This is a genomic window from Nonomuraea sp. NPDC049158 (assembly GCF_040648335.1).
GTDB lineage: Bacteria > Actinomycetota > Actinomycetes > Streptosporangiales > Streptosporangiaceae > Nonomuraea.
This window is the reverse complement of record NZ_JBEZDM010000033.1, coordinates 55918-113588: the sequence shown is the minus strand read 5'-3', so window position 1 is coordinate 113588 and position 57671 is coordinate 55918. Positions and strand designations below refer to the sequence as shown.

The 57671-nt window shown below is 69.2% G+C and carries 50 protein-coding genes (2 of these 50 only partly in view); 23 read left to right on the top strand and 27 right to left on the bottom strand.

Translation table 11 applies throughout. The features are described from left to right. The 7 genes from AB0B61_RS45015 to AB0B61_RS44985 form a co-directional block, all read left to right on the top strand. Nucleotides 1-2001 carry the 3' portion of a type IV secretion system protein gene (locus AB0B61_RS45015; RefSeq protein ID WP_358446221.1) on the top strand. 324 nt of this gene lie to the left of the window's left edge, so only the last 2001 of its 2325 coding nucleotides appear in the window; its start codon lies beyond the left edge, outside the window; it ends in the stop codon at nucleotides 1999-2001. A 2-nt stretch (nucleotides 2002-2003) separates the two neighbouring features. Next, a complete protein-coding gene (locus AB0B61_RS45010; RefSeq protein ID WP_358446218.1) occupies nucleotides 2004-2633 on the top strand; it encodes a hypothetical protein in 630 nt (209 codons plus the stop codon). Then, complete coding sequence (locus AB0B61_RS45005; protein WP_358446215.1) at nucleotides 2630-3730, top strand: bifunctional lytic transglycosylase/C40 family peptidase; 1101 nt, start codon at nucleotides 2630-2632, stop codon at nucleotides 3728-3730. The genes AB0B61_RS45010 and AB0B61_RS45005 overlap by 4 nt, the downstream gene beginning before the upstream one ends. A 42-nt stretch (nucleotides 3731-3772) precedes the next feature. Beyond that, entirely contained in the window at nucleotides 3773-4165 is a 393-nt protein-coding gene (locus tag AB0B61_RS45000; RefSeq protein WP_358446212.1) for a (deoxy)nucleoside triphosphate pyrophosphohydrolase, read from the top strand. 64 nt (nucleotides 4166-4229) lie between these two features. Next, the gene (locus tag AB0B61_RS44995) at nucleotides 4230-5942 is read left to right on the top strand and encodes a hypothetical protein (RefSeq protein ID WP_358446209.1); all 1713 of its coding nucleotides are present in this window, start codon (nucleotides 4230-4232) and stop codon (nucleotides 5940-5942) included. Between the two features lie 74 nt (nucleotides 5943-6016). Next, nucleotides 6017-7378 carry a hypothetical protein gene (locus AB0B61_RS44990; protein ID WP_358446207.1) on the top strand — a complete coding sequence of 454 codons (1362 nt, stop codon included), beginning with the start codon at nucleotides 6017-6019 and terminating at the stop codon, nucleotides 7376-7378. A gap of 238 nt (nucleotides 7379-7616) precedes the next feature. Next, nucleotides 7617-7988: a hypothetical protein gene (locus AB0B61_RS44985; RefSeq protein WP_358446205.1), complete on the top strand. Its 372-nt coding sequence runs from the start codon at nucleotides 7617-7619 to the stop codon at nucleotides 7986-7988. A 601-nt stretch (nucleotides 7989-8589) separates the two neighbouring features. Here the strand turns inward: AB0B61_RS44985 and AB0B61_RS44980 are convergent. The 9 genes from AB0B61_RS44980 to AB0B61_RS44940 form a co-directional block, all read right to left on the bottom strand. After that, the gene (locus AB0B61_RS44980; protein WP_358446202.1) at nucleotides 8590-9411 is read right to left on the bottom strand and encodes an oxidoreductase; all 822 of its coding nucleotides are present in this window, start codon (nucleotides 9409-9411) and stop codon (nucleotides 8590-8592) included. A 14-nt stretch (nucleotides 9412-9425) separates the two neighbouring features. Further along, on the bottom strand, nucleotides 9426-10121 hold the full coding sequence (locus AB0B61_RS44975; protein ID WP_358446199.1) for a TetR/AcrR family transcriptional regulator: 696 nt from the start codon (nucleotides 10119-10121) through the stop codon (nucleotides 9426-9428). Nucleotides 10122-10241: 120 nt separating this feature from the next. Continuing rightward, on the bottom strand, nucleotides 10242-10994 hold the full coding sequence (locus AB0B61_RS44970; protein ID WP_225300743.1) for a succinate dehydrogenase/fumarate reductase iron-sulfur subunit: 753 nt from the start codon (nucleotides 10992-10994) through the stop codon (nucleotides 10242-10244). After that, nucleotides 10991-12880, bottom strand: coding sequence for a fumarate reductase/succinate dehydrogenase flavoprotein subunit (locus AB0B61_RS44965; protein WP_358446196.1), 1890 nt, complete (start codon nucleotides 12878-12880; stop codon nucleotides 10991-10993). The genes AB0B61_RS44970 and AB0B61_RS44965 overlap by 4 nt, the downstream gene beginning before the upstream one ends. Before the next feature lie 25 nt (nucleotides 12881-12905). Beyond that, a complete protein-coding gene (locus AB0B61_RS44960; protein ID WP_357944144.1) occupies nucleotides 12906-13691 on the bottom strand; it encodes a hypothetical protein in 786 nt (261 codons plus the stop codon). 195 nt (nucleotides 13692-13886) lie between these two features. Next, a complete protein-coding gene (locus AB0B61_RS44955; RefSeq protein ID WP_358446193.1) occupies nucleotides 13887-14339 on the bottom strand; it encodes a response regulator in 453 nt (150 codons plus the stop codon). Further along, complete coding sequence (locus AB0B61_RS44950) at nucleotides 14329-15495, bottom strand: ATP-binding protein (protein WP_358446190.1); 1167 nt, start codon at nucleotides 15493-15495, stop codon at nucleotides 14329-14331. Before AB0B61_RS44950 ends, AB0B61_RS44955 begins: the two co-directional genes overlap by 11 nt. Next, the gene (locus tag AB0B61_RS44945; protein WP_358446187.1) at nucleotides 15492-16628 is read right to left on the bottom strand and encodes a SpoIIE family protein phosphatase; all 1137 of its coding nucleotides are present in this window, start codon (nucleotides 16626-16628) and stop codon (nucleotides 15492-15494) included. The genes AB0B61_RS44950 and AB0B61_RS44945 overlap by 4 nt, the downstream gene beginning before the upstream one ends. 10 nt (nucleotides 16629-16638) lie before the next feature. Then, entirely contained in the window at nucleotides 16639-17592 is a 954-nt protein-coding gene (locus tag AB0B61_RS44940; protein ID WP_358446184.1) for a LysR substrate-binding domain-containing protein, read from the bottom strand. A 134-nt stretch (nucleotides 17593-17726) separates the two neighbouring features. Between AB0B61_RS44940 and AB0B61_RS44935 the strand changes: the two genes are divergently transcribed. The 3 genes from AB0B61_RS44935 to AB0B61_RS44925 are packed head-to-tail and all read left to right on the top strand — an operon-like array spanning nucleotide 17727 to nucleotide 21132. Continuing rightward, nucleotides 17727-18476: a succinate dehydrogenase cytochrome b subunit gene (locus tag AB0B61_RS44935; RefSeq protein ID WP_358446182.1), complete on the top strand. Its 750-nt coding sequence runs from the start codon at nucleotides 17727-17729 to the stop codon at nucleotides 18474-18476. After that, nucleotides 18473-20395 carry a fumarate reductase/succinate dehydrogenase flavoprotein subunit gene (locus AB0B61_RS44930; protein ID WP_358446179.1) on the top strand — a complete coding sequence of 641 codons (1923 nt, stop codon included), beginning with the start codon at nucleotides 18473-18475 and terminating at the stop codon, nucleotides 20393-20395. Before AB0B61_RS44935 ends, AB0B61_RS44930 begins: the two co-directional genes overlap by 4 nt. After that, complete coding sequence (locus AB0B61_RS44925) at nucleotides 20392-21132, top strand: succinate dehydrogenase/fumarate reductase iron-sulfur subunit (protein ID WP_225300734.1); 741 nt, start codon at nucleotides 20392-20394, stop codon at nucleotides 21130-21132. The genes AB0B61_RS44930 and AB0B61_RS44925 overlap by 4 nt, the downstream gene beginning before the upstream one ends. A gap of 73 nt (nucleotides 21133-21205) precedes the next feature. On the opposite strand, the gene AB0B61_RS44920 is transcribed toward AB0B61_RS44925, so the two are convergent. Together AB0B61_RS44920 and AB0B61_RS44915 are read right to left on the bottom strand one after the other, a co-directional pair. Continuing rightward, on the bottom strand, nucleotides 21206-21928 hold the full coding sequence (locus tag AB0B61_RS44920) for a methyltransferase domain-containing protein (RefSeq protein WP_358446176.1): 723 nt from the start codon (nucleotides 21926-21928) through the stop codon (nucleotides 21206-21208). A 75-nt stretch (nucleotides 21929-22003) separates the two neighbouring features. Then, nucleotides 22004-22795, bottom strand: a complete 792-nt coding sequence (locus tag AB0B61_RS44915) for a methyltransferase domain-containing protein (protein ID WP_358446173.1) — start codon at nucleotides 22793-22795, stop codon at nucleotides 22004-22006. A gap of 211 nt (nucleotides 22796-23006) precedes the next feature. Between AB0B61_RS44915 and AB0B61_RS44910 the strand changes: the two genes are divergently transcribed. Further along, nucleotides 23007-23513 (top strand): GNAT family N-acetyltransferase, encoded by a 507-nt coding sequence (locus tag AB0B61_RS44910; RefSeq protein WP_358446170.1) that lies wholly within the window; start codon nucleotides 23007-23009, stop codon nucleotides 23511-23513. 55 nt (nucleotides 23514-23568) lie between these two features. On the opposite strand, the gene AB0B61_RS44905 is transcribed toward AB0B61_RS44910, so the two are convergent. After that, complete coding sequence (locus AB0B61_RS44905) at nucleotides 23569-24195, bottom strand: phosphotransferase (RefSeq protein ID WP_358446167.1); 627 nt, start codon at nucleotides 24193-24195, stop codon at nucleotides 23569-23571. A 975-nt stretch (nucleotides 24196-25170) separates the two neighbouring features. Between AB0B61_RS44905 and AB0B61_RS44900 the strand changes: the two genes are divergently transcribed. Further along, entirely contained in the window at nucleotides 25171-26961 is a 1791-nt protein-coding gene (locus tag AB0B61_RS44900) for an ABC transporter ATP-binding protein (protein WP_358446164.1), read from the top strand. A gap of 2 nt (nucleotides 26962-26963) precedes the next feature. Beyond that, nucleotides 26964-28763, top strand: a complete 1800-nt coding sequence (locus AB0B61_RS44895) for an ABC transporter ATP-binding protein (RefSeq protein ID WP_358446162.1) — start codon at nucleotides 26964-26966, stop codon at nucleotides 28761-28763. Between the two features lie 259 nt (nucleotides 28764-29022). Here the strand turns inward: AB0B61_RS44895 and AB0B61_RS44890 are convergent, their stop codons facing one another. Both AB0B61_RS44890 and AB0B61_RS44885 read right to left on the bottom strand, forming a co-directional pair. Beyond that, entirely contained in the window at nucleotides 29023-30411 is a 1389-nt protein-coding gene (locus tag AB0B61_RS44890; RefSeq protein WP_358446159.1) for an alpha/beta fold hydrolase, read from the bottom strand. Nucleotides 30412-30674: 263 nt separating this feature from the next. Further along, nucleotides 30675-32741, bottom strand: coding sequence for a DPP IV N-terminal domain-containing protein (locus AB0B61_RS44885; RefSeq protein ID WP_358446156.1), 2067 nt, complete (start codon nucleotides 32739-32741; stop codon nucleotides 30675-30677). Between the two features lie 29 nt (nucleotides 32742-32770). Between AB0B61_RS44885 and mshB the strand changes: the two genes are divergently transcribed. From mshB to AB0B61_RS44870, 3 genes are read left to right on the top strand one after another with little or no spacing between them, the layout of a single operon-like run. After that, nucleotides 32771-33676 carry an N-acetyl-1-D-myo-inositol-2-amino-2-deoxy-alpha-D-glucopyranoside deacetylase gene (mshB, locus tag AB0B61_RS44880; RefSeq protein WP_358446154.1) on the top strand — a complete coding sequence of 302 codons (906 nt, stop codon included), beginning with the start codon at nucleotides 32771-32773 and terminating at the stop codon, nucleotides 33674-33676. 11 nt (nucleotides 33677-33687) lie between these two features. Beyond that, nucleotides 33688-34125 (top strand): DUF6113 family protein, encoded by a 438-nt coding sequence (locus AB0B61_RS44875; RefSeq protein WP_358446151.1) that lies wholly within the window; start codon nucleotides 33688-33690, stop codon nucleotides 34123-34125. A gap of 18 nt (nucleotides 34126-34143) precedes the next feature. Continuing rightward, nucleotides 34144-34644, top strand: coding sequence for a flavin reductase family protein (locus AB0B61_RS44870; protein ID WP_358446148.1), 501 nt, complete (start codon nucleotides 34144-34146; stop codon nucleotides 34642-34644). 274 nt (nucleotides 34645-34918) lie between these two features. Here AB0B61_RS44870 and folP read toward each other — a convergent pair whose 3' ends face one another. The 3 genes from folP to AB0B61_RS44855 all read right to left on the bottom strand — a co-directional run bounded on the left by folP (nucleotide 34919) and on the right by AB0B61_RS44855 (nucleotide 38120). Further along, entirely contained in the window at nucleotides 34919-35782 is an 864-nt protein-coding gene (gene folP, locus AB0B61_RS44865) for a dihydropteroate synthase (RefSeq protein WP_358446145.1), read from the bottom strand. Nucleotides 35783-36264: 482 nt separating this feature from the next. After that, a complete protein-coding gene (locus AB0B61_RS44860; protein ID WP_358446142.1) occupies nucleotides 36265-36807 on the bottom strand; it encodes a GNAT family protein in 543 nt (180 codons plus the stop codon). Nucleotides 36808-37130: 323 nt separating this feature from the next. Further along, nucleotides 37131-38120 carry a hypothetical protein gene (locus tag AB0B61_RS44855; RefSeq protein WP_358446139.1) on the bottom strand — a complete coding sequence of 330 codons (990 nt, stop codon included), beginning with the start codon at nucleotides 38118-38120 and terminating at the stop codon, nucleotides 37131-37133. A 75-nt stretch (nucleotides 38121-38195) separates the two neighbouring features. Between AB0B61_RS44855 and AB0B61_RS44850 the strand changes: the two genes are divergently transcribed. Then, entirely contained in the window at nucleotides 38196-38627 is a 432-nt protein-coding gene (locus AB0B61_RS44850; protein ID WP_358446136.1) for a hypothetical protein, read from the top strand. A gap of 339 nt (nucleotides 38628-38966) precedes the next feature. Beyond that, nucleotides 38967-39905 carry an MBL fold metallo-hydrolase gene (locus tag AB0B61_RS44845; protein WP_358446133.1) on the top strand — a complete coding sequence of 313 codons (939 nt, stop codon included), beginning with the start codon at nucleotides 38967-38969 and terminating at the stop codon, nucleotides 39903-39905. 31 nt (nucleotides 39906-39936) lie between these two features. Here AB0B61_RS44845 and AB0B61_RS44840 read toward each other — a convergent pair whose 3' ends face one another. The 9 genes from AB0B61_RS44840 to AB0B61_RS44800 form a co-directional block, all read right to left on the bottom strand. Then, complete coding sequence (locus tag AB0B61_RS44840; protein WP_358446131.1) at nucleotides 39937-40920, bottom strand: hypothetical protein; 984 nt, start codon at nucleotides 40918-40920, stop codon at nucleotides 39937-39939. A 250-nt stretch (nucleotides 40921-41170) separates the two neighbouring features. Then, a complete protein-coding gene (locus AB0B61_RS44835) occupies nucleotides 41171-43825 on the bottom strand; it encodes a penicillin acylase family protein (RefSeq protein ID WP_358446128.1) in 2655 nt (884 codons plus the stop codon). Nucleotides 43826-43988: 163 nt separating this feature from the next. Beyond that, nucleotides 43989-45347 carry a cysteine--tRNA ligase gene (cysS, locus tag AB0B61_RS44830; RefSeq protein WP_358446125.1) on the bottom strand — a complete coding sequence of 453 codons (1359 nt, stop codon included), beginning with the start codon at nucleotides 45345-45347 and terminating at the stop codon, nucleotides 43989-43991. A 33-nt stretch (nucleotides 45348-45380) separates the two neighbouring features. Next, a complete protein-coding gene (locus AB0B61_RS44825; protein WP_358446123.1) occupies nucleotides 45381-47228 on the bottom strand; it encodes a sigma factor-like helix-turn-helix DNA-binding protein in 1848 nt (615 codons plus the stop codon). A gap of 48 nt (nucleotides 47229-47276) precedes the next feature. Further along, nucleotides 47277-49097: a UvrD-helicase domain-containing protein gene (locus AB0B61_RS44820; RefSeq protein ID WP_358446120.1), complete on the bottom strand. Its 1821-nt coding sequence runs from the start codon at nucleotides 49095-49097 to the stop codon at nucleotides 47277-47279. Between the two features lie 3 nt (nucleotides 49098-49100). Further along, entirely contained in the window at nucleotides 49101-51125 is a 2025-nt protein-coding gene (locus AB0B61_RS44815; protein ID WP_358446118.1) for a hypothetical protein, read from the bottom strand. A gap of 153 nt (nucleotides 51126-51278) precedes the next feature. Continuing rightward, a complete protein-coding gene (locus AB0B61_RS44810) occupies nucleotides 51279-52055 on the bottom strand; it encodes a class I SAM-dependent methyltransferase (RefSeq protein ID WP_358446116.1) in 777 nt (258 codons plus the stop codon). A gap of 101 nt (nucleotides 52056-52156) precedes the next feature. After that, entirely contained in the window at nucleotides 52157-53218 is a 1062-nt protein-coding gene (locus tag AB0B61_RS44805) for an ABC transporter substrate-binding protein (RefSeq protein ID WP_358446114.1), read from the bottom strand. Between the two features lie 20 nt (nucleotides 53219-53238). Beyond that, nucleotides 53239-53466 carry a hypothetical protein gene (locus AB0B61_RS44800; RefSeq protein WP_358446112.1) on the bottom strand — a complete coding sequence of 76 codons (228 nt, stop codon included), beginning with the start codon at nucleotides 53464-53466 and terminating at the stop codon, nucleotides 53239-53241. 104 nt (nucleotides 53467-53570) lie between these two features. Between AB0B61_RS44800 and fdxA the strand changes: the two genes are divergently transcribed. The 3 genes from fdxA (at nucleotide 53571) to AB0B61_RS44785 (ending at nucleotide 55815) form a co-directional block, all read left to right on the top strand. Continuing rightward, nucleotides 53571-53897: a ferredoxin gene (fdxA, locus tag AB0B61_RS44795; RefSeq protein ID WP_357944222.1), complete on the top strand. Its 327-nt coding sequence runs from the start codon at nucleotides 53571-53573 to the stop codon at nucleotides 53895-53897. Between the two features lie 103 nt (nucleotides 53898-54000). Beyond that, a complete protein-coding gene (dapC, locus tag AB0B61_RS44790; protein WP_358446110.1) occupies nucleotides 54001-55071 on the top strand; it encodes a succinyldiaminopimelate transaminase in 1071 nt (356 codons plus the stop codon). A 78-nt stretch (nucleotides 55072-55149) separates the two neighbouring features. Further along, nucleotides 55150-55815, top strand: coding sequence for a DUF4178 domain-containing protein (locus tag AB0B61_RS44785; protein WP_358446107.1), 666 nt, complete (start codon nucleotides 55150-55152; stop codon nucleotides 55813-55815). Nucleotides 55816-55826: 11 nt separating this feature from the next. Here AB0B61_RS44785 and AB0B61_RS44780 read toward each other — a convergent pair whose 3' ends face one another. Continuing rightward, on the bottom strand, nucleotides 55827-56648 hold the full coding sequence (locus AB0B61_RS44780) for a hypothetical protein (RefSeq protein ID WP_358446104.1): 822 nt from the start codon (nucleotides 56646-56648) through the stop codon (nucleotides 55827-55829). Nucleotides 56649-56685: 37 nt separating this feature from the next. On the opposite strand from AB0B61_RS44780, the gene AB0B61_RS44775 reads away from it, so the two are divergent. Further along, a complete protein-coding gene (locus tag AB0B61_RS44775; protein WP_357651891.1) occupies nucleotides 56686-57519 on the top strand; it encodes a 2,3,4,5-tetrahydropyridine-2,6-dicarboxylate N-succinyltransferase in 834 nt (277 codons plus the stop codon). Further along, nucleotides 57519-57671, top strand: the start of a protein-coding gene (gene dapE, locus AB0B61_RS44770) for a succinyl-diaminopimelate desuccinylase (RefSeq protein WP_358446102.1). The gene runs 903 nt beyond the window's last position; only the first 153 of its 1056 coding nucleotides appear in the window; its start codon is at nucleotides 57519-57521; its stop codon lies off the right edge, out of view. The genes AB0B61_RS44775 and dapE overlap by 1 nt, the downstream gene beginning before the upstream one ends.

The window sequence follows — 57671 nt, the reverse complement described above, 5'->3', positions numbered from 1 at the left end:
GCCAAGGCGATCGACCGGGTGACCATCACCACCTACCAGGCAGCGGCCACGGAAGGGCCGCTGCAGTCCATCAAGGACGTGGTCGATGACATCGTGACGAACCTGTCCAACGCGATGTACTGGCCGCTGCTCCGGCCGATCGTCATCCTCGGCGCCATCTGGCTGGCCTGGTACGGACTGATCCGCAAGCGGGCCACCACCACCGCCGAAGGCGTGATCTGGATGGTGCTCGCGGTCACGGTCGCGACCTGGTTCTTCAGCCGGCCCGGCGACTTCACCGGCCTCGGCACGATCGTCACGGACAAGACCGGCGAGGTCGTCAACTCGGCCTTCTCCGGCCTGCCCGGCGCGGGCGGCGCCTCCTGCCTGCCCGGCCCCGGCCAGACGAACCCGCAGGTCAAGGCGGGCGGTTACGGCCAGACCGGCACGCCAGGGGTCGACCAGAACGCCGAGGCGCTGTGGTCCACGCTGGTCTGCAAGCCGTGGCTGATGGGCCTGTTCGGCACCGCCGACCCCAACCAGCCGATCGTGCGCGACTTCGGCCGTACGATGCTGGAGACCCAGTCGATCCCCGCCGCGACGGCTGATCAACCGGCGCCGGACGTCGGCGCGCACCAGGCGAAGTACGCCGAGATCGCCGAGAAGCTCAAGAACGACTCCCGCTACATGATCTTCTCCGGCCGCGACTGGACCAGCAGGCTCGGCGTGGCCATCGGCGCGCTGATCGCCGCCCTGGTCGCCGGGGTGCTCATCTTCCTGGTGGCGGTCTCGCTGCTGGTGCTGAAGGTCGGCTTCCTGCTGCTGCTCATCCTCGGGCCGGTGTTCCTGCTGATCGGCGTGCATCCGGGCAGCGGGCGGATCATCGCCATGCGCTGGGTGGAGATGCTGATCGGCACGCTGCTCCGGCAGGCCGTGCTCGCGCTCGTGCTCGGCGTGCTGGTGTACGGCTATGCGCTGATCATCTCGACCGCCATGCCGTGGGGGCTGCAGATCCTGTTCATGGCGTTGCTGACGATCGCGGTGTTCTTCTACCGGCGGCCGTTCCAGCACCTGTTCGCCTCGATGAACGGGCACACGCTGACCACGCGCATGCTCGGCGACGCCGCGTCCTCCTCCGTACTCGAGCGGTCGTCTTCCGCGCTGCCGCCGGTGGCGGCGGCCAGGATCGGCCGCTGGGGTGCGCGCAAGGCCGAGCCGCTCATCCAGGCGGCCGCGATGGGCGCGTCGGCGGGCACCGCGGCGGCGGCGTCCACGGTCGCCCAGGGCCGGGCCCGTGGGCAGGAGAGCGCGGAGGGGGCGGCCGCGTCCGGCACCCGGGTGCCCGCCACGGCCGCGCCGCTGAACACCGACAAGCAGGACGGGAAGGCCGCGGGCCGGCAGGTGCCGGCGCCGCGTGCCGGGGCCGCGCCGCCGCTCAACCTGAGCGGTACACCGACTCGCACCCGTGGCACTCCGCAGCCAGGTGGGGCGCGGACGTCGGGCGGCCCGTCAGGTGGGTCCGCCGCCGGTCCTGGGAGTGTCGGTGCTGGGAGCGCTGGTGCGGGGAGTGGCGGGGCCGGTGGAGGTGGCTGGTTCGGCGGGCGTTCCGGGGGTGGCTGGGCGTCACGTCGTGGCGCGGGCGGCTCCGGTGGCTCTTCGGGCGGCTCCAGGTCGGGTGGCACGCGGTTCGGCGGGTCGGGCGGCTCCAGGTCGGGCGGGTCCGGGTCGGGTGGATCGTGGCTGAGTGGCTCCGGTCGTTCGGGTGGCAACGGTGGCTCGGGCGGTTCGGGGGGTTCCGGCGGTTCTGGCGGGTCCCGGTCGGCGAGTCGTGGTTCGTCGGGCGGCGGGATGTTCGGTGGTGGCGGTTCAGGCGGTCGGCGCCCGGCCGACGAGCCGAAGGGCCGTTCCTCGGAGGCGCCACCGCTCTGGCTGCCGAGCAGCCGCCGTGGTGGCGGCGGCTCCGGTGAGGGCGAGCCGTCCGTGCCGTTCTGGCTCAAGCCCAGCAATCCGGACAGGGACTGATCATGGCGCAGCCGGGTGACAGGCGGGGCGTCGCCTTCGCCGCCATCGTGGTGGTCATCGCCGCCGTCGGCATCTACCTGACGATGTGGCCGGACTCCGGCGAACCGGAAGCGGGGCAGGCGTCCACCGGCCACACCACGACCGTCTCACCGGCCGCGCCGAGCAAGCCGCTGGCGACCGCCAGCGGCAAGCCGTTCGACATCTACTCCTACCTGCCGATGACCAAGGAGCAGCTCGCCGCGGCGGCCGACCTGGCCGAGCGGTTCACCGCCGCGTACGGAACGTTCCGCTACGACGAGGAGCCCTCGGCCTATGTGGATCGGGTCAAGGTGTTCACCACGGCCGAGTTCGGCAATGTGCTCGCCAGGACGCGCACCTCGCCCGGCACCGTCGAGCGCGACCGCGCCGACGAGCTCGTGGCGGCGGGGACGGCCAAGATGAAGGAGATCAGGCAGGTCGAGAAGTCGTCCGTCGTCTTCGTGGTGACCGGCACGCAGCAGATCACCGCCAAGAGCGGCAACAAGCAGCTCGTGGACGACTACGCGGTCACCGTGAGTCAGATGGGCTCCGACTGGCGGGTCTTCGACCTGCAACCCGCCGACGCGGGCCAGGACGGAGACACCCAGGGGTGAACACCTCCCGCGCTCGCGTCGCCCTGGCGGTCGGAGCCGCCGGGGTGCTGCTTCTGGCCGTCGTCATCATGTCGCCGATGCTCATGACCTCGATCCCGTCGTTCCTCGGCAGCGGGAGCACCGCCCGTACTGACTGCGTCAACGGCGACACGCCCGTACAGGAGGTGTCCGACACCGGCGCCTCCGACATCCCGGCCGACTACCTGGAGCTGTACAAGAAGTTCGGCACGAAGGTCGGCGTCCAGTGGAACATCCTGGCCGCCGTCGGCAAGCGCGAGACCGATCACGGCCGCTCGAACATGGCGGGCGTCAAGAGCGGCACCAACTACGCGGGCGCGGCCGGGCCGATGCAGTTCCTGATCGGCACGTGGGGCGGCAAGGCGCAGATCGCGATGTCGTCGAAGTTCAACGGGTACGCCTCCGACGGCGACGGTGACGGCGTGGGTGACATCTACAACCCCGCCGACGCGATCCTGGGCGCCGCGAAGATGCTCAAGCGCAACGGCGCTCCGGAGAAGGTACGGCAGGCGCTGTTCATCTACAACCGCGCCTGGTGGTACGTCGACCAGGTCGAGCAGATCGCCAAGGGTTACGCCAAGTCCGGTGACGTCGAGGTGCCGCCGCAGGCCGACGAGGCGTGTGACGATCCGCTGGTCGAGGCCGCGCCGAGTGACGTGGTGGCCAAGATCCTGGAGTTCGCGCTGGCCCAGCGCGGCAAGCCGTACCTGTGGGGCGGGACCGGGCCCGACGCGTTCGACTGCTCGGGCATCATCTACGCCGCCTACCGGGCGGCCGGGCTGTCGATCCCGCGGACCACGTTCGGGCAGTGGCCGTTCGGCGTGAAGATCTCGCAGGGTGACGAGCAGGCGGGTGACCTGGTGTTCTTCAACGCCGGGCCGGGCACGGGGCCGGACAACCCCGGGCACGTCGGAATGATCGTGTCGAAGGGCAAGATGGTGGAGGCCCGCTGCACGCTGTGCGGGCCGATCAAGGTGACGACGTACCAAGCGCGCGGCAATATTATGGGTTTCACCCGTCCGTTACAGAACCCCGACGTGCTCGAACAGCTCAAGAAGCTGCAGAATGCCGCACTATGACAGTGATCGTGGTGACGGCATGATGATGGTCGTGGTGGCGGTATGACGGTGATCGTGGTGGCGGCGGTGATCGTCTCCTCGGATGGGCGCGTACTCGCCGCGCAGCGGGCCGAGCCGCCCGCACTGGCCGGTGGGTGGGAGTTCCCGGGCGGCAAGGTGGATCCCGGCGAGAGCGAGATCGAGGCGCTGATCAGGGAGTGCCGCGAGGAGCTCGGCGTGACCGTGTCCGTGGGCGCGCGGGTGGGCGGCGACTGGCCGCTGTCCGAGGGGTACGTCATGCGGGCCTGGCTGGCCACCTTGGCCTCGGGCGTGCCGGAGGCCAAGGAGCATCTGGCGCTGCGGTGGCTCGGGCCTGACGAGTATTACGACGTGGCCTGGCTCGGGGCGGACCTGCCGGTGATGAAAGCCGTGGAAGATCTGCTCCGAAAGGGTTAACCATCTCCCCTGGGTGACATAACGATTACTGAGCGTAATGTCACGCGGCCTGAGGGGAGGCGACGTGGTCAGACATGGCTGGATCGTGGCGGGGGCACTGGCCTTCGCGGGGGCGTCGGTTTTGGCGGGCATCCAGTGCGAGCCCGTGGCGGCCGAGGTCTTCAGGGCCGCTGGAGGTGCTGGGATCGCACTGGTCTTCGAGCGGCTGGGCGATGCCGGCGAAGTCGGGCGATGGGCACGTACGGGGGACGCCCTGCGGTTTCGGGTGAGGCTGGAGGGGGCGGGCCGCGACGCCCGGCTCGCGGTGTCGACCAGCCCGGCACAGGCGCTGACGTCGATGACGTGCCCCAGCTTGCCCGCCGGTGGGCTGTTGGACACGGGTCCGGGAGTCGTGGGCGGGCCGGGGGATCAGGCGGTCGAGGGGCGAGCGGTCCCGGGCGGGCAGGCGGTTCCGGGCGGGCAGGTCCCGAGTGGGCTGGCGGTTCCGGGTGGGCCGGCCGTTCAGGGTGGGCAGGCGGCCGTCGGGCAGGCTTTGCCGGGTGGGCAGGATTTTGGGAGCGGACAGGCTTCGGTGGGCGGGCGACCGGTCGCCGGGGTGGCGGCGTCGCGAGGCGTGCTGGCGTCCGGGCCGTCATCGACGCTGGCCGCGACGCTGAGGACCACGCTCGTGCCGACCGCGCCGGCGGTCAGCGCGTCGGGTGTGACGGCGCAGGGTATGAGCGCGCCGAGTCTGGCCGCGCCTGGCGGGACGCACCCAGGCGGCGGAGTCGCGCCGGGCGGGGTGGCTCCGGGTGCGGTCCCTGGGGCGCGGGTGTGTGCGCTGGGTGATGTGGCGGGGGATCGGTCGGTGGACGTGCTGCTCACCGTGCCGAGCGGGCCGAAGGAGGTCGTGCTCACGGCGGCGGCTCGGGCGCGTGACACGAGCGGCGGTTTCGCGACCGTCGTCGGCTCGACCACGACCTCTGTCAAGGCTCCAGTGAGCGCCCCTGTCAGGGCGAGCGGCAGACCGGCCGCACCTGTCGCGACCCTGCCGAAGGGGCCGAAGACGTCCACCCAGACCCTCCCGAAGGGGGCGCGCGGACAGGGGGCGGTGCGTGGGGAGTCCGCCGATGACAGCGCGGGGACGTTCGTCGAGATCCCGCGTGGTGATGTCACGCTGAGCGGCCGAGCGGTGCGCGTCCAACGCGGCGCCGAGGACGCTCGCCCGGACAAGACGGCGGTCGCCGGAAGCGTACGCCCTAGAAACGGGCATACCGCGAAGTCCCATCTGCGGATGGTCTCAGCCGGTCATGCGCACGCGTCCAGCGCCGTACCGAACGGGACGGCCGTCCAGGTCCCGGCACCTGAGCTGCGGCGCGAGCCCGCACTGACCCTGCCCCAGGTTCCCCAGGTCCTTCCTCCGCCGAGGTCGGGGCTCGGCGCTCCGGGAGTCGGCGGCACTTCGGGAGTCGGCACCGGTGGCATGCCGAGAGCCGGGGCTCCAGCACTGAGCGCCCCACAAGGCGGCACCCCCGCAGGCGGCGCTCCGGGACTTGGAACTCCGGGTTTCGGCGCCGGTGCGGGAGCCGGGTGGGGAGCCATGACATCGGCCGAAGAAGTGGGGCCGCCCCTGCCATTCGCCATTCCGGGTAACCGCTTTCAACCGGCCGAGCGGGTGAATCCCCTGGCAGGCGTACGCGGACTGCCGTGGGTCGCCAGCGGGATCGCGGTGCTGCTCGGTGGGCTGTGGCTGGTCGCCAGGGCACAACGGGCGCGATTGCGACGAAAGGTGTTGTAATTCCGTCTTTACTGTTACTTTTACCCGGCTAGGATTCCCTTGACCATGGTTTCGGGACTGCGCGGAGGGCACAGGTGGCACGTACGCGAGCGACGGCCGTGTCCGCACTGATCCTCGCCTTAGGGCTGACGGGTGCCGGTGCGGTTCCCTTCGTCATCCAGAGCGCGAGCGCCTCCGCAGTCGCCTACGACCCCGCCGTCGAGCCCTGCGATGCCGGCGAGGTGTGCGACATCACGCCGGAGACCACCGTCACGGTCACCACGACGATGGACACCCCGACTCCGGACCCGGAAACGACGATCACCAAGACCGTCACCGCGCCCACGAAGACGACGACGAAGACGAGCGCCCCGAAGCACTCGAAGACGCCGAGCTCGACTCCCAGCACGCCCAAGACCACGCCCTCGCAGCTGCAGCCGTTGCCGTCGCAGACCGTGGAGGTGCCGTCCGCGACCACCTCGTCCACGCCCGAGCCCACGGACACGGACGTCGTCCTGCCCACCGTGGCGCCCGTCGAGACCCCTTCGACGACGCCGTCGCCGAGCTTGACGGAGAGCTCGACGGAGGAATCGGTCCCGCTCGAGCTGCGTAACGCGGCCCCCGAGTACGACCAGCGGACGCTGACCCAGCAACTCAGCATCCCGGCACTCGTCCTGGTGCTGCTGGTGCTGTTCGCGGTGCTCATCTTCGAGGGAAGACTGCGCCGGATGGCCCACGCGGCGGCCGTGCGCAAGGCGGGCCCGCAGGGCGGCCCGGGCCAGCCCGGCTTCCCGGGAGCCCCCGGCGGACCGGGAGGGGGCGGCTATCCAGCAGGCCCTGGCTATGCCACCGCCGCTTTCCCGGCGCCCGGTTATCCGGGCGGTACGGCGTACGCGCCGATCATCAGCTTCGTCCCCGTACAGACCTATCCGGGGGGACAGGTCCAGTACGGCGCGGTCTATCAGGACCCGAACATGTACGGCCAGCCTGGCTACGGCCCCGCGCAGCCGCCCACGGCGGCGAGCGAGCCTGTGGTGCTGCATCCGGACGAGTTCGACACGTTCAGCCAGGAGCCGACCAAGTCCGACTTCGATGCCTTCAGCCGACCCGAGCCCGAGGGGGAGTCGTACCGGGCTCCGTTCGAGGCTCTGGTCCCGGCTGAGCAGCCGCCCGCGGACATCCCGCCCGGTGGTGCCGGTCCGTACGAAGACTCGCCTGAGCGCCCGCTGGGCGCCGCCTCAGCCGCCGAGACCGGCGACGCCGAGCCGTGGCAGAGCATCGGCCAGCCCCGACCCGGCACCGAAGGGCCTGGCATCGAAGGGCCTGGCGCCGGAGGGCCTACCCTCGAAGGGCCCACACTCGAAGGGTCGGCCGCCGAAGGAGCGCCCGCCGATGTGACCGCCATCCAGCCGTTGCCCCCGCAGAAGCCCAAGCGCCGCTGGGGACGTCGCGCGTAACGCGGTCGTACGATCTCGCGACTGTGGCGTCCGGCCGTCGGATTCGGCACGCGACTCACCGCCCTGACCGCTCGATGACCCGTTTTTCGCGCGGTACGCGAGTATGTCATCCATGTCGACTCCCCCAGCCGCGGCTGAACCCGCATTATCGGAAAAGTCCGGACGTTCACGCGTAGCTCGGCGGATCGGTTGCCTGGGTTTGTCGTTGGTGCCGTTCGTGTTACTCGGGGCGATCGTTATGACGCCCGTTTGGCTCAACGACTATCGGCTGGCGCGCATGGTGGACCGCATCCAGGAGTATCCGCCGCCGCCCGGAGCGGACTTCGGGTACATCGATCCGCAAGTGGAGGTGACCGGCGACTCCGGAGACTGCTGGTACACCATCCGCTTCGAGGTCTCCACCCACCGGCCCGTCCAGGAGGTGCTGAACCACTACCGCCAGGCGAAGATCGAGGATCCCGACGGAGACCTCGATGACTTCGAGATCACGGCCTGGACACTGTTCGACGAGCCCGGCGTTCAGCTGGATGAGACCTCTGCCACGAACGAGGTGATCATCCACCTGGACGGCATGTATGACCGCACCTGGACGGACATACGCTGCTGGTGAAGTAGCGGGCTCGCCTCCCCGCCGCACAGCCGTCCGCCGACGCCGAGATCGCCAAGATAGTGATCACGTATCGCCGCCGCACCCGTGCGACGCAACGTGCCGGAGCACCACGTCCTCCGCTTTGACACGCTCCTCCCCGAAAGGAGGAGGCCCTTCATACGCCTTGACGTCCATCCCCGGAGGAAACGACAGGCTGACCGTAGGGACAGGTTCCTGCGTCACCTCAACTTCAGCGATGAGATCGTCGAGGACATCCGCCGCGTACGACGGTGAGAGCACGCAGGACACACCGACTGGAGCCGCTCCCGGAATCGTCGAAACCCCAGCCAAAGCCAAGCCGACCAATACCCCGAAACGCCACCGCATTGCCGTCTCCTGCCAGGTCGTCGGTCACATGCCGCCATTGCCGTCGAAACGCTCACTAACGCTCAGTGACCCCGCCGAACACGAGCCAACCAGCTCTATCGAATGGATCAACGCCGACAATCTACGGCACGTGATCCACAGCCTGGTCACGCGTAATCGCGCGCGGAGAGTTCCGCGACGTCCTCGCGACTCCGGCCCGCCGCCCGGGTCAGGGTCCGTCGGAAAATCCCGAGATCTAAGACGTACGGGTGACGAGTTTGTCGAAGGCGCGGTCCGGGAGCAGCCGGTGGATTCTCAGCAGCAGCTTGGCCAGGTAGCCGACGGCGTACCGCGGCTTGGGGGCCTTGGCGTCGATGGCCGTGCGAATGGTCTGGGCGACCACGGAGGGGTCCGAGGCCTTGTTCTTCCCGGCGAAAGCGGCTTCCGCGCGGTCCGCCATCGCGTTCGCGACAGAGGCGTAGGCGCCTTTGCCGGAGACCTCTCGCAGGTCGTGGGGAGTGCTCGACTCGAACTCCGTCTTGATGAGGCCGGGCTGGACGACCACCACCTTGATGCCGAAGCGGCCGACCTCCTGGCGCAGGGTGTCGGAATAGCCTTCCAGGGCGTGCTTCGAGGCGTGGTACCAGGCGCCGAGCGGGAGTGAGATCACCCCGGCGATCGAGGAGACGTTGACGATCGCGCCGGAGCGGCGCTCGCGCATGCCCGGCAGGACCAGCTGGATCAGCCGGGCGGGCCCGAACATGTTGACCTCGAACTGGTGGCGCGCGGTGTCGAGCGGCACGTCCTCGGCGGCCCCGTACACGCCGACGCCGGCGTTGTTCACCAGCACGTCGATGCGCTCCTGCTCGGCGAGGATGGTGTCGACGACGCGGCGCAGGTCCTCCTCCTTGGTGACGTCCATCGCGAGGGTGTGGCCGCCGGCCTCGCGGATGTCCTCCATCCGCTCGACACGCCGGGCCACGCCGTACACCGTGTGGCCGGCACGCAGCAGTTCGAGTGCGGTGGCGCGGCCGATGCCGGCAGACGCGCCTGTGACGAGGCAGATCTTGGCTGCCATGGAACGACCTTTCATCAGGGGTACGCGGCGTAGAGCCACTCCCGGTACGGCGGTATCAGGGCTTCCGAGGCGGCGATGATCTCCGCGGCGGCGGCGGCGATCACCTGCGCGTCCGGCCGCTCGGCTGGCTCGTACGCGTGCCGGACGATGTGCGCGAGCACCCTGGCCTTGGCCTCAGCGTCCGGCTCGTCGGGCACGGTGACCACGGTGCCCAGGAGGTAGAAGCTCGCCTGCGTCGCGGTCAGGCCGTAGATCAGGTGCTCGACATCGTCGCGGAGCAGGCCGTGACGGAGCAGCACCTCGTGGAAGCGCGCGGTGGCGAGCAGTTCGTGGCTGCGCGTCGCGCTGTCCGCCATCCTGCCCTCGAGCAGCGGCAGGTTACCGGCGAGGAGCGCCCGCAGCACCGGCCGGCGGCAGCTCACCAGGAACAGCGTGCTGAGCATGCGGTGGGGCAGCACCACGGCCGGGTCGCGGCGCAACTCCGCCAGCAGCGTCTCGACGTAGATGATGGCCTCGCGCACGAACAGGGCCTCGAAGAGCTGCTGTTTGGTACGCCAGTGCAGGTAGACGGTGCCCTTGCCGATGTCGGCCCGCTGGGCGATGTCGTCGATCGTCACCTTGCGAACGCCGAGGCGCACGGTCAGCTCGGCCGCCGCGTCGAGGATCCGGTCGGCGCGGTCGGCCGCCTCGCTCGGTCTTCCCAGCGGCATCGTGCGACCTCCATGTGACTTGTTGACCACATTAGCAAAAAGAGTCATAAAGTCACGCGGCCATGAGAAAAAGGCCGGTGAGGGAAGTCCTCACCGGCCTGCTTCAGTACGAGTACGACGCTACTTGGCGCGCTTGAAGATCTTGTTGCCCAGCCACACGATCGGGTCGTACTTGCGATCGGCCACGCGCTCCTTCATCGGGATGAGCGCGTTGTCGGTGATCTTGATGTGCTCGGGACAGACCTCGGTGCAGCACTTGGTGATGTTGCAGTAGCCCAGCCCGTGCTCTTCCTGGGCCGACTCCTGCCGGTCCGCCACGTCGTACGGGTGCATGTCGAGCTCCGCGATGCGCATGAGGAAGCGCGGCCCGGCGAAGGCGGGCTTGTTCTCCTCGTGGTCACGGATGACGTGGCAGATGTTGTTGCACATGAAGCATTCGATGCACTTGCGGAACTCCTGGGACCGCTCGACGTCGACCTGCTTCATCCGGTATTCGCCCGGCCGCACGCCCTCCGGCGGGGTGAAGGACGGGATTTCGCGTGCTTTTTCGTAGTTGAACGAGACGTCGGTGACGAGGTCCTTGATGACGGGGAACGTACGCATCGGCGTGACGGTGATCGTCTCGTCCTCGGTGAAGGTGGACATCCGCGTCATGCAGCCCAGCCGGGGCTTGCCGTTGATCTCCATCGAGCAGGAGCCGCACTTGCCGGCCTTGCAGTTCCAGCGGACCGCCAGGTCCGGCGCCTGCGTGGCCTGCAGGCGGTGGATGATGTCGAGGACGACCTCGCCCTCGTTCACCTCGACGGTGAAGTCCTCGAGCTTGCCCTCACCGCCCTCACCGCGCCATACCTTGAACTTTGCCTTGTAGCTCATGACTTTGCGATCCCGTCGAACTCGGTCATCTCTTCGTCGGTGAGGTATTTCGCCAGCTCGTCCCGGTCGAACAGCTTGATCAGGTGGTCGGCCATCGTAGGCTGCACCTTCTCCTCGACCGAGACGGACGAGCCGTCCTCCGTCGAGCAGACGAGCAGCTTGCGGCGCCAGGCCGGGTTCATGCCGGGGAAGTCGTCACGGGTGTGCCCGCCGCGGCTCTCCTCGCGTAGCAGCGCGGCCCGCGCCACGCACTCCGAGACGAGGACCATGTTGCGCAGGTCGATCGCGAGGTGCCAGCCGGGGTTGTAGATCCGCGAGCCGGCCGCGCCGACCAGCTGCACCCGCTCCTTGAGCTTCTCCACGGCCTCCAGGGCCTCGGACACCTCTTCGGCCTTGCGGATGATGCCGACGAGCTCGTTCATCGTCCGCTGGAGCTCGTGGTGCACCTCGTAGGGGTTCTCGCCGGAGCGGCCCAGCGGGGCCAGGGCCTCGGCGTGCGCCTCCTCCACGAGCTCCTGGCTCACCTTGGGCCTGGCGGGCAGGCCGTCGATGTACGCGGCGGCTCCGGCGCCCGCCCGGCGGCCGAAGACCAGCAGGTCGGACAGCGAGTTGCCGCCCAGGCGGTTGGAGCCGTGCATGCCGCCCGAGACCTCGCCCGCGGCGAAGAGCCCCGGCACGGCCGCCGCGCCGGTGTCGGCGTCGACCTCGACGCCGCCCATGATGTAGTGGCAGGTCGGGCCCACCTGCATGGGCTCGGCGGTGATGTCGACGTCGGCCAGCTCCTTGAACTGGTGGTGCATCGACGGCAGCCGCCGCTTGATCTCCTCGGCCGGGAGCCGGCTGGACACGTCGAGGAAGACGCCGCCCTGGGGAGAGCCGCGCCCCGCCTTCACCTCGGAGTTGATCGCCCGAGCCACCTCGTCACGCGGCAGCAGCTCCGGGGGGCGGCGGTTGTTGGCCTGGTCGGTGTACCAGCGGTCGCCCTCCTCCTCACTGGTGGCGTACTTGTCCTTGAACACCTCGGGGATGTAGTTGAACATGAAGCGCTCGCCGTCGGAGTTGCGCAGCACGCCGCCGTCGCCGCGGACCGACTCGGTGACGAGGATGCCGCGTACGGACGGCGGCCAGACCATCCCCGTGGGGTGGAACTGGATGAACTCCATGTTGATCAGCTTCGCGCCGGCCAGCAGGGCCAGGGCGTGGCCGTCACCGGTGTACTCCCAGGAGTTGGAGGTGACCACGTAGGACTTGCCGATGCCGCCGGTCGCGAGCACGACGGCGGGCGCATCGAAGACTACGAAATTTCCGGACTCGCGCCAGTAGCCGAAGCCACCCGAGATGCGGTCGCCGTCCTTGAGCAGGCGGGTGACCGTACATTCCGCGAAGACCTTGATGTAGGCCTCGTGATCGCCGTGCGTCTCGAAGTCCTCCTGCTGCAGCGCGACGACGCGCTGCTGCAGCGTGCGGATCAGCTCCAGGCCGGTGCGGTCGCCGACGTGGGCCAGCCGGGGGTACTCGTGCCCGCCGAAGTTACGCTGGCTGATCTTGCCGTCCTTGGTGCGGTCGAACAGCGCGCCCCACGCCTCCAGCTCCCAGACCCGGTCGGGGGCCTCCTTGGCGTGGAGTTCGGCCATGCGCCAGTTGTTCAGGAACTTGCCGCCCCGCATGGTGTCACGGAAGTGCACCATCCAGTTGTCGTCTGAGTTGACGTTGCCCATCGCGGCGGCCGCGCCGCCCTCGGCCATGACCGTGTGGGCCTTGCCGAACAGCGACTTGCAGACGATCGCCGTCCGCTTGCCCTGCTGCCGGGCCTCGATGGCGGCCCGCAGCCCGGCGCCGCCCGCGCCGATGACGACGACGTCGTATTCGTGACGCTCGATCTCCACAGAAATTGTCCTAACAGAAAGGGCCTTAAGCGAACGGGAAGGCGATGATGCCCTTGGCGACCAGGCGGACATAGAGGTCGGCGCCCATGACGGAGAACATCGAGGCCCACGCGAGTGGCTGGTGCTTGGCGTTGAGCTTGGAGACGAACGTCCAGGCCCGGTAGCGAAGCGGGTGCCGGGAGAAGTGGTTGAGCCGGCCCGCGGTGATGTGCCGGCACGAGTGGCACGACAGCGTGTAGGCGACGATCAGGACGGCGTTGGCGATCAGGATCCACGAACCCAGGCCGAGCGGCTTGTGGACGACCGCCAGGATCGCGTCGTAGCTCAGGATCGCGCCGATGACGATGGCCGCGTAGAAGAAGTACCGGTGGATGTTCTGCATGATCAGCGGGAAGCGCGTCTCACCGCTGTACTTGCCGTGCGGCTCCTGAACGGCGCACGCGGGCGGCGACAGCCAGAAGGACCGGTAGTAGGACTTCCGGTAGTAGTAGCAGGTCAGCCGGAACCCGCCGGGCAGGCCGAGGATCAGCAGACCGGGCGGCAGTGTGTACCAGTCACCGATCGGCGCCCAGCCGAACAGCCGCGCGCCCTCGGCGCACGAGGTCGTCAGACACGGCGACGAGAACGGGGCGATGTACGGATCGATGTAGTAGCTGCTGTCAATGATCGCCCACACGCCGTAGACGAGGAAGGCACTGAGTGCCAGGAACGTCAGCAGCGGGGCCAGCCACCATCTGTCGGTGCGCAGCGTGCGCACCTTTATCTGCGCACGCTGCCTTCTGACAGGAGCATCGGGCGTCGTTTGGGTCATCGCGGACCTCTCCACCTCCCGCGGACCCTGCTCGCAGGGAATCCGGGTCGTTCGCTTGGCGCGTGCACGGCGGGGCATGGCCTCCGCTCGCAGAGCGCTTTGGTGGGGGATACGTTACGACGACCGCCTCGGGATTTGTGAGGAGGGTCACTCACTTTTTCGATGACTCGCTGTGATTCCTGTCACGTACCCCTGTCACGTGGGCTGCCCTTTGCTCGGCAGCTTAACCACAGTCACGAAAAAATCATCTATTTGGCGGACAACTCGGATAAATTGCTCAAAATCTACCGGCTTGGAGACGTACGCATTGGCGTGCAGCCGATAGCTGTGCAGGATGTCCTCCTCGGCCTCCGAGGTCGTCAGGATCACCACGGGGATCGTGCGCAGCACTGCGTCGGCCTTCACCTCGGTGAGCACTTCCAAGCCGCCCATCCGGGGCAGGTTCAGGTCGAGCAGGATGAGGTCGGGCGTCGGCGCGTCGTGGTAACCGTCCTCCCGGCGCAGGAAGGCCATCGCCTGCTCGCCGTCGTTGACCACGTGCAGGCGGTTGCGGACCTTGTTGAAGTCGAACGCCTCCTTGGTGAGGAGCACGTCACCCTGGTCGTCCTCGACCAGGAGCACCTCGATCGGCCGCCAGTCAGTCGTCATCTTCATCTCCAGCCGCGGGCAGGGTCCAGCGGAACGTCGCGCCCTTCCCTTCGCCCTCCTTGGCCTCGCCGTCTCCGCCGTCGAGCCAGAGCTGGCCGCCGTGATACTCGACGATCTTGCGGCAGAGCGCGAGCCCGATGCCGGTCCCTGGATACACGTCCCGTGGATGCAGGCGCTGGAAGATCAGGAAGATGCGGTCGGCGTACTTGGCGTCCACCCCGATCCCGTTGTCCGAGCAGCTGAACTCCCACATCCGCCCGGCCCGCTTGACCCCGATGTGCACCTGCGGCGGCAGGTCGGAGCGGAACTTGACGGCGTTCTCGATCAGGTTCTGGAAGAGCTGGGTGAGCTGGCCACGGTTGCCGACGACCTTGGGCATGGCGTCGCGGGTGACGACCGTCCCGGTGTCCTCGATCGCGGCCGACAGGTTGTCCACGGCCGTGGTGAGCGCCGCGTCCGTGTCGGTGACCACCCGCTCGCCGGTGACCCGGCCCACCCTGGAGAAGTCGAGCAGGTCGTTGATGAGCAACTGCATGCGCTTGGCGCCGTCGACCGCGTAGCGGATGTACTCCTTGGCCCGGTCGTCGAGCCGGTCGCCGTACCTCTGCTCCAGCATCTGCGTGAAGCTGGCCACTTTGCGCAGCGGCTCCTGCAGGTCGTGACTGGCGACATAGGCGAACTGCTCCAGCTCCCCGTTGGACCTGCGCAGCTCGTCGGTCTGCTCCTCGGCCCGCCGCCAGGCCGACACGATGCGCGCGCGCATGGAGTCGACGTGGCTCGACAGCTCGGCCAGCTCCGCCGGCCGCGCCACGCTCAACTGGTGGTCGAAGTCGCCCGCCGCGACCGTGCGCACCTGGTCGGTCAGCTGGGCGATGGGCTTGAGTACGGCGTAGCGGACGATGAACAGCAGCCCGACCCCCACCACGGCCATCACGGCCAGCAGCACGACCAGCGCCACGTTCAGCCGGTCGAGCTGGACCGCGACGTCAGGCCGCAGACCCCGCTCCCGTACGTCGGCGACCAGCTTCATGATCAGCGTGGCCCCCAGCACGAACACCACGGCGCTCACCACGCCGACGGCGAGGAACCAGCGGCCCATCGGCAGTCTGCCGACGCCCGTCGCCGGCTTCGGCGGGGGCAGCGGATGGATACTCACGACGACCTCCTGCTGACGCGGACCACGGCGAGGTCGTCGCTGAGCGTGCCCACGTGCCTGATGAGCCGGTCGAGATCGATCGAGCCGTGCTCGCGTACCAGGTCGACCAGGCCGTCCACGCCGAGCAGCTCCTTTTGCTCGCCCACCGCGGCCTCGATCAGGCCGTCGGTGTAGAGCATCATGGACCATTCCCCGCCCAGAGGCACGTCGAGGACGGTCCATTCGGCGTCGGAGAAGATGCCGAGCGGCGGCCCCGAGGGCGCGCCGTCGACCACGCTGACAACCCCATCGCGGACCAGGACCGGCGGTGGATGGCCGGCCACCCGCATCCTGGCGTTGCGCAGGTCTGGCGTGATCGTCGCCATGCAGAGCGTGGTGAAGATCTCCGGAGTCTGGCGCTCGGCGCGCAGGACGGCGTCGAGCGTGCGCAGCAGCCGCTCGCCGGTCTGCCCGGCGAGCACCAGCGTGCGCCAGGCGATGCGCAGCGCCACGCCGAGCGCGGCCTCGTCGGGTCCGTGCCCGCAGACGTCGCCGACCACGACGTGCACCGCCCCGTCGGGCGTCTCCACGGTGTCGAAGAAGTCGCCGGCCAGCAGCGACCCCTGGCTGCCCGGCAGGTAGCGGGTGGTGTGCTCCAGCGCGTCGGTGTGCAGCAGGGCGACCGGCAGCAGGCCGCTCTCCAGACGGGCGTTCTCCTTGGCCGTCAGCTCGGCCGCGACCAGCCTGAGCTGCGCCAGATCGGCCCGCTTGCGCTCCATCGCGTAGCGGATGGCCCTGGCCAGCAGCCGCGCGTCGACGTCCTGCTTGACGAGGTAGTCCTGCGCTCCGGCCTGGACCGCGGCGACCCCCACGTGGGCGTCGCGCAGCCCGGTGAGCACCAGTACGGCCGCGTGCGGCGCCGCCCCCAGCACCTGCTCCAGCGCTTCCAGGCCGGTGGCGTCAGGGAGTGTGAGGTCGACGAGTACGCACTGGATCCGGGCGTCGAGCTTGGCCTTGCCCTCGGCCAGGCTGCGGACCCAGGTGATGTGCGGCGGCGCCTCGGCCTGCTTCAGGAGCTCCTCGACGAGGAACGCGTCACCGGCGTCGTCCTCGATGAGGAGCAGCGTCAGCGTTTCGTTGAGAGTTGCCGTCACACGCGCCTCTTCATAGAAGTCCGGCTGTTGGGTTTGATTCTGCGATGAGCTCCACCCCTTGCGGAAGGGTGCGCTCATGACCGGCTTCGACGACGAAGGAGAGCAGGGTCGTACGGAAGGCCTGCGCCGCTCTGGTCGGCTCCACGTCCTTGCGGTGGGCCAGCGCGATGGTGCGGCTCAGTCCCGGCGGCGCCAGGGGAGTGCCGGTCAGCCCCGGCCGCCCGTCGAGCACCATGGACGGCACCACGGCCAGCCCCAGCCCCGCCTCCACGAAGCGCAGGACGGCGTCCATCTCGCCGCCCTCCACCGCGAACCTGGGCTCGAACCCGGCCTGGCGGCAGGCCGCCAGCGTCGCCTCGCGCAGGTCGTAGCCGCGCCTGAACATCACCATCCCCCGGCCGCGCAGATCCTCCATGCGCAGGTACGGCTTGCGTTCCGGCTGGTGGGAGGGCGTCACCACGACCAGGTTCTCGCGCAGGATCTCCTCGGTCACCAGGGACGGGTCGTCGCCCTGCAGCGGCGTGATGATGAGGGACAGGTCGAGCTGCCCGCGGGCCAGCGCTCTGACCAGGTCGCGCGAGCCGTCCTCCTCGACCAGCAGCTCGATCCCCGGATAGGCGAGGTGGAAGCGGGCCAGCGCGTCGGCCAGCAGCCCGGCGCACAGTGACGGCGTGGCGCCGAGCCGGACCCGGCCCCTGCGCAGTCCGGCGAGCTCGGCCACCTCCTGCCGGGCGGTGCCGGCGTCGGCCAGCATCCGGCGGGCGAGCGGCAGCAGCGCCTCTCCCGCCGGGGTCAGCGTGACGTTGCCGCGCGCCCTGGAGAACAGCGGGGCGCCGAGGTCGCTCTCCAATGCCTTGATCTGCTTGCTGAGTGACGGCTGGGCGACCCGCATCCGTTCGGCGGCCTGAGTGAAGTGCCTGGTCTCCGCGACGGCCACGAAGTAGGCGAGCTGTTGCAGCTGCATGTGATTTACCTCGCACCGGCTCGAGGGATTTCCTTACGCCGACCGTACAAACCAAGCATCATAGCCGAAGGCTATGGAAACCAGGCCCGTCATGACTTGGACGGATCATGGCTGGATATCTAGCGTCGGAAGACGTGACAGCCACGATTGAGCGAGGCGCCGCTACCGCGCCAGTGTTGAAGCCCGCGCCGAGCAAGCCGACACCCAGCGGAAAGCGCGGCGGATTCCTGCGCTCGTCCAATGGCAAGAAGGCCATCATGGCCGTCACGGGCGCCGCGATGGTGCTCTTCTTGATCCTTCACATGCTGGGCAACCTCAAGATCTTCCTCGGCAAGGACTCCTTCAACGAGTACGCCGAGGCGCTCCGCACGCTGCTGGAGCCGCTCGCGCCGTACCGGACGGTGCTGACGCTCCTGGAGGCCGGCCTCGTCATCGCGGTGGTCCTGCACATGTGGGCCGCGATCTCGCTGGCGCGGCGGGCCCGCCAGGCCCGGCCGGTGAAGTACGTGGCCAAGAAGTCGCAGGCCAAGGGCTACACCACGCACATCATGCGGTGGGGCGGCGTCACGATCCTGCTCTTCCTGGTCTGGCACCTGCTCGACCTGAGCTTCGGCGTGGTGAACCCCAAGGGGTACGACGCCGCGCCGGCCGACCGGCTGATCGCCGGGTTCGACCTGTCGCGCTGGTGGGTCACGCTCTTCTACGTCGTGGCCGTCGTCATGGTCGGCCTGCACCTGCGGCACGGCATCTGGAGCATGTTCCAGACCCTCGGCTGGGCCACCCGTTTCAAGGCCCTTCGCCCGGTCGCGGCGCTGGTGTCCGCGGTCCTGGTCATCGGCTTCCTCGCGCCGCCGCTCGCCGTCACGTTCGGAGTGATCAAGTGAAGTACACCGAAGGCCCGGAGATCAAGGACGCCAAGGCCCCCGCGGGTCCCATCGAGGAGCGGTGGGAGAAGCGGAAGTTCGCCGCCAAGCTCGTCAACCCGGCCAACAAGCGCAAGCTCAACGTGATCGTGGTCGGCACCGGCCTGGCGGGCGGTTCCGCCGCCGCGACGCTGGGGGAGCTGGGCTACAACGTCAAGTCGTTCTGCTATCAGGACACGCCGCGCCGCGCGCACTCCATCGCCGCGCAGGGCGGGATCAACGCCGCGAAGAACTACCGCGGCGACGGTGACTCGATTTATCGCCTTTTCTACGACACGGTAAAGGGCGGTGACTTCCGGGCCCGCGAGTCGAACGTCTACCGCCTCGCCCAGGTCTCCGTGAACATCATCGACCAGGCCGTGGCCCAGGGCGTCCCGTTCGCCCGTGAGTACGGCGGGCTGCTGGACACCCGCTCATTCGGCGGCGCGCAGGTGTCGCGTACGTTCTACGCGCGTGGCCAGACGGGCCAGCAGCTGCTGCTCGGCGCCTACCAGGCCCTGGAGCGGCAGATCGCGGCCGGGACCGTGGAGATGTTCACCCGGCACGAGATGCTCGACGTGATCGTGGCCGACGGCCGGGCGCGCGGAATCATCGTCCGCGACATGGTCACCGGGGAGATCGAGCGGCACGTGGCCGATGCCGTCGTGCTGGCCTCCGGCGGTTACGGGAACGTGTTCTTCCTGTCCACGAACGCCAAGGGCTGCAACACCACGGCGATCTGGCGGGCGCACGAGCGTGGCGCGTACTTCGCCAACCCCTGCTACACGCAGATCCACCCGACCTGCATCCCGGTGTCGGGCGAGTACCAGTCGAAGCTGACGCTGATGTCGGAGTCGCTGCGCAACGACGGCCGGGTGTGGGTGCCGCTCGTCGGCGGCGACTCCCGGGCGCCCGGCGACATTCCAGAAGACGAACGCGATTACTACCTGGAGCGGATTTATCCGGCTTTCGGGAACCTCGTCCCCCGGGACATCGCCTCCCGCGCCGCCAAGAACGTCTGCGACGAGGGTCGCGGCGTCGGACCCGGCGGGCTCGGGGTCTACCTGGACTTCGCCGACGCGATCAACCGTCTCGGCCGGGATGCCGTGGAGAAGAAGTACGGCAACCTCTTCGAGATGTACGAGCGCATCACGGGCGAGAACCCCTACGAGTCGCCGATGCGCATCTACCCGGCCGTCCACTACACCATGGGCGGCCTGTGGGTGGACTACGACCTGCAGTCCACGATCCCCGGCCTGTTCGTGATCGGCGAGGCCAACTTCTCCGACCACGGCGCCAACCGTCTCGGCGCCTCGGCGCTGATGCAGGGTCTGGCCGACGGCTACTTCGTGCTGCCCACCACGCTCGGCGACTACCTGGCGGCCGGGCCGTTCGGGGAGGTCTCCGAGGACGCCGTGGCCGAGGCCGAGATCAAGGTACGTACCAAGATCGACAGGCTGCTCGCGGTGAACGGCACGCGTACCCCCGACTCCTTCCACCGCGAGCTCGGCAAGCTCATGTGGGACTACTGCGGCATGGAGCGCACCGAGGAGTCGCTGCGCAAGGCGCTGGAGCGCATTCCGGAGCTGCGCGAGGAGTTCTGGCGGGACGTCAAGGTCTCGGGCACCGCCGAGGAGCTGAACCAGGTCCTGGAGAAGGCCGGGCGGGTCGCGGACTTCTTCGACCTGGCCGAGCTCATGTGCCTGGACGCGCTGATCCGCACCGAGTCGTGCGGCGGCCACTTCCGCGCCGAGTCGCAGGACGCCGACGGCGAGGCCCTGCGCGATGACGAGCACTTCGCACACGTGTCGGCCTGGGAGTTCTCCGGGGACGGACCGGTGCTGCACAAGGAAGCGCTCGAGTACGAGTACGTCAAGATGACCCAGCGGAGCTACAAGTGAACTTGACTTTGAAGGTCTGGCGCCAGAGCGGCCCGTCAGCTCCCGGCAAGATGGCCACTTACCGGGTTGAAGACGTCTCCCCGGACATGTCCTTCCTGGAGATGCTCGACGTCCTCAACGAGCGCCTCATCCTGTCGGGCGACGACCCGGTGGCCTTCGACCACGACTGCCGCGAGGGCATCTGCGGCATGTGCGGCATGGTCATCAACGGCGTCGCGCACGGCGAGCAGCGCGCCACCACCACCTGCCAGCTCCACATGCGGCACTTCGAGGACGGCGCCACCATCACCATCGAGCCGTGGCGCGCGGCCCCGTTCCCGGTGGTGAAGGACCTGGTGGTGGACCGGTCGGCGTTCGACCGCATCATCCAGGCCGGCGGCTTCGTCTCGGTTCCGGCCGGCTCGGCGCCCGACGCCCACAGCATCCCGGTGCGCAAGGAGGACGCCGACGACGCCTTCGACGCCGCCACCTGCATCGGCTGTGGCGCCTGCGTGGCGGCCTGCCCGAACGGGTCGGCGTCACTCTTCACGGCCGCCAAGATCACCCACCTGTCGCTGCTTCCACAGGGCCAGCCGGAGCGTCTGACGCGGGCCAAGGCGATGGTGGACCAGATGGACGCCGAGGGGTTCGGCGGGTGCACGAACACGGGTGAGTGCACCGCTGTGTGTCCCAAGGGCATTCCGCTGGACACCATCGCGCAGATGAACAGCGACTACCTCAAGGCGAACGCCAAGTAGGGGGCTGCGGGCCGTACGTGTTTTGTGCGGCCCGCTTGTTGTGAGACCGCCTGTGCCGGGGCGTTGGCGCCTGTCAAGGTGCGTCGGCCACCACCATGAACAGCGTGCAACTGACCAGGAAGGGCCCGGAGCCGAGGTCGGCGGAGTCGTCCAGGTAGCCCGCCCGCACGGCCCTGGAGAGGGTGCCGCGCAGGCCGAAGAGCTGCTCGGCCGTCTCCAGGTCCCGGATCACCGGGCTGAACACCGTCGCCGTCCGTACGGTCAGTCCGGCCTGTTCGGCGAGGCGGGCGAGGCTCCGTCCGATGGCCGGGTTCCTGATCACCTCCGTGGTGACGTACCGGACGAGGCCCGGGCCGGCCGGTGAGTCGATCAGCAGGCCGTGCCAGTCGGGTTCGGCCATGGCGATGGTGGCGCCCGGCCGGGCCACGCGGCGGAACTCCGCCAGCACCCGCCCCGGGTCCGGTACGTGCTGCAGCACCCGGTCCGTACGCGCCCGGTCGACGGTGCCATCGTCGAGTGGCATCGCGTGGGCGTCGCCGACGCGGATCTCGACGTTGGCACGGTCGGCCAGCCGTAGCCGGGCCTGGTCCGCCATGGCGGGGTCGTGGTCGAGGCCGATCACCGTACCCGAAGGGGTCACGCCGTCGGAGAGGTCGGCCAGGTCGGTGCCGGGGCCGCAACCTATGTCGAGCACGGTCTGGCCGGGCCGCAGGTCCATCATGGTCAGCAGGTCCCGCTTGTACGCGCGGCCGGGGGCGCTGGCGGCGAGTTTGTCCAGGTACGCGATGGTCGTCATGACCACGAGCCAAGCAGGTCGGTGTGCGGTTTCCGGGGAGAGAGTGTCAAGATCCGGTGCACGGGCGTCTCCAGGTCATAGGCGTCGGCCGATGGTGAGGCCGACCGACCAGTGGCGGACGAGTCGTCCGTCCGGGCGTGCGGCGAGGAGGCGACGCACCTCACGGTAGAGGTGTTCCCGTTTGGCTGGCTCCATGGCGATGTGGCCGGAGAACGTGTCGAGCAGCGCGATGTATTCGTCTGTCGTGTAGCGCAAAGCCCACACGTAGCGTCTCGTCCCGACCACCGTGAAGTGTCCGGAGGCATCGAACTCGGTGGCGGTGGGGTCGGGCCGGTTCTCACGCGGCGGCCACGGGCTGCCATCGCCTTCGCCGATCTCTTCGTAGACCTTCTGGATCTCGGTGAAGAACGGGTCGAAACCTGCCGGGAACGCGTGGTCGGCGTTCCACACGGCCAAATGGCCGCCCGGGGCGAGCAGCGCGGCTGCTTTCGCGTACTTGACCGCCGGGTCCACCCATTTCCACGCCGTGGCCGCGTAGGCGAGATCGAAACGGACCCCCGGCGGCGGCTCCCAGTCTTCGAATGACGACGTGATCACGGAAACGTCGGCGAATTCGGCGAGGCGCTGCCGGGCTTCGGCCGCCAGAGCAGCGCCGAGTTCGACCGCGGTGATCCGGAAGCCCATCCGTGCCAAGGGCAGCGTGGCTTTGCCCGGACCGCATCCGACTTCGAGCAGGTGCGCGGGTGGCGTGATCGCGGTGATCGCCAGCAGGTCGGAATACAGCTCGGCCGGGTAGTCGGGGCGGGCGTCCTGATAGAAGTCAGCCGCGCGGTCGAAGGTGGCTCGTAGCGGAAGATCGCCGGACATGCTCCCATCCTGACAGCGCAGCGACGTGCCCGCTGGCAGCTACGGGCCTTCTCCGGCGCTCGGATACCTCGGCATCAGCGGGACTGCCTCAACCTCAACCAGACAGGACACCAGGCGCCGAGCCGCAGAGTTGATCCGGATATTGCAAGATCGGTCGCAAGGTAAGTCCGGAACGCGGTGATTGTCAGACTCGTTCAGTACCATCCGCGGGATGGAGATACCTTTTGTCCGACTTGAGCCCTGGTCGCAGGGTGACCTGGAGCTGCTGCGCCGCCTCAACGCTCCCGAGATGACCGAGCACCTGGGCGGTCCCGAGACCGAGGAAGAGGTGGTCGGGCGGCACGAGCGCTACCTCAAGCTGGATGATCCGGGCGTGGGCGCCATGTTCAGCGTGGTCGTCGAGCCTGAGCTGGAGACGGTCGGGTCGATCGGCTTCTGGGAGCGCGAATGGCAGGGTGAAACCGTTTATGAGACGGGATGGGGGATTTTGCCGGAGTTTCAGGGGCGGGGTATCGCGACGGCTGCCGCCATCGCCATCGCGACCAAGGCTCGGGCGGGGGGCAGGCACCAGCACCTGCACGCTTACCCGTCGGTGGAGCATCCGGCGTCCAACGCGATCTGCCGCAAGGCCGGGTTCACCTTCGTCGGGGAGGTTGACTTCGAGTACCCGGTCGGTCATCCGATGCGCTGCAACGACTGGCGACTGCGACTGCTCTGACCGGCCGCCCGCCGCCCTGAAGCCCTGAAGCCCTGAAGCCCGCCCCGCGTCGGCGTCAGGCCGCGTCGGTCCAGGAGGCGGTGATGTCGAGACGCTCGCGCCACAGTTTCTCGCCGTCGCCGCCCGGCTCCCACCGTCCGGTGAAGTCGAGCAGGGCACGGCAGCGCGCCACCATGGCCGCGTGACGGTCCGGCCAGGACGGCACCGGGCCGCCGTACGCGTCGAAGAAGGACGGCAGACGCGATACGTGTTCCGGGTGGTGCATGCGTACGATCCACTCGCACCACGCGAGGTCCTCGATCGGCTCGCCAGGATGCGCCCACTCCCAGTCGAGGATCGCCGCCGTCTCGAACGTGGCCGGGTCGAACAGCAGGTTCTGCGGCCCGTAGTCGCCGTGCACGATCCCCAGCCGATGGATGCGGGCCAGCGTCTGCCCGCATCCGGCGAGGACCTCGGTCACGCGGCCCTCGTCGAGCAGGTCCTGGCCGTGCGCCCCGCGTACGTAGCGCGTGGTCACGCTCGTCGGGGTCACCCGGTGTACGGCGGGCACAGGCAGCCGCCCGCGCAGTCGGCGCAGGAACCTGCTCTCGGTCTTGAGGCGGATCGCCGCGTCAGGACCTTCGTAACACTTGACGACCCATGTGTCGTCGCCGACCGTGCTGTTGGTGTACCCGTGCTTCACAGGGACCGATTCTGGCGTACCGGGAAGATCCCCGGAATCACCTGAGCCACCCTCGATACACGGTGTAAGACCGGGTCGGCGGTAGAATGGTAGGGAAACCGCAGGCACCGGGCGGCTGAACGGCAAAAGCGCGACGAAGTGTCAGCCCGATGCGAACATGCGTCCTGTAAAGCGCTTCGGCGTGTCCCCGCTGCGCGCTCCCTGCTACCTGCTGGGGCCGGGCGCAAGGGCAATCCGGCGGCAGCCGTCCGCCTGGATGATCGGCGGCAGGCGCTCGCCGGATGATCGGGACGCCGGACCGCCCCGCAGGACCATCCACGCAGGATCGCCGTGGCCGGACCGGTGAGACTGCCGTGGCCGGACCGGTGGATCGGCGGGACTGCCGTGGCACGCCGACACGCCGCTTGCAGCAGGTGCGGGTCGAGCCGCCGATGCGCAGCCGCATCCGGCAGTCGGCGCGCGGGTCGGCGCTCGGCGTGGTCGGAGCGCCTCCGCCAGAACGCCTTGGCGGAACGCCGGTGGTGTCCCGCCCAGGGGCGGATCAACGATCTCGTTGTGCGTTTCCTACGTGAGCGAACACGGCTGAGCGGGTGAGAAGCTACACCGCTCTGCGGGATGTCATCGGACGCCTTCGCAGGGAGTGTCGTGGCCGGAACGCCGATCTGGCAGGGGTCGGCGATCCAGATCGGTGCGGTTCGTCGCGGGCAGGTCGTACGCGCAGCTGGCCGCCAAGACAACGGACCGGTGGATCTGGTCAGTGAGTGCCGGTGTGGTGTTCAGGTGGGAAACCGCAGCACTTGGTCAGTCAGCATCGGTGAGGTGTTCAGGTCGGAGACCGGTGGATCTGGTCGGTGCGCACCGCTTCGGGTGCTCAGGTCGGAGACTGCCGGACCTGATCGGTCAGCACTCGTTGCCATGCTCGAGTCGGAAAATGGTTTGCCGGGTCAGCCGGCGCCTTGTCAACCTTGATGAGCTATGCGATCCCTTCCAGAAGCCGATTTCGGCATGCCCGACATCCGCAGCCCGCTCCGGTACCTGTGGTGGAACGCGCGTGCCCAGGCTCCGGCATTGCTGGGCGGCATCGGCTTCGCCACCGCCTGGTGGCTGTTGCAGGCGCTGGTCCCCGCCGTGCTCGGCAAGGGCATCGACGCCGTCACGGCCAAGGACACCGACGCGCTGCTGACCTGGTCGGCGATCATGCTCGCGATCGGCATGCTGCAGGCGTTCACCGGGATCATGCGGCACCGGATGGCGGTCTACAACTGGCTGGCCGCCGCCTACCGCACCGTACAAGTGACCGCCAGGCAGGCCGCGCGGCTCGGTGCCACGCTGCCCAAGCGGGTCTCGACCGGCGAGGTCGTCAGCGTCGGCAACTCCGATATCTCCCACATCGGCAACTCGATGGAGGTCCTGCCGCGTGGCACCGGCTCCGTCGTGGCGATCGTCGCGGTCACCGTGATCCTCATCTCCACTTCGCTGCCGTTGGGCCTGCTGGTGATGTTCGGCGTGCCGCTGATGGCCGTCGCGATCGGGCCGCTGCTCAAGCCGCTGCACAGGCGGCAGAAGGCCCAGCGCGACCTGATGGGCGAGCTGTCCACCAGGTCGGCCGACATAGTGGCGGGCCTGCGGGTGCTGCGCGGCATCGGCGGCGAGCAGGTGTTCGCCGCGCGCTACCGCGAGGAGTCTCAGCGTGTACGGGACGCGGGCGTCAACGTGTCCAAGATCGAATCGCTGCTCGAAGGCGCGCAGATCCTGCTGCCGGGAGTGCTCATCGCGGTCGTCACCGGGATAGGCGCGTCGTTCGCGATCGGCGGTGAGATCACCGCTGGTCAGCTCGTCGCCTTCTACGGCTATGCGGTCTTCCTGATCGGCCCGATGCGTACGCTCACCGAGGTCGCCGACAAACTGACCAAGGGTCATGTGGCGGCCCGCCGCGTGGTGCGCATTCTGTCCATCGAGCCCGAGGTGTCAGGGGGCACCGGCACCAGTGAGGGCGGCGTGCTGCGCGACTCCTACAGCGGCGTCACCGTCCAGCCCGGCGTCCTGACCGCGATCGCGGCCGCTCTGCCGGAGGACGCCATCGCCATCGCCGACCGGCTGGGCCGCTACGCCGACGGCGACGTCACCTTCGGCGGGACCGACCTGGCGACGCTGCCGATGGCCGAGATCCGTTCGCGCATCCTGGTCGCCGACAACGGCGCCCGCCTGTTCACCGGCAGACTCCGCGACGAGCTCGACGTCCGCGACGAGCTCGACCTCCGCGGCGATGTCCGTGGCGACGTCCGCGGCGATGTTCGTGGCGACGTCCGCGGCGATGTTCGTGGCGACGTCCGCGGCGATGTTCGTGGCGACGCTTCCGGCGAGCGGGTGGCGCAGGCGCTGTACGCCGCCTGCGCCGAGGACATCATCGAGGCCCTGCCCGACGGTCTCGACTCTCTGGTGGCCGAGGCGGGCCGGGAGTTCTCCGGCGGGCAGCAGCAGCGGCTCCGGCTGGTCAGGGCACTGCTGGCTGATCCGGAGGTGCTCATCCTGGTCGAGCCGACCAGCGCCGTCGACGCCCACAGCGAGGCCCGCATCGGCGAGCGGCTGGCCAAGGCCCGTGTCGGCAAGACCACGCTGGTCTGCACGACCAGCCCGCTGGTGCTCGACCGCACCGACCACGTGATCTACGTCGAGAACGGCCGGGTGCTCGCCGAGGGTACGCACCGCGACCTGCTGGCGACCTCGCCGGAATACACCACGACCGTGACGAGAGGGGAGGACTGACGATGGCCCGCGAGATCCTGCCGGTCGCCGACCAGAGACAGGTGCGCGCCTACGCCAGGCGGCTGACGCTCAAGTATCCGCGCCAGCTCATCGTCGTGCTGGCCCTGCACGGGCTCGCGGCGATCGTGGGCCTGGCCGTGCCCTGGCAACTCGGCAAACTGGTGCAGAACGTCCAGGACGGCGGCCACGTCAACGTGCTGCTCTTCGCCGTCGGCATCGGCGCGTTCCTGTTCGGGCAGGGCGCACTGGTGCGTTACGCGGTGCTCGCCTCGGCCAAGCTCGGCGAGAAGGTCCTCGCCGAGCTGCGTGAGGAGTTCGTCAACCGGGTGCTTGGCCTGCCGCTGTCGACGGTGGAGCGGGCCGGCTCCGGCGACCTGATCACCAGGACCTCCCGCGACGTCGACTCCCTCTCCCAGACCGTCCGGCACGCCGTGCCCGAGACGCTGATCGCGATCGTCACTTTCACGATCACCGTGGGCGCGGTGGTGCTGGTCAGCCCGCTGTTCATGCTGCCGATGCTGATCGCGGTGCCACTGCTCTGGATCTCCACCCGCTGGTACCTCAACCGCGCCCGCGACGGCTACCTGCGCGAGAACGCCGCCTACGCGGACATGACCGAGGGCCTGGCCGAGACCGTCGAGGGCGCCAGGGCCGTGGAGGCGCTCGGCCTCCAGCGGCGGCGGGAGGCGCGGACCGCGAACGACATCCGCGGCTCGTTCGCCGCCGAACGCTACACGCTGTGGCTGCGCACGATCTGGTATCCCGCCGTCGAGCTGGGCTATGTGATCCCGGTCGCCTCGACCCTGCTCATCGGCGGCCTGTTCTACACCAACGGCTGGGTGTCGCTGGCCCAGGTCACCGCCGCCATCCTGTACGCGCAGCAGCTCATCGACCCGCTTGACCGCTTTCTCATGTGGATCGAGGAGCTGCAGGTGGGCGGGGCCGCCATGGCCCGGCTGCTCGGCGTGGCGAATGTGCCCGACGACCGGATCGCCTCCACCGCACAGCCCACGGGCGAACTGCTGGAGGCCGACGACGTCCGCTACGCCTACCGCGAGGGCCGCGATGTGCTGCACGGCGTGTCGCTGACCGTCCGGCCGGGAGAGCGACTTGCCATGGTCGGCCCTTCCGGCGCGGGCAAGTCGACGCTCGGCAGGCTGCTGGCGGGCATCCACGGCCCGCGTACGGGCGCGGTGTCGGTGGGCGGTGTGCCCCTGGTCGACCTGCCCCTCGACGACCTGCGCGGCCACGTCGCGCTGGTCACCCAGGAACACCACGTCTTCAAGGGCACGCTCCGCGACAACCTGCTGATCGCCCGCCCGGACGCCGACGACACCGCCGTGCGCGCGGCGCTCGCGGCGGTCGACTCGCTCGACTGGGTGCTCGCCCTGCCCGACGGACTCGACACGGTCGTCGGGTCCGGCGGGCTGACCGTCTCTCCTGCCCACGCCCAGCAGCTGGCGCTGGCCCGCCTGGTGCTGGCGGACCCGCACACGCTGGTGCTGGACGAGGCCACCTCGCTCATCGACCCCCGAGCCGCCCGGCACCTGGAGCGCTCGCTGGCGGCGGTGCTCGACGGTCGGACGGTGATCGCCATCGCCCACCGCCTCTACACGGCGCACGACGCGGACCGGGTGGCGGTGGTCGAGGACGGACGGATCAGCGAGCTCGGGTCGCACGATGAGCTGGTGGCGGAGGGCGGCTCGTACGCGGCTCTGTGGAGCAGCTGGCACGGGACTCCGGCCACCACCCGCTCCCTCGCCACGGACGAGTCGGCAGAGTGGCTGGCACAGCACTCCTGACGTCTACTCCGTACTCCTGGTCATCGACGCTTGAGGGCTCACTTCCGGTCGCTGGCTCCTGGCGACCGGGTCATTGCCACCGACTCCCAACCGCCAGCTCCTGACCACCGGGTCGTGGCCACCGGGTCGTGGCCACCGACTCTTGGTCGCTGGGTTCTGACCATCAGCTCCTGGTCACCGGCTCTGGGCTGCCGGCTCTCGGTCACCGGATCCTGATGGGCCACTCTTTGGTCGTCGATGAGTCGGCTTCCAGGGGCGGTCAGCACTTCGTCTCAGGGGACGGCAAGGTGCGGTCCGTGAAGTAGCGGATCATGTGGTTGCGGGCGCACTCGTTGAAGGCGAAGAGCGTGTGTCCTGGGCCCTCATGGCGGATGGTGGTGCTGCCCGGTACCTGCGTGAGAATCCGGGCGACCGCGTCGGACTCGCGCCAGGCACCAGCGCCGAGCATTGGCGGCAGGCCCTTGGGGAGAGGCGCGGGCGGGTTGGTCACTGATACCGGCCAGCCGATGCAGCCGAGTGTGCCCGTCGCCAAGGTGTTGGCCGCGCCCGCGTTGGGGGCGGCCTTGCGGAGCCGGGCGATCGTCTTGTCGAGCTCGGCGCGGTCGGCGGGGCGTGGCCAGTCGGTGCATTCGGTGACGCCGGTCGACTGGTCGGGGTAGCGGGAGCCGCGGGCGGGGACGAAGCCGGAGGCGTCGCCGCGTACGGCCTTGCGGAGGGCCTCCGCCAGCTTGGGATAGCTGTCGGGACCCTGGTGGGCGAACCCCATGGCGAGGGATTGCAGGTCGCCCCCCGTATAGGCGATTCCTGCTGACTTGGCCGGGACCGGAGAGCGGTCGGCCTTGACGACAAGGCCGCGCCACTGAGCGGACAGCTCTCGGCACTTGCCGGCGCCGGCGCACCAGGTGAAGAAGCGGCTGAAGGATGACTCGTTGTCCTTGGCCATGTTGACCATGTCGGCGGTCCAGTCGGTGCCGCTGTGGCTGATCGTGCCGTCGATCACCACGGTGCGCACCTGGCCGGGGAAGAGCCGGGCGTAGTCCTGCGCGTAGATCCCGGCGTAGGAGGCGCCGTAGAAGTTGAGTTTGCCGTCGCCCAGAGCCTTTCTGATGGCCTCCATGTCTCTGGCGTGGTCGGCCGAGCTCATGTTGGCGAACAGCTCGGGGTCCTTGTTGCGGCAGGCCTCCGCGTAGCCGCGGTTGGTGTCGGAGAGCCGTCCGAAGTCAGCGTCGTCTTTGGGGAAGTCGGGCAGGGGGACTCGGGTCCAGGTGCAGGCCAGTCCGGTGCTGAGGCCGCTGAACTGCGCGCCGTAGCCGCGGGTGTCCCAGGTGATGACGTCCATCCGTTCGCGCAGCTTGGCCCAGAGGTCCGCGTAGGTCTGGCTCAAGGCGATGCCGGGGGCGCCGGGGCCGCCGTAGGCCACCAGGACCGATCCTTCCGAGGTGGTGCCGGTGGCCTTCAGCCGGCCCAGCTTGAGGGTGATCTTGCGGCCGTCGGGTTTCTGCCAGTCGGCGGGGACCTGGAGGTCGGCGCAGGTCATCCCCACTTTGTCGTTGGGGCAGGCGGCCCAGTCGAGGGTGGCCGCCTGCTGCGACTGGACGCCGGAGCCGAGGAGGGCGATGGCGATGGAGAGGGAGATGTGCTTGAGCATGCGCACGACGATCCCGCAGAGGGGGTTCCGGGCACATCGGACCACGGGCTGGTCTGGAGGGAGCTGGATCAGCCCGTGGCATGTCATGCCACGGGCTGATGACATCTGAGACGCGGCCCATCCCGAGGAGCCGCCGCCCAACCAGTGCCACCGCCACCCACAGCGCGGGGAGGCAGCGCTGCCCGGCCCCGGTGGCATCTACAGGGCGGGACGCCCTCCTACAGTTACCTGCAGCGCGAGAAGCCGGGCCACGGCCCAGGCGGTCACACGCCCAAGGACCTCTTCAGGAACTCCACCTGCAGCAGCAGCAAGTTCTCCGCCACGACCTCCTGCGGCGTCATATGGGTGACGCCCGACAGCGGAAGCACACTGTGCTGCCGCCCCGCCGCCAGGAGCGCCGACGACAGGCGAAGCGTGTGCGCGGCCACGACGTTGTCGTCGGCCAGTCCGTGGATCAGCAGCAGCGGCCGCTCCAGCTTGGCCGCATCGCCGAACAGCGAGGAGTTGTCGTACACGTCAGCCTGCTCGTCCGGATGCCCCAGGTACCGCTCCGTGTAACACGTGTCGTACAACCGCCAGTCCGTCACCGGCGCGCCCGCCACCGCGGCATGGAACACGTCGGGCCGGCGCAGCACGGCCAGCGCCGCCAGGAAGCCGCCGAACGACCAGCCCCTGATGGCCACCTTCGTCAGGTCGAGGTCATCGGGGTACTGCTCGGCCACCCCCTGCAGGGCGTCGATCTGGTCCTCCAGCGGGGGCGTGGCCAGGTCGTTGAGTACGGCGCGTTCGAAGGCGGGGCCCCTGCCCGGGGTGCCGCGGCCGTCGGCCACGATGACGGCGAAGCCCTGCTCGGCGAACCACTGGCTCTCCAGGTAGCCGCCGCGACGGTTGAGCACCCGCTGCGCGTGCGGCCCGCCGTACGGATCCATCAAGACCGGCAGCTTGCGCGAGCCCTGCTCGTGCCAGGAGGGCAGCACCACGGCGGTGGAGAGGTCGCGGCGGCCGGAGCGGCCGAGTGAGACCCGCAGGTCGAGGCCAGGGCGCTCGGCCAGAGAGGGGATCGGGATGGCCATGCCGTCACGCCGTACGACCGTGGTGGACACGCCCTCGGTGTCGAGGCTCTGCTCGGTCAGTACGCCGACGCCGCCGGACATCCGCCCAGAGAACACGCCGGACCGGGTCGACACGGGCAGCAGCGAGTGGCCGTCCCAGGTCCACAGCTGGATCTCGGTGGGGTCGCCGCTGGCGCTGAACAGCACACTGTCGTGGTCGACGTCGAGCACCGCGCGTACTTGCAGAGTGGGCGGGGTGACGGCGCGATCACCCACGAACAGGCGATTGCCGCCGTCGGCGGCGGCCACCCAGACCAGCGAGCCGTCGTCGAGGTGGGCGGGCACGCCGGTGACGACGTCGACCCACGCCGGATCGGTGTCCTCACGGATCAGCGTGGACTCGCCGGTCGCCGGATCGACCGCGAACAAGCGCAGCCTCTTCTGATCACGCGACATGGTCACGATCGACAGCGCATGGGAGCTCCAGGCGGCCGTCGTGAGGTATTCGTCCTCGTACGGCACCGCCACGCGCGACCCGTCGACTCCGAGCACGAACAACTGGGTCACCGCGTTGGGCGTGCCGGCGGCCGGATAGCGCTGGGCCGTCGCGGGCCGGTCCGGGTTGGCCGGGTCGGCGATGTGCCAGGTGTGGACCGGGGCCTCGTCGGCCCGTTCGACCAGGAGCGCGTCGCTCGACGGCGACCACCAGTGGCCACGCATCCGGTCCATCTCCTCGGCGGCGATGAACTCGGCCAGGCCGTATGTGACGGTCGGCGACTCGGGCTCCGCGAGGGCGCGGTCGTCGTCTGCCGCGAGGTCGTGCACCCGTAGGGCGCCCCCGCTGACGTACGCGACACGCTGGCCGTCGGGGGAGATGCGCGGGTCGATGACCGCGCCCGGCGTCTCCAGCCGCCGGGTGTCGCCGTTGGGCAGGTCGGTGACGTACAGGCCACCGGCCAGCGCGAAGGCGGCCCTGCTCACCGAGGAGTCGGTGCTGTAGCCGACCACGCCGCCCGCCTGCTCGCGGCTGCGCTCGCGCCGGGCGCGCTCCTCTGGCGGGAGATCGCCGTCGTCGGCGTCGAGCGTGCGCGGGTCGACCACGAGGCGTTCGACGTGCGTCTCGGTGTCGAGTTCCCACAGGCACGTCACCGGGTCGGTGCCGGACTTCGTACGCAGGAACACGACTTTGCCGCCGTCGGGGGAGATCGTGAAGCCCCTGGGCACTCCGAGGGTGAACCTGCGGGTCCTGGCCGACAGGCGCGGGAAGCTCTCACTCATGCCCTAATCCTGCCAGTACGCTCGAACGCATGACTGACCGACGGCTGCTGCTGGTGCACGCCCACCCCGACGACGAGTCGATCGGCACCGGCGCGACGATGGCCAAGTACGCGGCGGAGGGCGCGCACGTCACGCTCGTGACCTGCACGCTCGGTGAGGAGGGGGAGGTCATCCCCCCGGAGCTCGCCCACCTGGCCGCCGACCGCGACGACACGTTGGGCACGCACCGCATCGCCGAACTCGCGATGGCCTGCAAGGCGCTCGGCGTCGAGGACCACCGCTTTCTGGGCGTGCCGGGCCGTTGGCGCGATTCGGGCATGATGGGCGTCGCCTCCAACGACCGGTCCAACGCGTTCTGGCAGGCCGAACTCGACGAGGCGGCGGGCGAGCTGGTCAAGGTCATCCGCGAGGTACGGCCGCAGGTCCTGGTCACTTATGACGACAACGGGTTCTATGGGCATCCCGACCACATTCAGGCACATCGCGTTTCGCGGCGGGCGTACGAACTCGCCGCCGACCCGCGCTTCGGGGAAGGCGCGCCGTGGCGGATCACGAAGTTCTACCACACGGCCGTCGCCAAGTCGGTGATGCGGCGCATGGCTGAGGCGCTGCGTGCGGCCGACGTCGGCTTTCTCGTCGAGGACGTCGACGACATGCCGTTCGCCAGCCCCGACGAGGTGATCACCACGGAGATCGACGCGCGGCCGTGGGTCGGCAACAAGCTGGACGCCATGCGCGCGCACGCCACGCAGATCAGTGTGAACGACCCGTGGTTCGCGCTCTCGAACAACATCGGCCAGGAGGCGCTGGGCGTCGAGCACTACATCCTGGCGCTCGGCACGCCCGGCCACGCGATGCCTGGCGCGCCGATCGAGGCGGGCGGGATGGGAGCGCCGCACAACCGCGAGAACGATCTCTTCGCGGGCATCCACTAACCTCGTTCTTCATGGAGCAACGCAGCCACGCCGAGTCGGCGTTGGGTGGGGCCGCCTACGGCATGCTGTTCGTGTTGGGGCTGGTCATGGGCATCGTGGGCGGGTTCACGCAGGCGATATGGCACCTCGGTCCTCTCCCGTTCATCGGGCTGATCCCGGGCTCGGCGATCGGCTGGCTGCTCGCGCTCTTCGCGGTCTGTCTCGGGGCGGGCAAGCTCATGGGTTCGCGCCTCGGGGTGTCGGTGACGGCGTTCGGGTGGCTGCTGGTGTCCATGCCGTTCTCGCTCAAGCTGTCGCAGGGCGACCTGGTGATCTCCGGTAACGGCCCCGCCGGGTTCGTCTACCTGTACGGGGGCATGGCGGCGGTGCTCGTGGCCTTCTGGCTGGCGCCCTCGTCGGGCGGCGGTTCCTGGTTGTTGCATGGCCAGCAACCAAGGAACCCGACTTAGAGGCATAAAGTAGCGATCGTGCACCATGGTTCCACAGAGCAGCACGTCGATCGGGACATCTACCGCAAGGTGGTCGGCCGGTTCGCCACCGGCGTCGCGATCGTCACGACCAGGCTCGACGGGATCGATCACGCGATGACCGTGAACTCGTTCACGTCCGTGTCACTGGACCCGCTGCTCGTACTGTTCTGCGCGGAGAAGGTCGCCCGATTCCACGACGCCGTGGTGGAGGCGGGTGTGTGGGGGGTCTCGGTGCTGCCGGCCTCCATGGAGGACGCGTCGCGGTTCTTCGCGCATCGGGGGCGGGAGCTCGACGGGCAGCTGGAGCGTTGGACGCACCATCGGGGCGAATCGGGCGTGGCCCTCTTCACCGACGCCGTGGCGACGCTGGAGGCCCGGACGACCTCCGTCCATGAGGGCGGCGACCACTCGATCGTGGTGGGTGGGGTTACCGCGCTCGGCGCGCGGGCCGACGACCGTCCGCTGCTTTACCACCAGGGCCGCTACAAGACCTTATGAGCATGATTCACGGCCGGCCCGGGTGTGCGGCTGGGGACTGAGGGCACGCTACCGCCCGTCCCGCTCCGAAAGGCGCTCTCCCTGAGCTGAGCACCCCCGCGTCATATCGTTTGGGGGGTGGCGCGTCATACTGCGTGATGTAGGCCTGCTCGACTCGCCGAGCTCACGCACCGGCCGCGCACCTCAGAAGATGTCCGCCAAGCCGCCGCTCGCTTAACGCTCGCCCTTCGGACGCTACGCATCAGGTGGGTGGCTTGGCTCCCGCCGCACAGATTTACGCCAAACCGAGTAGTGATTCCGCCGCTCTCATCGCAGTGACATTCCCTGCGACATCATGGACCCGTACGACCCGCGCGCCCTGATGAACACACATCGTGTTCGCCGCGATCGTTCCTACCTTCAGCTCTTCGCTGTCTCGCCCTACCCCGAGGCTTTCCCGAATGAAATGCTTATTGCTGCACGCCACTAGTACGGGATATCCAATCGCCGCGATCTCTCCCAACCGGCGAGTTATCGTGTTCGAGTGCTCGGTGGTCTTGTTCAGGTCGTGACCTGGATCGATAAAGATTTTCTCCGGTTTGATGCCGTGCCCGACCGCGGCGTCCGCCCGCTGACGAAGAAACGCTGTCACCTCGCTGACGATATCCCCATATTGGGGACTCGCTACTACCTCCCCCGGCCCTCCGATGCTGTGGGTAATGACAACGCTCATCCCCGTCTCGGCAATAAGGCTCGCCATTCCCGGCGAACGGAGCCCGTTCGTGTCATTGATCACATCGGCACCCGCTTTGTAAGCCGCCTCCGCGACCTCCGGGAGGTGGGTGTCCACACTGATAACGGCGTCGCTCTTCTCCCGGATGCCTTTGATCACTGGCACCACCCGGTCTATCTCTTCCGCCCCCGACAACGGCGGCTGATCAGAGCGGAACGCCCGACCCCCTACGTCAAGCCATTCCGCGCCATCCCGTAGCGCCCGCTCCGCAGTCGCGATCGCCTCACCAAGCTCCATCGACCGATTCGGATCTAGGCCCGAGTTTGGCGTGCGATTCACAATCGCCATCACGACGATGTGTCGCGCTAGGTCGAATTCTCGCCTCCCCACTCTCCGTATCGGTGCAATGAGCTTGGGGTAGTACACCTGCATTACGCTCAACTCCGTCTGAAATGAATGATCCAGTGCAGCACCATGGGGAAGCTGATGGATCCCAGTCCAATCAAACCATGTTCGTTACCGCCTGCTGTCAGCTCGCAGCCTGAAGAAAGGTCGAACCGTCCGCAACCAAGAAGCCGACCAGAGCCCATGAAAAGGCTCAGGGCAGGGGTGTTCTTTGTTCAAGTCAAGGAGGCCGCTGTTCATCCGCTCACCTCAGAGCTGCCTCCGGCCCGGGGCTCGGGCTCAAGAATGATCATTCCACCTGCCCGCCTGCCCACCCGGTAGTCCGTACGTGGCCGAGGCGGAAGCCTGGTCTTCCCGCCGCTGCCGCCCAACGCAAGCCGAGCAGCCGCTGCGGGAGTGTCAGACGGCCGCTGAGCCTTAAGAGGCTCTAACGCGATGAGCCGTCCTGTCTCTCGGCCGCACATGTCGGCTCCGCGGCCCGCCCTTGACCGTCGGGCGGCAGCCTAGCCCTTCGAGTCCGGCCTCCAGTCCTGGACGAGGAGCCCGAGCAGTACCTCGTCCAGGAACTCGCCCATCACCCAGGCCGAGGAGCGCAGCACGCCCTCGCGGACGAAGCCGTTGCGCTCGGCGGAGCGCAGCATCGCGGCGTTGTCCGACAGCGTCTCGATCTGCAGCCGCTGCAGGCCGAGTACGACGAAACCGTAGTGGCACAGCACCGCGACCACGTCGGTGCCGTAGCCCTTGCCGCGGGAGGACGCCAGCAGCCCCAGCCCGATGTGCGCGGACCGGTTGTGGTTGTCGATGCCCCACAGCACCGCCGTGCCGACCAGCGTGCCACCGTCCAGCTCCACCACGGAGAACGGGACGTGCCCCTGCTCCTTGTCGTCCACCACGAGCGGCGAGTCCCTCGAGCCGGGCGTGATCGGCCGCCACGGCCGGCCTTGGGCCCGCGAGTGGGTGACCACGTCGTCGTAGAGCTCGACCTGAAGGATCGGGATGTCGTCCTCGTGCCGGGCCCTGAGCCCGACTTTGCTGCCCTTTAGCATGCGAGCTTCCTATCCGACCGGGCTGGCCGGCGGCAAACCAACGCCCGTTGCGTCAGGACCTGTAGGAGCCTAAGCACGCCTTAAAACCAAAGGCGAAAGATCCTTTTGGAACCCCCTCGGGCCGACCGCCGCGATGCGTGCCTACGGCCCGCTGGACTCACCGTAGACCCGGCATCGGAGCACAACGGGGCCCTGTGTGCCTGGGCGCCTCCCGCGCGTGTGGCCATGTGCTCGTACGCCTGTGCGCCTAGGTGTCTGTGTGCCGAGGTGCACGGTGACCGCCGACCCGGCGCCGGAAGGGGAGCCGGGTCGGCGGGGCGGGGTTATTGGGCCTCGGGAGCCGGGGTCGTGTCCGTTGGCGCCGGTGTTTCGGACGGCGTGTCCGTGAGCGCCGGTGTTTCCGCCGTGGGGGTCGCCGACGGCGTTTCCGCCGCTGCCGGGCACGTGGGGACCGGGTCTGCAGCGGACTCGGTCGATGTCGCCGTCTCGGGCGCTGCCTCGGGCGCTGTGCTCGACGCAGTCTCGGTCGCTGTCTCAGACGTCGTGTTCGACGCAGTGACCGGCGGGGTCGGGGTCGGGGTGGGTTCCGGGGTAATCGAGGTTGTCGGGATTACCGAGGTTGTCGGGGTTCCTGGGGTTGTTGGGGTTTCGGTGGGGGCCAACGGTTCTGCGGTGCTGGGTTGGCAGGTGAAGGTGACCGTGGCGGTGACGGTGGCCGCCGGGGCGGCTTCAGTGACCGTGACTGTGGCCTGCTGGGTGACCGTGGTGGTCGCCGTGGCTGTTTCGGTCACTGTCGTGGTAGCCGTATCGGTTGCCGAATCGCTGGTGCCAGGGGTGCCGGTGATCGTCGCCGTGGCCGTCGCCGTTGGGGTGGCTGTCACGGTACGGGTGGGCCAGGGCAGGACGTTGACCTTGATGCCGGGTTTGCCCTTGACCTTGTAGCTGCCCTTGCCGATCTTCTTGCTGATCTGCCCGGCGCCGGTGGTCACGGGGAGGTCGGTGGCCGTGGTCTTGCACGACTTGGCCTTGCAGACCTTCTGTTTCACACTGAACCTGGCCGCTCCGTCGTACTTGATGGAGACATCCAGATACGAGACGCCCTTCTTCTTGACGACCTTCGTCTTCGCGGTGTACTTCCCGACTTTAGGGGCGGGGGTCGTCGTCGGGGCGGCGGCGGGTAACGCCACCTCTACGCGGAGAGGAGGGCCAGTGGAATTGAGGGGATCGGACGCTGACGTCTGGGTGATCGCGACTCCGCCGGCTCCAGCCAAGGCCATGGTGCCGACCAGCGCGCCCACGATGGTGAATCTCATAATCCTGCTCTTGGGGGAGATTTCAGGACGCGGATCATTATTCCGTCTTGTCAAGATTGGTCAAGGCTGAAACGCATGAACAGGCGCTATCGGTTCCGGCGGGCGGTGAACTACGTCAACCTCTCCACCCCGCTCGGTCTGTTGATCTCCGTCGTAGGTGGTGCCGCGAGGCAGAGTGGGCCCAACGGCCTCATCCTCGCGTTGGGCTACCGCTACCGCTTCCCCATCGCCGGGGCCTTCACCGTCGGAAATGTCGTCCTGACCAGGCGCGACTCGCTCGAAGACCAGCTCATCCGGCACGAGGGCCGGCACGCCACCCAGTGGGCCTGGTGTGTCGGCCTGCCGATGCTTCCGCTCTACTTGGTGGCCATGCTCGTGTCCGTAGTGGTCTGTGGGCACCAGGCCTCGTACAACGTCTTCGAACGGCTGGCCGGACTCGACGACGGTGGGTACCCACGCGCACCCCTCTGGTGGAGAAGGAGCGCGGGACGCGGTGACTCCGGATGACCCATGTACGCCTCTGACCGTGCTCCATCCGGTCGGGGTCGCGGTGGGTTGGGTGATCCGTGTCCGTCTCTGGCTGGGCTCCGTCCGGTCGGGGGTCGTGGCTGGTCGGGGTGATCAATGTGCGCCTCTGGTGGGGAGGGGGTGTTGGTCGGGGTGGCCCGCCCCGCCTCTGGCCGAGAGGAGGCGGGCGTTGGGGTTGGTCGGGGGGTCCGTGCATGCCTCTGGTAGGGCGGGGTTTGGTGTCCGTTGGGGTGATCCGTGTACCCCTCTGGTGGGGAAGGGGTGCAGGTCGGGATTGGTGGGAGTGACTGATCCGCTACGTAGGGCAGAGCGACGCGTATGACGCAGACGATCGAAGTCCCGCACTGGCCGGACAGCTTCAAGGACCGCCTCACCGCCCCCCTCCCCGAGTTTCGTGAGCTGCTGAGCGTCACCTGGCACGGCGCGTTCCGTCCGGACATCGGTGACGCCGACCAGATTCCGGTGCTGCGTAACGGCGGTCTTCCTCGGGCCGCCACCGGCGAGACCATGGTCACCTGGGTGGGTCACTCCACATTCGTCCTGCAGATCAGAGGGTTAACGATCCTGACCGATCCGGTGTGGTCGCGCAGGATTCCTGGTGTACGGCAGCGGCTGACGCCTCCGGGTGTCGCCTGGAGCGACCTGCCGAGGATCGACGCCGTGGTGATCAGCCACAACCACTACGACCACCTGGACGCGCCCACCATGCGCAAGCTGCCGAGGGACACGCCGATCCTCGTGCCCGCCCGGCTGAAGGCCTGGTTCGACCGGCGCGGCTTCACCCGGGTGACGGAGCTGGACTGGTGGGAGTCCACGTCGATCGGCGATGTCACGTTCGACTTCGTACCCGCCCACCACTGGAGTCGGCGGACCGTCTGGGACACGTGCAAGACGCTTTGGGGTGGGTGGGTGATCGACCGCTCGGTCTACTTCGCGGGCGACACCGGCTATGGAGACCGGCTGGCGCAGATCGGGGACAGGTTCGGTGGGCTGGACCTGGCGCTCATGCCGGTGGGGGCGTATGAGCCGCACTGGTTCATGAAGGCCGCGCACGTCAACCCCGAGGAGGCGGTGCGGGGCTGTCTGGACGTCGGGGCGCGACGGATGGCCACCATGCACTGGGGCACGTTCGTGCTGTCGGGGGAGCCGCTGCTGGCGCCGATCGAGGCCGCACGGTCCGCTTGGCGCGCCCAGAGCTTGCCACGAGAAGGTCTATGGGATCTGGCGATCGGGGAGTCGCGTTCCTTCGTTTCCTGATGTGTGGGGTGTGCGCCAGCGGGTGGGGGAGTCATGTTCCTTCGTCTCCTGATGTGTGAGGGCTGTGCGTCTGCGGGCGGGGGAGGAGCGTGCCCAGGGTCAGCGCGCCGATGGCCAGGCCTGAGATCGCGCCCGCGCAGAGCACGGAGGCGGTTGACGGGCTGACGATGGTGATGTCGAAGAGGGCCAGGGTCGAGACGATCGCGGAGACGGTGATGTACGTCCAGATCGCCAGTCGTACGACACGCAGGCGGGTCTGCTCGGACGGGTGGGTGCGGGAGAGGAGCCAGGCCAGGGCGGGTAGGAGCAGCACGCCGTGCATGAGGATGGCGTGGGCGGGCTTGAGCGATCCGGCCACCGTGTAGGCAAGCTGCTGAGAGCCGGTCAGGGTCTCGACCACTCCGCGGGCGATCATGATGCCCCCGAAGGCCATCGCCGCGAGGAACGTGCCGAACCCGGCCTGGACGGCCAGACGCGTGCTGGGCGACGATTCGGCCAGACGGACACTGGGCGACCCACTAAGACTCGTGCTGGGTGACCCACCAGGACTCGTGGTGGGTGCTAGACCCGTGGTGGAAGAGCCGCCGGGGCCCTTGCTTGGTGACTCGCCGGGAATCGGGAGTGATGGGCGGAAGGCGGAGATGGTCATGAAGATTGCTACGGCGATCAGGGTGAAGCCGCCGGCGGCCAGGATTCTGGCTATGAGCGAGTCCACGTCGGTGGACATGTTGAAATGCGAGGGCACGCCGCGCCACGCCTGCACGCTGATGAGTGTGACCTCCACGACCGAGGCCACGGCGAAGACGCCCAGGAGGATGTTGCGTCCGCGTAGCCGGATGCATTGGGACACCCAGGTGAGCGAAAGCACGCTTAACCCGAACGAGACCCCGAACGTGAACGGTTTGCGCCACGACACAGGGCCGTCCCACGGCCCGCCGTCGACCACGAGCACGCCCAGGTGGACGAGCCCGGAGATGATCAGGAGCAGTCCGATCAGGTACCAGAGGCGGGTCATGTCCGCCATGGTGACGTGGAGGTGGGGCTGCGGGCGTCAGCCCAGGGTCTTGATTCCACATACAGCTGTGGTCGTAGGCGCTACCTCAGGGGTGAGGCGCCTGGTCGGGGGTGAAGCGCAAGGGTCAGGAAGTGAGCTGCCAGGTCAGGGAGTAGGCCTCAGATCGGGGGGTGAGGCGCAGGGGTCAGCGAGTGGGTCGCGTGGTCAGGGATTGCCCCGCCAGGGCAGGGTCAACCCCGCCAAGTCAAGGTCAAGGAGTGAGGCGCAGCGTGTGGACGGCGGCCTTTTTGACGGTTGCCGGTTTCGAATACATCGGGAGTAATTCTCCCTTTGCCCACAGCGGTGCCTGATCCCAGTAGTTGTCGTGGAACGCGTGCCCCGAAGCCCCCGTCAGGTTGATCCATCCAGACTTGTCCAGGTCGCCCAGGTCGACGATCATCCGCATCGACGGTACCGAAGTCACCGTGTAGTCGCGCTGCGCGTTCCAGCCGGTGGCGTTCGGGGCGTCCTTGCTGCCCGGGACCTCGAACGGGCCGCGGTTGAAGAGCGCCTCGATGGGGGCGATGCCTGATGTGCCGAGTGAGCCGTTGGTGAGTGTCAGTTGGTGCAGGTCGCCCCAGCGCCAGGCCTTGATGTCCGTGCCGAGTCGGTCGGACACCTCCTGGTAGGCCGAGGCGAGCGCCTGCTGGACGATGTCGTCGCGGGTCTCGGTACGGCCCTTGGTCGTGGTGTCGTCCCAGAACGGGTCGTCGGGGCTTTCGAGCAGCCGCTTGATCACCTCGTACCAGCGGTCGCCGCCGTTCGGCCTGGCACCGGCGGGCAGGTCGTCGTCGAACGTCAGCTTGAGCAGTTGCCGCCAGACCGCGTTGAAGTACGCGGCGGGAGCCGAGTCGACGCCCTGCGAGCCCTCCCAGCTCTTCAGCAGCTGCCTGGCCTGTACGGCCGGGCCCGCCAGAGGCACTCGTATCAGGGCGGGGACCAGGGTCTTGGCCAGACCGTTCTGGGTGTCCTGCTGGATCTTGGACATGGTCGTGGCGTCGACCTTGCCCTTCGCGATCTCCTGGTTGAGCCGGTCGATGATGCGCTGGGAGCGATAGCCGTACGCCCAGTCCTTGGTCAGCAGCGGCCGGTACTGCCGGGGGTCGATGACCGCGTTGTTGGCCGTCACGATGTAGCCGTCGGCGGGGTCCTCCAAGGAGGGCAGCTGGTCGTAGGGGATGGGGGCGGTGCGCCAGTCGTACTCGCCGGTCCAGCCGGGCACCGGCCACGTGCCGTCGCCCTTCTGGCGTACGGGGATCCGGCCGGGAGCCTGGTAGCCGATGTGGCCCTCGGTGTCGGCGTACACCAGGTTCTGCGCGGGCACGTCGAAGAGCGAGGCCGCGGCGCGGAACTCCTGCCAGTCGGTGGCCGCGTTCAGCGCGAAGATCGCGTCGACCGTGGTGCCGGGCGTCAGGGCGGTCCACTGGAGGGCCACGGCGTTCGCGCCGTCGCTCGGTTCGACGTCGCCCATCACCTCGTTGATCAGTGGGCCGTGCCGGGTGCTCCTGACGTTCAGGGTGACCGTGGCGCCGCCGGCCACCTTGATCTTTTCCTGCCTGGTCTCCAGCTTCACCGACTCGCCCTTGTACAGGTACGTGTCGCCCTTCACCCGCTCCAGGAACAGGTCGGCCACGTCGGGGCCCAGGTTGGTGAAGCCCCAGGCGATCTTGTCGGTGTGGCCGATGACCACGCCGGGAACGCCGGAGAAGCTGAACCCGGTCACGTCATAGGCGCAGGATTCGGTGATCTTCCGGCAGTGCAGCCCGACCTGGTACCAGACGGACGGCATCTGCGCCGACAGGTGCGGGTCGTTCGCCAGCAAGGGCTTGCCACTGGCCGTGTGCTCGCCGGAGACCACCCACGAGTTCGACCCGATGCCCTCGCGGTCCTCGGCGCTCATCGTGCCGGGCACCGCGTCGAGCGCCTTCGCGGCCTGCGCGAGCGCCCTGGCGGCACCTTGGCCGCGCGGAGTGGTCCCGCGTGGAGTAGTGGCAGTGGTCCCGCGTGGAGTAGCGCCGGTGGTCCCGCGTGGAGTGGTGCCGGTGGTCCCGCGTGGAGTGGTGCCAGCGGTGTCGCGTGGAGCAGCGCCGGTGGTGTCGCGTGCGGGCAGGCGGTCGCGCTGGTCGAAGCGGTCGTCGGCGATCGTGCCCTGGGTGACGATCGGCATATGGCTGTCGTACGGATAATCCGGGTACAGCTGCTCTACCCGCGCCCGAGGCAGCTTCGTCAGCGCCAAAGCGCGGTCGATCTCGTCCTCCATGTTGGAACGCAGGTCCCAGGCCATGGCCTTGAGCCAGGCGACGGAGTCGAGCGCGGTCCACGGCTCGGGCTTGTAGGACCCGTTCTGCACCTTGAGCACCGAGTATTCGAGGCTCCGGTCGGAGGCGTTGGGGTTGGCCTGGAGCCAGGAGTTGACCCCCTTGGCGTACGCGTCGAGATAGCGGCGGGTACGGTCGCCCAGCTCGGGCAGCTCCTGCTCGGCCACCTTGCGCCAGCCCATGGTCCGGATGGCCTTGTCGTTGTCGAGCGTCGCCTTGCCGAACAGCTCCGACAGCCGCCCTGAGGTCACGTGCCGCCGGAAGTCCATCTCCCAGAACCGGTCCTGCGCGTGGACGAACCCCTGCGCCATGAACAGATCCTCGGCCGTGTCCGCGTAGATCTGTGGAATTCCCGCTTTATCACGATAAATCTCCACATTCCCGGTTAAACCGGGTAGCCGTACGGCTCCGTCCACCTGAGGGAACGACCGTCGCGCCGTGTACACGAGCACCCCGGCGAGCACCAGCGCGAGGACGAGGACCACGGTCAGTGCCCGCGCCACCCACCGGAACGGCCAGGGCATCCAGGCGTAGGGCCGCAACCTCACTAAGACCTCCATCTCTCGCGCAGCCCCTCAAGTCTGACAGCCCACGATCACTACTCCCGCCCCACGAGCCCCTCCTGAAACACCGGCGCCTACGGGGTTCCCGGGCATGGTGACGTCAGCCAGGGCGAACGAAGGGCCGCACGAACCGCGGCCGAGGCGGAACCTACTCCCACACCTGTCCGGAGGGCGTATCGGAAACCCGGACGCCCATGCTCACAAGGGACTCGCGCAGCCGGTCCGACGCCGCCCAATCCCCGGACTCCCGAGCCCGCGCCCGTTCGGCCAGCAGCTCCGCCGCCCCCGGCGGCAACGCCGGCCGTCGAGACCGCCCGATCTCGACGGCCAGGTCCAGCCCCAGCACCTGGTCCAGATGCAGGAACGACTCCAGCTTCGCCCCCGGCGCCACCGACTCGTCCCGCTCCAGCTCCCGCAGCGCACGCAGCGCGGCCGGCGTGTCGAGGTCGTCGTCGAAGGCCGACTCCGCCCGCCGCACGTGGTCGGCCGCCATCGGCGCGCTGGGCGACTCCGACCACTCCGCCACCCGCGCCCGCCAGCGCCGTACGGTCCTGTCGGCCGCGTGCAGGGTGTCCCAGGTGAGGTTGAGCTGCTGCCGGTAGCGGTGTTCCAGGAAGGCCAGGCGTACGGCCAGCGGATCGAGGCCCGCCTCGGTCACGTCCGACAGCAGCACCACGTTCCCGGTGGACTTGGCCATCTTCCGCCCGTCGAACAGCAGGTGCTCCCCGTGCACCCAATGACGTACCACCTCGTGGCCGGCCGCCGCGTTCGACTGGGCCCGCTCGTCCTCGTGGTGGGGGAAGCGCAGGTCGATGCCGGCGGTGTGGAGGTCGATGCGCTCGCCGAGGAAGTGCAGCGACATGGCCGAGCACTCGATGTGCCAGCCGGGGAAGCCGCGGCCCCAGGGGGCCTCCCAGGACAGTTCGCCGTCGGAGGGCTTCCAGAGGGCCCAGTCGGCGTGGAAGCGCTTGCGGGGGTCGGTGGCGTCGGGACGGAGGGAGTCGAGGCGGTTGCCGGAAATTTCGCCGTAAGTGGGGAAGGAGGTGGCGTCGAAGTACACCGCCCCGTCCGGAAGCGCGTACGCGTGTCCCCGCTCGATCAGCTTGGCGATCAGCTCGATCATCAGCTCGATCGTCTCGCTCGCGCGGGGCATGTGCTCCGGCGGCCGCATGTTCAGGGCGGCGGTGTCCCGCTTGAAGGCGTCCTCGTAGTAGCGGGCCAGGTCACGCGGCGAGCGTCCCTCGGCCCGCGCACGCATGAGCACCTTGTCCTCGCCGGCCTCCGAGTCGTCGGCCAGATGGCCCACGTCGGTGATGTTCTGGCAGACCACCATGCGCACCCGCTGCCGCTCCAGGACTCGCCGGATCAGGTCGGACAGCAGCTGCGAGCGCAGGTTGCCGACGTGCGCGTGGCGGTAGACCGTCGGCCCGCAGGAGTACATGCGCATGGCGCGCGCGGGGGCGATCTCCTCGACCTGCCTGGCGCGCGTGTCGTAGATCCGCAACATCCCCCGAGCCTAGCCCCCGGCCTCCAAGGAACATCAGCCACCCAAAAAGCCGACGATGTCCCGGTCCCCCCGCTCCCGCAGCCGCGCCAGCACCTCGTCACGCGTCGCCGTGTCCGGCAACCCGATGCGCGCCCCGATCAGCCGCAGCCCCTCCATCTCCGAGGTGACCGGAGCGGTGTAGCCGATCAGATAGAGCGCCCGGTTCAGCGGCGGGATCCCCGGAGCCGCGGCGGGCAGGTAGCGGGTCAGCAGCTCGCCCCCGTCGGACACGGTGAGGAAGACGTGGTCGCCCTCCCCGGCCTTGAAGTCCGCCAGCACGTTCCTGATGGACCCCATGGTCGGCTGGTTGTGCCAGCTGACCACCACGTCCCCGGAGGGCGTCGCGGCCGTGAGCTGCCCGCCGGGAGCCATCCCCAGGTACGCCGCGAACCCCGTCGGCAGCGGCGACCCCGACCCGCGCAGGTGCTCGGCGTTGACGTCGACGCGGTGCCACCAGCGGCCGTCGCGGCTGCGGAAGCTGCGCCGGGTCTCCGACACGTCCCTGCGCGGCTGGTACGGCTCGGCCTCACCGGTCGGCGAGGTGCCCGCCACCCGGATCCAGCCCCGCTGCGTCCGCTCGAACCCGGGACCGCCCGAGTAGGCGCGTACCGAGCTCTCGCTGACGTCGTAGCGGGAGGTGAGGTTCGAGACGATCATGCTGACCGACGCCTCACCGCCGGCGCGCTCGATCTCCCTGGCGATCATCTCCCTGATCCCCAGGTACTCGTCGCCGCCCCATCTGGTCAGCCCGTACTTGTTCCGGTCCACGCGGCGGAACCGCTCGTCGGCGGTGAGCTGGTTGCGGATGCCGACCAGGCTGTAGTCCTCGCCGATCCGCTCCTGGATCTCCTCAGGCGTCAACGGCCGCCCGGCCACCGCCAGGACCGCCTCCGCCTTCTCGTTGATGCTGCGCGGCCACGGCACCACGTGCTGGTCCAGCACGCGCAGCTGTGGCACGGCCAGGATCCACCGCTCGGCCACGTCCTCGCGGATGCCGAGCTGCGTGACCATGGTGACGGCCTCGCCGATCGGCCGCGGCCCGTCGGTGAACAGCTGGCGCGTCTTCTCCCTCAGCTCGTCCGCGCCGCCCGCGATCAGCCAGCCGTCGGCCTGCTCGTACCCGGTCAGCAACGTGCGGACGAACCGCCAGACGGGGATGCCCAGCGTGCGCAGCTCGCCGCGGTGCCACGGCACGGCCGCGGCCAGGTCGTCGGCGGGTACGGCCGAGCCGAGCCGGCCGCGCAGCCAGGTGACGTGCGCGACGAGCGAGACCGCCTCCGGGCCGCCCAGCCAGGCTTCGACATGGTCGCGCAGGTCGCGTTCGATCTGCCGGATCCGCTCCCGCGTGACCGAGAAGCGCTGCGCCAGCTCGTCAAGTGTGGCCCGCTGCGAGGCGTACAGGCGGTCGCGGGCGATGGCCCGCTGCCGCTCGTCCAGCGCCGCGAACAGGGCGTCGATCAATTCGGGCAGTGGCTTGTCCGGCCGCGCCACGGACGCGGCGACCGCCTCAGACGGAGGTTCGAGCAGCCGCTCGAACACCCCGCTGAACAGCTTCTGCACCACGTCCTTGCCCAGCATCTCCGGCGTACGCTCGGCCTCGGCGGGGTCGGAGAAACGCAGCAGCGGCAGGATGTCGCCGACCAGCAGGTGCCCCCAGCAGGCCACGGCGAGATCGGCGAGATGGCCCGCCACGGTCTGCGTGGTGATGACGGCGCACGCGCGGTCGAGGGGAATCGTCTGCCACCACGCCTCGGGAAGCTGGGGCTCCTCCACGATCGGCGCTATCTGCACAGGAGAAGTCCAGCGCAGCGGTGGCGCGAGGTCGCTCAGGCTGAGGTTCATTGAGGTCCAACCGGCAATGGGAAGATATCCGCAGTTCAGACTATGTGATCAGAGCGACAGAAAAGGGCTACCTCTTCCTGAATGGGAGATATAGAGCATGGATCGGGCCCGCGTGCAGGCCACGTACAGCATGCTCCGTTCCCGTTGCAGCGCTCTCGCCCGGGCGCCCGGCTCGTCGGGCGGCGGTTCGGGCACCACGCCCTCCGCCACGCCGATGAGCGCGACCCGCTCGAACTCCAGCCCCTTCAGATTCTGGAACGCCGACACCCGCACGTCCGCCCGCCCGAGCGCCTTGCGCGCCTCACGGACCAGCTTCGGCGTGCGCGCGCCGACGGCGATCTCATCGGCCGGGACGCCGTCCTCCAGCCAGGAGACGACCGTGGCCACCAGCCCGGCCAGCTCCGCCTCCGGCGAGTCGTACGCCCTGAGCACCGGCCGCTCACCGTTGCGCAGCGCGTGGAGCCCGTACAGCGGGGACATGCCCTTGACCAGCCCGTCGACGGGCCCGCCGCCGCGCAGCCGGACCGCGAACGACAGCGGCTCCTGCGGCAGCCGGTAGGACACCTTGAGCGTGCGCTGCAGGGCCGGGATGCCCACCGAGCCGAGCGTCACGCGCGTGTCGGTGATCCGCTGGTGCGGGTCGCCGACGATGAACAGGTCGTCGTGCGCCCGCGGCGCCACCGCTCGCAGCAGCCGCCACTGCGACGCGCTGATGTCCTGCGCCTCGTCCACCACGACGTGCCGGTACGGCTTGCGCCCCGGCTCGATGTCGTCGAGCAGGTCGCCGGTGGCCCTCGACAGCAGCCGGAGCGCCTCGTCGGTCAGCTCGGCCAGCGTACGCGCGCCGGGGCCGATCAGCGCCGGGCGCTGGCCCTCCGCGCTGGCCACGATGCGCATCGCCAGCCGCTCGGCGTTGTCCACGTCGACCCGCTTGCGCGTCACCCCGTCGTCGATCAACCGGTCGAGCCGGTCGGACAGGTCCTCGCCCAGCCCCTGCGAGTACGTCACCAGCAGCACCGGCCCGCTCCCGTGCGCGGCCAGATGGGCCGCCCGGTGCAGCGCGATGATCGTCTTGCCGGTGCCCGGCCCGCCGATCACCAGCACCGGGTGCTCGTAGCGCGCGGCGCGGGCCAGCCGGTGCTGTTCCGGACGCGGGAACGCGCACCATTCCGGCGCGTCCAGGATCCGTTCCAGCTCCACCTTGTCGGCGGCGAACACCGCCCGGTCCGGGCTGCGGCGCAGCGCCGCGTGGAAGTCGTTTACATCGATGTGGTCGGCGTCCTCGTCCGTGGCGCGGCAGGCGTCCAGCTCCCGCCAGGCCTCGGAGAGCGTGCCGCCCCTGGCCAGCACCGCGAGCGGCGCGTGCTGGGGCGGGGGGAGCAGCGGTTCGAGCGCGTCCACGTCGGCCTCGTTGCTGATGAGCCGCACCAGCGGCAGCGCGCGCACGTCGATGCCCAGCGCGAGCAGATCACCATCGCAGATCGCGGCGAACAACCCCGAAGCACTCGCCGAACGCCGTAACGCGGGCTCGACCCGTTCGAGCGCCTCGGCGTCCCACTCCTCGACGACGCCGATCACCGGGTTGATCCCGTAGCGGTAGCGCTGCGCGTACGACCACGCCTCGGGGTCCGGGAGCACGGCACGCAGCCAGTACACGTCCCGCTGACGCACCACCACCCCCCGATGGCCCGACGTGAGGCGGAGCGTCGCGATCCGCGGGTCCCTGGCGCCCCTGACCCGCTCGGGGTGCGGGGCGCCCGAGACGTTCAGCAGCAGGCGGCGGAGTGCGACAACGGCGTCCCTGCGCACCGGCTGTGCCAGTGCGCTGAGGTCCCGGGGGAAGTCCGGGGCGATCGCCAGCCGCGGCACGGCTCAGTCCAAGAGTTGCAGCAGGTCGCGGTCCCCGCGTTCGCGGAGCCTGGTGAGCAGGTCGGGCAGTCCGACAGGTCCGGTCATCCCGATCCTGGTGGCGATCACCCTGGCGGCCTGGTCGCGGGTCCCGCCGGGGGCGGTGTAACCGACCAGGCGCAGCGCCTTGGTGATCTTCTCGGCCCCCTGCGCGGCCACCGGCAGGTGCCTGGCCCGCAGCACGCCCTCGTCCGACAGCGTGAGGAACAGGTGCCCGCCCTCCTTCGCGCCGACGTCCGCGAGCAGCCGCTCGACGGATTCGAGCACCGGCCGGCCATGCCAGACCATGGTCAGCTCGCCGGCCGCGCTCCGCACGGTCCTGCTCTCTCCCGGCGACAGTCCGAGGTACGTGGCGAACCCCGTGGGCAGCGCGCACTCGCCGCCGCCGAGCTGCTCGGCCGTCACGTCGATCCGCAGCCACCACCGGCCGTCCGGCTGGCGGAAGCACCGCCTGGTCTGCGAGACGTCCTTCAGCGGCTGGTACGGCTTGGCCGGCTCGTTCGACGCCCCGTTACCCTCGCCCACCACGACCTCGGCCGGAGCGAACGCCTGGAACTGCGGCGTCCCCGGCGGCGGCGACGGGATCGGCGGCACCTGGGCGAACGCGGATGCCGGGGGGACCTCGATGATTTTCGGCTCCGAAGGGGCCGGCGGCTCAGACGGCCTGGCGGGCGCCTCCGACGGCAGCGTGGCCAGCACGAACTGCCAGGCGGGGACCTCCAGCGCGCGGATCTCCTGGGCGTGCCAGTCGGCCGCGCCGATCAGCTGGTCCTTGGGAGCGGCCGGGCCGATCGTCCGGCGCAGCTCGTCCAGATGCGCCCGGTACGGAGCCGCCTCCTCGCTGGCCAGCCACTGGCCGAGGCGGGCCCGCAACTCGGTCTCGGTGGCGGAGATGTCGGCGGCGGGGACGGCGAACAGCTTGGCGAGCTGGTCCACGGCGGACGGCTGGTCGGTGAAGACCCGGTTCTGGGCGACGGCCCAGCTCTTGTCGTCCAGACCGGCGAACGCGGCCTCGATCAGCCCGGGCAGCTCGTGCCCCGCGGGCTCCGCCGGCTCCGGGTCCTCCGACTCGGCCGCCTCGAAGTCCGGTGTGTCGTACTTGGGCTTCGGCTCTTCGGAAGCGGGCTCGGCTTCGGCGTCCTGAGGTTCGGGCTCCGGTTCCGGCTCCGCGCCCTCGGCTTCGAGCGCGGCGGCCTCCTCGGCGGCGGGCTCCGGCGCGGGCTCGTCGGCGGCGTCCAGAACGGCCTCTGACTCGGCCTCCGGTTCGGCGGCCTCCTCGGCGACCGGCTCGTCGTCGGCGTCGAGCACCGGCTCCTCACCCTCTACCGGCTCCTCAGCCTCTACCGCGTCCTCGGCCTTTTGGGCGGCCACCGCCTCTTCGGCGTCCGGCGCTTCCTCGCGCTCCGGTGCCTCCTCGACAATCGGTGCCCGCTCGGCGACGCGAGCCTCCTCGACGACCGGCTCGGCGCTCGGCGGCGCCTCCACGGGCAGCGCGACCGGTACGGCCTCGTGCGCGAGGGCGGCGAGGGCGGCGGGGGCCGGGGTCGGGGTCGGAGCGGAGACCGGCGCCGACGGGCGTTGGAGCTGGGGTGCGAGGTGTACCAGGGCCGCGGAGAACAGCGTGTTGAGCACCGGACGCGCCTGGATGAACGGCTGGTCCACCAGCTCCCTGCCGGTCAGCGCGAGCAGCCCCGACCACGACCCGGCGCGATCGAGCGCGATCGCCACCTGCGGCTCGTCGGCCTCGTCCGGATCCAGGACGTGCAGCGCCGGCAGCACGTCGCCCACGGCGGCGGCCGGCCAGTGCTCAAGCGCGATCTCCGTGAGCAACTCGGCCAGCGGCTCGGGGCCGATGGCCGCGAGCACGAGCGGCATGGGCAGGCTGCGCCACCAGGCGTCCGGAAGCTCCGGCTGCCCGGTGAGCAGCGTGATCGTGGACGCGTCGCTCCACCTCAACGGTGGTACGAGGTCGCTCAGGCAGAAATTCATCCCGTTCCGTTCACCAGCCCCTCACGCCGCCGTGTCGTCGCAAGGCTCCCCAACTTCGTCAGCGGTGCAGCCTTACTCTCTCCGCCACTCTTTCCGCCGCCCACGAACAGACCATAGTCCGGCAAAACTCCCCTACGCATCATCCACTACGTATCAGCGCCGGACGGCGGCGAAGCGTAGACGGACGTAGTCGGCCATCCAGCCCGTCTCCCGGCGCAGAGCGGGCGCGGCGAGCTCGTTGACCCGCTGGAGCAGCGGCTCGACGATGTCCTTCGGCAGCCCGTCGATGACCGAGGACGCGAACATGCGTACCCAGTCGGCGGCCCCCTGCGGGCACTCCTCGAGCGGCGTCGGCCGGTCGAAGTACTCGAGCAGCCGGACCACGAAGCCCTCCTGCTCCAGCCGGCGGGCGTACTCGGCCGGAGTGGGGAAGTACCAGGGCAGGTCGGGCTCGCGCAGACCGTACTCCCGCCAGGCGGTGTGCATGGCGGCGGTGAGCTCCGCGCAGTTGCCCGCGCCGCCCATCTCGGCCACGAACCGGCCGCCGGGCGTGAGCGCCTCATGCACGTTGGCGATGACGGAGACGGGGTCGCGGCTCATCCAGTGCAGTGCGGCGTTGGAGAAGACGGCGTCATAGGCCAGCGCCACACTGAAGTCGTGCCCGTCGCCGACGATGAAGTCGACACCCGGATACAGGGCCAGGGCCTTCTCGATCATGGCGGGGGAGCCGTCGATCCCGAGGACGTCGGCACCCCGCGACGCGATCTGGGCGGTCAGCACCCCGGTGCCGCAGCCGAGGTCGAGCACGCGCTCTCCCGGCCGCGGATCGAGCAGGTCCACCAGGGGCGCGCCCTGCGTCGAGACGTAGCCGAAACTGCCGTCGTAGGCGCGACTGCTCCACCGCTCCAAGCTCGGTGTGTCGTATCGCAAGACGATCAGCTCTCATTCGTCAGACAAGGGCCCCCTGTGGCCGTGCTGTCTGTTCACTTTAGAGGTTGATTGTCTCCGCGACATATCAAGTCACAATGGTCTCATCGCACACTTTGCGTCCATCGCTTCTTGAGGTAGGACTTTCCGGCATCTGTCTGCGGAATCGTGAGGAGCACCGGTGGCCCGGGGGCGACGGGCATCTTGGCGGCCTGCTCCGTGTCGAGCGTGCCGCGCATCAGCATCGCCTCCCCGCGGGCGGGGCGGGCCCAGCCCTTCTGCAGCAGGTTCTGGCCCTCGTCGGAGAACAGGAACTCCTGCCAGAGACGGGCCGCGGCGGGATGCGGCGCGTCCTTGCTGATCGCCTGCACGTGGTAGTCGCCGAGCGGCGCGTCACGCGGGATCGTCACCTTCCACGCCTCCGCGTCACGGGCGCTGCGGGCGGCGTTGAGGTGGTCCCAGTCCACGATCACGTTGGCCTTGGCCGGATCCGTGAGCCGGCCCGCCTGCCTGAGCTTGGCGAACAGCTCGACGCCGCGCTGCGGCTGTGGCGCGCCCGAGACCAGCGAGGCGGCCATCACGCCGTCGAAGGCCGCCGCCGAGTGCAGCGGGTCGCCGTCGAGCGCGACCTGGTAGCCCGGCTTGGCGGCCAGATCGGCGAAGGAGGCGGGGGCGGGGACCTTGCGCGGGTCGTAGCCGAGCGACATGTAGGCGCCGTAGACGCCGTACCAGGCGCCGGCCGGGTCCTTGATGTGATCGGGCAGGTCCTGCCAGCCCTGCACCTTGTACGGGGCGAACTTGGCGGCGTCGGCCACCGCGACGTCGAGGGTGAGGTCGAACACATCGGGCTTGAGCTGGGCGGCGGCATCGATCTCGCGCCGGCTGCTGGCGCCGGGCTCGAGCTCGTTGACCTTGACGCCGTACTTGTCGGTAAAGGCGTCGATGATCGCGCCGTAGTTGACCCAGTCGCGGGGAAGCCCGATCACGGTGAGCGAGCCTTCCCGCTTGGCGGTCGCGGCGAGGTTGTCGAGGGTCGTGAAACCCTGCTTCATGGAGGCGGCCTTGACGTTCACCGGCGGAAGCGGCTTTTCGGCCGGGGACGACGACGCGCCGCATCCGGCGCTGGCGATGAGGACGGTTGCGGCGGCGCAGGTACGTACGGTCACAGGACGAATACTCGCCGTTACTACCGTTCAGGTCGAGGAGGCGCGGCCGGAACGACCTTGGCCGCCACCAGCGTCTCTTCGGAGATCTCCACCACAGTGCCGTCCCGCTTGCGGACGCGCAGCACGCCGCCGTCCCAGGATTCGAGAATCCCGACGGCGTCACGGAAGCCTTCCGGAACCCGTCTGCGGGTGGTGATCCGGGCGCCGACATCCCCGGTTGTGATCGCGATCACCAGGCGAGCCGCCACGAGTTTGCCACCCTCCGTTTCGGCCAGTTGGCAAGCACGGCAATACTAGGACTAGCAGACCGCCGTCAGAGTCATGCCATGGTGCGGAGAAGAAGGAGCTCGAGGTGACCTACGTCATCGCGCAGCCTTGCGTGGACGTCCTGGACAAGGCGTGCATCGAGGAGTGCCCCGTTGATTGCATCTACGAGGGCGAGCGCATGCTTTACATCCACCCCGACGAGTGCGTGGACTGCGGCGCTTGTGAGCCAGTGTGCCCCGTCGAGGCCATTTTCTACGAAGACGACCTTCCCGAGCAGTGGAAGGAGTACTACAAGGCGAACGTCGACTTCTTCGAGGACTTGGGCTCGCCCGGTGGCGCCTCCAAGGTCGGCAAGATCGACAAGGACCACCCTGTCATCGCCGCGCTGCCGCCGCAGGCTGAAGAGCACTAGCCCGCACCCCGCAGCGGGGCGGCCCAACGGCGGACCCGCTGCCGGGCGTACGGCGCGCGCGCCTGATTAGCTGGAGGCGTGCCCGCCTGATACCTGGAGAACCGTGAACAACCTGCCCGACTTCCCTTGGGACCGGCTGGAGCCGTACAAGGCGCGTGCGCTGGCGCACCCCGACGGCATCGTCGACCTGTCGGTCGGCACGCCCGTCGACTCGGTGCCGCCGCTCGTCCAGAGCGCGCTCGTCGAGGCCGCCAACAGCCCCGGCTACCCGCTCACCCACGGGACGAAGGCGCTGCGCGAGGCCGCCGCCGGCTGGCTGCGCCGCAGGCACGAGGTCACCGTCGAGCCGAGCGACGTGCTGCCGCTGATCGGTTCGAAGGAGTTCGTCGCCTGGCTGCCCAGCTACCTGAGTGCCCGGCGGGTCGTCTTCCCCGAGCTGGCCTATCCCACCTACGACGTGGGCGCCCGGCTGGCCGGAGCGGAGGCGACGGCCTCCGACGGCCTGCTCGCGCTGGGGCCGCAGCACGTGGACCTCGTCTGGGTCAACTCGCCCGGCAACCCCACGGGGCGGGTGCTGCCCGTCGAGCACCTGCGCAAGGTGGTGGCCTGGGCGCGCGAGCGCGGCGTGGTCGTCGCCTCCGACGAGTGCTACATCGAGCTGGGCTGGGAGGAGCGACCCGTCTCCATCCTGCATCCCGACGTCTGCGAGGGCTCCCACGAGGGGCTGCTCGCGGTCCACTCGCTGTCCAAGCGCTCCAACCTGGCCGGTTACCGCGCCGGGTTCGTGACCGGCGACCCGGTTCTGGTCAAGCGGCTCCTGGAGATCCGCAAGCACGCGGGGATGCTCATGCCGGCCCCCGTACAGGCCGCCATGACGGCCGCGCTGGGCGACGACGCGCACGCCGAGGAGCAGCGTGAGCGCTATGCCAGGCGGCGTGTCCAGCTGCGGCCGGTGCTGGAGAAGGCGGGCTGGAGCATCGAGCACTCGACCGCCGGGCTGTATTTCTGGGCGACGGACGGGACCAGTTCTTGGGAACAGGTCAGCAAGCTCTCCGAAATCGGTATTTTGGTTGCTCCGGGGGAATTCTACGGATCGGCAGGTGGGCGGCATATCCGCATCGCCATGACCGCCACTGATGAACGCATCAGTGCGGCGGTGCGCCGCCTCCAGTAGGATCCCCCGCGAAGCAGGGCACACATAAGTTGATAACGGCGTTTGCTGAGGCAGACCGCGAGTGGAGCGAGCTGATCGATGAGCATGACCTTCGTGGTCGTACTCGGGCTGAGCGTCGCCACCGTCCTCCTGCTGCTGGGTGCCTTCCTGGCCACCATGCGCCAGGAAAGGAAGGGTCGCGCGACCGCACAGCCGGTCGAGATCGCGGCCACCGAGGCCCCACTGCCGGCACCGGTGAGCATGCCCGGGTACTCCGGATCGGACTATGTCGATCCCCGCACCATCAAGGTCGGTGACCGGATAGAGGTGCACGGATCGCCCGCGCGAGTGCTCGGCGCCATGTACATCTCGTGGCAGGGCATGCAGTGGGTCGAATACCGGCTGCGTGACGGCTCCCGCCGCATGCAGTGGTTGTCGGTGCAGGTACGACAGGTCGAGGGTGAGCCGTCGCACCTGGAGGTGCTCGTCTGGACCGAGGTGCCCACCGAGGGCATGGTGCCCGCCAAGAGCATGCTGATCATGGAGGGCGTCGAGTTCCACCCGATCGAGCGGGGCACGGCCGCGTTCAGATCGGAGGGCAACACCGGCAACGCCGAGCGGGGCCTGCTCGACTTCGCCGACTACCGCGCCTCCGACGGGCGGCTGCTCTCCTTCGAGCGGATCCAGGGCGGCAGATGGACGGCCAGCTACGCCAGGCCGCTGCCGCCCGGCTCGATCAGCATCGTCAGCCGCGCCACGTCCTGAGGCGTGTCCGTCTAGGAGATGTCCACCTTGCTGTCGGTCGCCTTGCCGCCCGACTGCCAGCCCTCCAGATTCATGTCGTTGGTCCAGGTGGCGCCGTTGAAGCCGACGTGCTTGAGCCCGTACTTCCGCGCGTGGGCCACCGACCAGGCGGCGATCAGCCAGCCGCGCTTGCGCGTCGAGATGGACGGGTCGCCGAGCGCCCGCGCGAGCTGGCGCCGCGCCTCGGCGGTCTTGGCCTGGGGGGCGGGCGTGCTCGCCTTGGGCGGCGGATACCAGCAGTGCACGGCCTTCGGGACACGCCCGGTGAACGCCGCCGCGAGGATCTTGGCGTCCTCCTCGTGCTGGGCGTAGGCGTAGCCGCCCGCCGAGCGCTGCACGGCCTGGGCGGCGTCCTCCAGCGGGAGCTTCCGGTAGTTCTTGACCTTGACCAGCGCGGCGAAGAACCGGTTGGTCGCGTAGACGGGGTCGAGGAGCTGCTTGCGCTTGCCCCACCCCTGCGACTGGCGCTGCTGGAACACGCCGACGGAGTCGCGGTCGCCGTAGTCGAGGTTGAAGAGCTTCGACTCCTGCAGCGCGGTCGCGTAGGCGATCACCACCGCCCGTTCGGGCAGCTTGCGGCGCTCCGCGACGGCCGCGATGGTGGCCGATATCTGAGCCTGCTCGATGTCGAGATCCCGGTCGCCCACGGGGGTCTTGACGCTGCAGTGGGCTTCGGGAATGGCCAGCGGCTCCGTCTTTTTGAGCAGGTGATAGAGGCCAACGGAGATCCCCACCGCGAGCAGCAGAACGATGACCGCGATGGTGATGACTCCGCGGGAGAAGCGCAGGCGCACGCTGAAAAACCTACCCGGCCAGATAAGCTCCGTGGCCATGAGGCACGTGAGCGGTGTGTCACCGATCGTATCCGCGGTGGATGAGCTGTGGGCGCGTCGCGGGGAGCTGTCACCCCGCGACCTCGATGCCCGCAACGTGGTGGTGAGCGCGATCGACCTGCTCGACAGGGGACAGGCGCGGGCCGCCCGGTTGTCGGACGGTGAAGTGGTCGTGGACGAGCGGGCCAAGCGGGCGATCCTGCTCAGCTTCCAGGTGCTCGGCCTGGCCAGGTCGCAGGTGGGCGACTTCCAGCACCACGACCGGCATCCGCTCAAGACCACGCTCGACGGGGTGCGGGTGGTTCCGGGAGCGATCGCGCGCTGGGGCTCCTATCTGGCGCCAGGCGTGGTGCTGATGCCGTCGTTCACGAACATCGGGGCGTACGTCGGCGAAGGCACGATGGTCGACACCTGGGCCACGGTCGGCTCCTGTGCCCAAATCGGGAAAAACGTCCATTTGTCGGGCGGCGTCGGGATCGGCGGGGTGCTGGAGCCGCCCAACGCCGTGCCGGTGGTCGTGGAGGACGACGCGCTCATCGGCAGCCGTGCGATGCTGGTCGAAGGCGCCCGGGTGGGACGCGGCGCCGTCATCGGGGCGGGCACGATCCTGTCGGCCTCCATCCCGGTGATCGATGTGCGGACCGGCGAGGAGCTGGCCCGCGGCCGCGTACCCGACTGGTGCGTCGCCGTCGGCGGCACCCGCCAGAAGGAGTTCCCCGGCGGCACGTTCGGATTGCCCTGCGTGCTGGTGATCAAGCGCCTGGAGCCGGGGCAGCGCCACGACAAGGCAGCGCTCAACGAGGTGCTGCGCGAACACGGAGTGAACACCTGATGCTGGACCTGACGCAGGACGTACGGACGCTGACCGCGGCCATCGTGGACATCGAGTCGGTGAGCGGCGACGAACGGGCGCTGACCGACGCGGTCGAGCGGGCGCTGGCGGCGTTGCCGTACCTCAAGGTCGACAGATCGGGTGAGACGCTC

Bases quoted from the DNA above. Each gene is read 5' to 3' on its own strand.
- AB0B61_RS44775 (WP_357651891.1), top strand. From the start codon at position 56,686: ATGAGGCACGTGAGCGGTGTGTCACCGATCGTATCCGCGGTGGATGAG.
- AB0B61_RS44985 (WP_358446205.1), top strand. From the start codon at position 7,617: ATGACGCCCGTTTGGCTCAACGACTATCGGCTGGCGCGCATGGTGGAC.
- AB0B61_RS44860 (WP_358446142.1), bottom strand. From the start codon at position 36,807: ATGCTAAAGGGCAGCAAAGTCGGGCTCAGGGCCCGGCACGAGGACGAC.
- AB0B61_RS44980 (WP_358446202.1), bottom strand. From the start codon at position 9,411: ATGGCAGCCAAGATCTGCCTCGTCACAGGCGCGTCTGCCGGCATCGGC.
- AB0B61_RS44785 (WP_358446107.1), top strand. From the start codon at position 55,150: ATGAGCATGACCTTCGTGGTCGTACTCGGGCTGAGCGTCGCCACCGTC.
- AB0B61_RS44850 (WP_358446136.1), top strand. From the start codon at position 38,196: ATGAACAGGCGCTATCGGTTCCGGCGGGCGGTGAACTACGTCAACCTC.
- mshB (WP_358446154.1), top strand. From the start codon at position 32,771: ATGACTGACCGACGGCTGCTGCTGGTGCACGCCCACCCCGACGACGAG.
- AB0B61_RS45010 (WP_358446218.1), top strand. From the start codon at position 2,004: ATGGCGCAGCCGGGTGACAGGCGGGGCGTCGCCTTCGCCGCCATCGTG.
- AB0B61_RS44840 (WP_358446131.1), bottom strand. From the start codon at position 40,920: ATGACCCGCCTCTGGTACCTGATCGGACTGCTCCTGATCATCTCCGGG.
- AB0B61_RS44885 (WP_358446156.1), bottom strand. From the start codon at position 32,741: ATGAGTGAGAGCTTCCCGCGCCTGTCGGCCAGGACCCGCAGGTTCACC.
- AB0B61_RS44970 (WP_225300743.1), bottom strand. From the start codon at position 10,994: ATGAGCTACAAGGCAAAGTTCAAGGTATGGCGCGGTGAGGGCGGTGAG.
- AB0B61_RS44955 (WP_358446193.1), bottom strand. From the start codon at position 14,339: ATGACGACTGACTGGCGGCCGATCGAGGTGCTCCTGGTCGAGGACGAC.
- AB0B61_RS44910 (WP_358446170.1), top strand. From the start codon at position 23,007: ATGGAGATACCTTTTGTCCGACTTGAGCCCTGGTCGCAGGGTGACCTG.
- AB0B61_RS44960 (WP_357944144.1), bottom strand. From the start codon at position 13,691: ATGACCCAAACGACGCCCGATGCTCCTGTCAGAAGGCAGCGTGCGCAG.
- AB0B61_RS44895 (WP_358446162.1), top strand. From the start codon at position 26,964: ATGGCCCGCGAGATCCTGCCGGTCGCCGACCAGAGACAGGTGCGCGCC.
- AB0B61_RS45000 (WP_358446212.1), top strand. From the start codon at position 3,773: ATGACGGTGATCGTGGTGGCGGCGGTGATCGTCTCCTCGGATGGGCGC.
- AB0B61_RS44890 (WP_358446159.1), bottom strand. From the start codon at position 30,411: ATGCTCAAGCACATCTCCCTCTCCATCGCCATCGCCCTCCTCGGCTCC.
- cysS (WP_358446125.1), bottom strand. From the start codon at position 45,347: ATGTTGCGGATCTACGACACGCGCGCCAGGCAGGTCGAGGAGATCGCC.
- AB0B61_RS44900 (WP_358446164.1), top strand. From the start codon at position 25,171: ATGCGATCCCTTCCAGAAGCCGATTTCGGCATGCCCGACATCCGCAGC.
- AB0B61_RS44825 (WP_358446123.1), bottom strand. From the start codon at position 47,228: ATGAACCTCAGCCTGAGCGACCTCGCGCCACCGCTGCGCTGGACTTCT.
- AB0B61_RS44915 (WP_358446173.1), bottom strand. From the start codon at position 22,795: ATGTCCGGCGATCTTCCGCTACGAGCCACCTTCGACCGCGCGGCTGAC.
- AB0B61_RS44845 (WP_358446133.1), top strand. From the start codon at position 38,967: ATGACGCAGACGATCGAAGTCCCGCACTGGCCGGACAGCTTCAAGGAC.
- AB0B61_RS44855 (WP_358446139.1), bottom strand. From the start codon at position 38,120: ATGAGATTCACCATCGTGGGCGCGCTGGTCGGCACCATGGCCTTGGCT.
- AB0B61_RS44975 (WP_358446199.1), bottom strand. From the start codon at position 10,121: ATGCCGCTGGGAAGACCGAGCGAGGCGGCCGACCGCGCCGACCGGATC.
- AB0B61_RS44875 (WP_358446151.1), top strand. From the start codon at position 33,688: ATGGAGCAACGCAGCCACGCCGAGTCGGCGTTGGGTGGGGCCGCCTAC.
- AB0B61_RS44815 (WP_358446118.1), bottom strand. From the start codon at position 51,125: ATGAATTTCTGCCTGAGCGACCTCGTACCACCGTTGAGGTGGAGCGAC.
- AB0B61_RS44940 (WP_358446184.1), bottom strand. From the start codon at position 17,592: ATGCAGCTGCAACAGCTCGCCTACTTCGTGGCCGTCGCGGAGACCAGG.
- AB0B61_RS44920 (WP_358446176.1), bottom strand. From the start codon at position 21,928: ATGACGACCATCGCGTACCTGGACAAACTCGCCGCCAGCGCCCCCGGC.